General features: G+C 71.7%; 38 protein-coding genes. 27 read left to right on the top strand and 11 right to left on the bottom strand.

The features are described from left to right. Window positions 1-126: 126 nt before the first annotated feature. Window positions 127-795, bottom strand: coding sequence for a peptidylprolyl isomerase (locus UK12_RS18235; protein WP_045304081.1), 669 nt, complete (start codon window positions 793-795; stop codon window positions 127-129). 307 nt (window positions 796-1102) lie between these two features. Here UK12_RS18235 and UK12_RS18230 point away from each other — a divergent pair, with 307 nt between their 5' ends. The 20 genes from UK12_RS18230 (at window position 1103) to UK12_RS18135 (ending at window position 24934) form a co-directional block, all read left to right on the top strand. Beyond that, on the top strand, window positions 1103-1978 hold the full coding sequence (locus UK12_RS18230) for an ABC transporter permease (RefSeq protein WP_045304080.1): 876 nt from the start codon (window positions 1103-1105) through the stop codon (window positions 1976-1978). Between the two features lie 196 nt (window positions 1979-2174). Continuing rightward, the gene (locus tag UK12_RS18225) at window positions 2175-3065 is read left to right on the top strand and encodes a DMT family transporter (protein WP_045304079.1); all 891 of its coding nucleotides are present in this window, start codon (window positions 2175-2177) and stop codon (window positions 3063-3065) included. A 519-nt stretch (window positions 3066-3584) separates the two neighbouring features. Next, window positions 3585-3944, top strand: a complete 360-nt coding sequence (locus UK12_RS18220; protein WP_014137597.1) for an NADH-quinone oxidoreductase subunit A — start codon at window positions 3585-3587, stop codon at window positions 3942-3944. A gap of 62 nt (window positions 3945-4006) precedes the next feature. After that, entirely contained in the window at window positions 4007-4561 is a 555-nt protein-coding gene (locus UK12_RS18215; protein WP_045304078.1) for a NuoB/complex I 20 kDa subunit family protein, read from the top strand. Further along, entirely contained in the window at window positions 4558-5268 is a 711-nt protein-coding gene (locus UK12_RS18210; RefSeq protein ID WP_045304077.1) for an NADH-quinone oxidoreductase subunit C, read from the top strand. The genes UK12_RS18215 and UK12_RS18210 overlap by 4 nt, the downstream gene beginning before the upstream one ends. Then, window positions 5268-6611, top strand: a complete 1344-nt coding sequence (locus tag UK12_RS18205; protein ID WP_045304076.1) for an NADH-quinone oxidoreductase subunit D — start codon at window positions 5268-5270, stop codon at window positions 6609-6611. The genes UK12_RS18210 and UK12_RS18205 overlap by 1 nt, the downstream gene beginning before the upstream one ends. Next, window positions 6608-7360, top strand: coding sequence for an NADH-quinone oxidoreductase subunit NuoE (gene nuoE, locus UK12_RS18200; protein WP_045304075.1), 753 nt, complete (start codon window positions 6608-6610; stop codon window positions 7358-7360). The genes UK12_RS18205 and nuoE overlap by 4 nt, the downstream gene beginning before the upstream one ends. After that, entirely contained in the window at window positions 7360-8718 is a 1359-nt protein-coding gene (gene nuoF, locus UK12_RS18195; protein WP_045304074.1) for an NADH-quinone oxidoreductase subunit NuoF, read from the top strand. The genes nuoE and nuoF overlap by 1 nt, the downstream gene beginning before the upstream one ends. Continuing rightward, window positions 8715-11213 (top strand): NADH-quinone oxidoreductase subunit G, encoded by a 2499-nt coding sequence (locus tag UK12_RS18190; RefSeq protein WP_045304073.1) that lies wholly within the window; start codon window positions 8715-8717, stop codon window positions 11211-11213. Before nuoF ends, UK12_RS18190 begins: the two co-directional genes overlap by 4 nt. Continuing rightward, the gene (gene nuoH, locus UK12_RS18185; protein ID WP_045304072.1) at window positions 11213-12538 is read left to right on the top strand and encodes an NADH-quinone oxidoreductase subunit NuoH; all 1326 of its coding nucleotides are present in this window, start codon (window positions 11213-11215) and stop codon (window positions 12536-12538) included. Before UK12_RS18190 ends, nuoH begins: the two co-directional genes overlap by 1 nt. 6 nt (window positions 12539-12544) lie before the next feature. Further along, window positions 12545-13147: an NADH-quinone oxidoreductase subunit NuoI gene (nuoI, locus tag UK12_RS18180; protein WP_045304071.1), complete on the top strand. Its 603-nt coding sequence runs from the start codon at window positions 12545-12547 to the stop codon at window positions 13145-13147. Then, entirely contained in the window at window positions 13144-14004 is an 861-nt protein-coding gene (locus UK12_RS18175) for an NADH-quinone oxidoreductase subunit J (RefSeq protein ID WP_045304070.1), read from the top strand. The genes nuoI and UK12_RS18175 overlap by 4 nt, the downstream gene beginning before the upstream one ends. Continuing rightward, on the top strand, window positions 14001-14300 hold the full coding sequence (gene nuoK, locus UK12_RS18170) for an NADH-quinone oxidoreductase subunit NuoK (protein WP_045304069.1): 300 nt from the start codon (window positions 14001-14003) through the stop codon (window positions 14298-14300). The genes UK12_RS18175 and nuoK overlap by 4 nt, the downstream gene beginning before the upstream one ends. A 16-nt stretch (window positions 14301-14316) precedes the next feature. Then, a complete protein-coding gene (nuoL, locus tag UK12_RS18165; RefSeq protein WP_045304068.1) occupies window positions 14317-16215 on the top strand; it encodes an NADH-quinone oxidoreductase subunit L in 1899 nt (632 codons plus the stop codon). Window positions 16216-16270: 55 nt separating this feature from the next. After that, entirely contained in the window at window positions 16271-17887 is a 1617-nt protein-coding gene (locus UK12_RS18160) for an NADH-quinone oxidoreductase subunit M (RefSeq protein ID WP_045304067.1), read from the top strand. Next, complete coding sequence (gene nuoN / locus UK12_RS18155; protein ID WP_045304066.1) at window positions 17884-19515, top strand: NADH-quinone oxidoreductase subunit NuoN; 1632 nt, start codon at window positions 17884-17886, stop codon at window positions 19513-19515. The genes UK12_RS18160 and nuoN overlap by 4 nt, the downstream gene beginning before the upstream one ends. A 217-nt stretch (window positions 19516-19732) precedes the next feature. Beyond that, window positions 19733-20746: a polyprenyl synthetase family protein gene (locus UK12_RS18150; RefSeq protein WP_045304065.1), complete on the top strand. Its 1014-nt coding sequence runs from the start codon at window positions 19733-19735 to the stop codon at window positions 20744-20746. 246 nt (window positions 20747-20992) lie between these two features. Continuing rightward, the gene (locus tag UK12_RS18145) at window positions 20993-21652 is read left to right on the top strand and encodes a response regulator transcription factor (protein ID WP_045304086.1); all 660 of its coding nucleotides are present in this window, start codon (window positions 20993-20995) and stop codon (window positions 21650-21652) included. Window positions 21653-21990: 338 nt separating this feature from the next. Next, the gene (locus UK12_RS18140) at window positions 21991-23850 is read left to right on the top strand and encodes a 2-oxoacid:acceptor oxidoreductase subunit alpha (RefSeq protein ID WP_231591274.1); all 1860 of its coding nucleotides are present in this window, start codon (window positions 21991-21993) and stop codon (window positions 23848-23850) included. After that, on the top strand, window positions 23843-24934 hold the full coding sequence (locus UK12_RS18135) for a 2-oxoacid:ferredoxin oxidoreductase subunit beta (RefSeq protein ID WP_045304064.1): 1092 nt from the start codon (window positions 23843-23845) through the stop codon (window positions 24932-24934). The genes UK12_RS18140 and UK12_RS18135 overlap by 8 nt, the downstream gene beginning before the upstream one ends. Before the next feature lie 104 nt (window positions 24935-25038). On the opposite strand, the gene UK12_RS18130 is transcribed toward UK12_RS18135, so the two are convergent. Further along, a complete protein-coding gene (locus UK12_RS18130) occupies window positions 25039-26607 on the bottom strand; it encodes a CehA/McbA family metallohydrolase (protein ID WP_231591272.1) in 1569 nt (522 codons plus the stop codon). Between the two features lie 172 nt (window positions 26608-26779). Beyond that, a complete protein-coding gene (locus UK12_RS18125) occupies window positions 26780-27409 on the bottom strand; it encodes a DUF5701 family protein (RefSeq protein ID WP_156178788.1) in 630 nt (209 codons plus the stop codon). An 83-nt stretch (window positions 27410-27492) separates the two neighbouring features. Between UK12_RS18125 and UK12_RS18120 the strand changes: the two genes are divergently transcribed. After that, window positions 27493-28257: a TetR/AcrR family transcriptional regulator gene (locus UK12_RS18120; RefSeq protein WP_045304062.1), complete on the top strand. Its 765-nt coding sequence runs from the start codon at window positions 27493-27495 to the stop codon at window positions 28255-28257. Window positions 28258-28420: 163 nt separating this feature from the next. Here the strand turns inward: UK12_RS18120 and UK12_RS18115 are convergent, their stop codons facing one another. Continuing rightward, window positions 28421-28810: a winged helix-turn-helix transcriptional regulator gene (locus UK12_RS18115; protein WP_045304061.1), complete on the bottom strand. Its 390-nt coding sequence runs from the start codon at window positions 28808-28810 to the stop codon at window positions 28421-28423. Window positions 28811-28908: 98 nt separating this feature from the next. Between UK12_RS18115 and UK12_RS18110 the strand changes: the two genes are divergently transcribed. The 3 genes from UK12_RS18110 (at window position 28909) to UK12_RS18100 (ending at window position 31529) form a co-directional block, all read left to right on the top strand. Further along, window positions 28909-29757 carry an SDR family oxidoreductase gene (locus tag UK12_RS18110; protein ID WP_045304060.1) on the top strand — a complete coding sequence of 283 codons (849 nt, stop codon included), beginning with the start codon at window positions 28909-28911 and terminating at the stop codon, window positions 29755-29757. 143 nt (window positions 29758-29900) lie between these two features. Beyond that, the gene (rarD, locus tag UK12_RS18105; protein WP_045304059.1) at window positions 29901-30917 is read left to right on the top strand and encodes an EamA family transporter RarD; all 1017 of its coding nucleotides are present in this window, start codon (window positions 29901-29903) and stop codon (window positions 30915-30917) included. Window positions 30918-31133: 216 nt separating this feature from the next. Next, the gene (locus UK12_RS18100; RefSeq protein WP_045304058.1) at window positions 31134-31529 is read left to right on the top strand and encodes a hypothetical protein; all 396 of its coding nucleotides are present in this window, start codon (window positions 31134-31136) and stop codon (window positions 31527-31529) included. Here UK12_RS18100 and UK12_RS18095 read toward each other — a convergent pair. The 3 genes from UK12_RS18095 to UK12_RS18085 are packed head-to-tail and all read right to left on the bottom strand — an operon-like array spanning window position 31519 to window position 34689. After that, the gene (locus UK12_RS18095) at window positions 31519-32439 is read right to left on the bottom strand and encodes an ABC transporter permease (protein WP_045304057.1); all 921 of its coding nucleotides are present in this window, start codon (window positions 32437-32439) and stop codon (window positions 31519-31521) included. The genes UK12_RS18100 and UK12_RS18095 overlap by 11 nt on opposite strands. Then, window positions 32426-33439 carry an ABC transporter ATP-binding protein gene (locus UK12_RS18090; RefSeq protein ID WP_045304056.1) on the bottom strand — a complete coding sequence of 338 codons (1014 nt, stop codon included), beginning with the start codon at window positions 33437-33439 and terminating at the stop codon, window positions 32426-32428. Before UK12_RS18090 ends, UK12_RS18095 begins: the two co-directional genes overlap by 14 nt. Next, on the bottom strand, window positions 33439-34689 hold the full coding sequence (locus UK12_RS18085; RefSeq protein WP_052681965.1) for a LolA family protein: 1251 nt from the start codon (window positions 34687-34689) through the stop codon (window positions 33439-33441). The genes UK12_RS18090 and UK12_RS18085 overlap by 1 nt, the downstream gene beginning before the upstream one ends. Window positions 34690-34861: 172 nt before the next feature. On the opposite strand from UK12_RS18085, the gene UK12_RS18080 reads away from it, so the two are divergent. Beyond that, the gene (locus tag UK12_RS18080) at window positions 34862-37462 is read left to right on the top strand and encodes a bifunctional FO biosynthesis protein CofGH (RefSeq protein WP_045304054.1); all 2601 of its coding nucleotides are present in this window, start codon (window positions 34862-34864) and stop codon (window positions 37460-37462) included. 72 nt (window positions 37463-37534) lie between these two features. On the opposite strand, the gene UK12_RS18075 is transcribed toward UK12_RS18080, so the two are convergent. Beyond that, a complete protein-coding gene (locus UK12_RS18075; protein ID WP_045304053.1) occupies window positions 37535-38638 on the bottom strand; it encodes a tyrosine-protein phosphatase in 1104 nt (367 codons plus the stop codon). A gap of 208 nt (window positions 38639-38846) precedes the next feature. On the opposite strand from UK12_RS18075, the gene UK12_RS18070 reads away from it, so the two are divergent. Next, window positions 38847-39968 carry an ADP-ribosylglycohydrolase family protein gene (locus tag UK12_RS18070; protein ID WP_045304052.1) on the top strand — a complete coding sequence of 374 codons (1122 nt, stop codon included), beginning with the start codon at window positions 38847-38849 and terminating at the stop codon, window positions 39966-39968. Between the two features lie 67 nt (window positions 39969-40035). Here the strand turns inward: UK12_RS18070 and UK12_RS18065 are convergent, their stop codons facing one another. The 3 genes from UK12_RS18065 to UK12_RS18055 form a co-directional block, all read right to left on the bottom strand. Further along, window positions 40036-40242, bottom strand: coding sequence for a DUF397 domain-containing protein (locus UK12_RS18065; protein WP_045304051.1), 207 nt, complete (start codon window positions 40240-40242; stop codon window positions 40036-40038). After that, window positions 40239-41096: a helix-turn-helix domain-containing protein gene (locus UK12_RS18060; RefSeq protein ID WP_045304050.1), complete on the bottom strand. Its 858-nt coding sequence runs from the start codon at window positions 41094-41096 to the stop codon at window positions 40239-40241. The genes UK12_RS18065 and UK12_RS18060 overlap by 4 nt, the downstream gene beginning before the upstream one ends. A gap of 388 nt (window positions 41097-41484) precedes the next feature. Further along, on the bottom strand, window positions 41485-42222 hold the full coding sequence (locus UK12_RS18055; RefSeq protein ID WP_045304049.1) for a GOLPH3/VPS74 family protein: 738 nt from the start codon (window positions 42220-42222) through the stop codon (window positions 41485-41487). Window positions 42223-42546: 324 nt separating this feature from the next. On the opposite strand from UK12_RS18055, the gene UK12_RS36695 reads away from it, so the two are divergent. Next, window positions 42547-44952, top strand: coding sequence for a serine hydrolase (locus UK12_RS36695; protein ID WP_052681964.1), 2406 nt, complete (start codon window positions 42547-42549; stop codon window positions 44950-44952). The last annotated feature ends 251 nt before the right edge of the window (window positions 44953-45203 follow it).

Here is a 45203-nt window from a genome sequence, read left to right as displayed (position 1 = left end):
GTTGACCGGTGCGCCCCGAGAGAGTTGGTGTCTGACGCGCAGCCACAGAGCGGCTTCCAGGGTGAGCGATGCGGCCAGATCTCCCCGTACGGCGTGGCCAGGCCGCCGCCGTACGGGAGTTGGTGGTCAGCGGTTGGTGATGCGGACCTGGCGGATGTCGACGGGCAGGGTGGGGTAGCCGTCGCCGGGGTTGTTCTGGTCGTCCTCGCCGCCGGCGGCGATCTTCTGGAGGACGTCGAGGCCTGCGGTGATGCGGCCGAAGGGGGTGTAGGCGGGGGAGAGCTTGGTGTCCTTCCAGACGAAGAAGAACTGGCTGCCGTTGGTGTTGGGGCCCGCGTTGGCCATGGCTACCGTGCCGGCCGGGTAGGTGGCGCCGGTGAGGTTCTCGTCGGGGAAGGAGTAGCCGGGGCCGCCGCTGCCGGTCCCGGTGGGGTCGCCGCACTGGAGGACGTAGAGCCGCTGGGTGGTGAGGCGATGGCAGTGGGTGCGGTTGAAGTAGTCGTGTTCCGCGAGGAAGCGGAAGGAGAAGGTGGTGCAGGGGGCCTTGTCGGTCAGGGCCTGGAAGGTGATGGCGCCCTGGCTGGTCCGCAGTGTCGCGTGGTAGGGCTTGGCGGCCTTCGCCGGGTCGAAGACCGGTATGCCCTTGAAGTTGTCGGCCGGGACCGCCGGTGAGTAGGTGCAGGTGGTGGGCGTCGGGGTGGGGTCCGGTGTCGCGGCGGTGGCCGCGGTGCCGGTGAGGGCGAGGGGCAGGGCGATGGCGGCGGCGAGTGGCAGTGCCCAGTGCTTGCGCTTCATGCGGGGTTCCCTCCCGGGGTGTGTGCCACGGCAGTTGGCATGGCGTACTCACTGATGCCCCCGGGTCGCACCCGGTATGCGTTGGGCGGTTGGGGCGGGGGTGCCCTACGGGAAACGGGAGGCCGGCCGGGTGTCGACCCTGAGCCGCCGTAAGTCCCAAGGAGGAGAGGGCCGCTGCCCTGTACCTCTCCCGGGTGAGCCGGGAACCCGACGGCGAACTGACGGGAGCCGTGCGTTCCGTTCCTAGGCTGGGAAGCGGTCCTGACGGCGTGTGATGTCCGCTCGGGAGAGTCGAGCGCGAGGGACGATGACGACGTACAGGTACACCGTGGCCGAGCTCCGCGGGCAGCTCCGGCAGCTGGTCCTCACCGGTACGGCCGTCGCCGTGGGCGTGGCCTTCCTGATCGCCTCGGTCGGCGGCAGCGGGGCGCTGACGGACTCCTACCGCCAGACGGCAGCCGCCGAGGTGGGCCCCGCCGACCTCCAGGCCACCCCGGCCGCGATCGCCGGCGGGGCCGCGACCGGGGCCGGGGCCGGGCGTGGGGCGCTGACCGAGGACACCGCCGCCCGGGCCCGCCAGGTGGCCGGGGTGGCATCCGTGGCGCTGCGGCTGGTCGGACAGGGCAGCGTCCTCACCCCGGCCGGGCGTCCGCTCGACGATGCCGCCGTGGTCAGCTCGAACGCCGCCGACCCCGCGCTGCGCTGGCAGCTGCTCAAGGACGGCCGGTGGCCGAGTGCCCCCGGCGAGGTGCTGCTGGACGCCGACACCGCCGAGCGCATCGGCGCCCGCCCCGGCGCGTCCCTTCGGCTCGGCGGGGCCGACGGCGGCACCGTTGCCGCCGTCCTGGCCGGCACCCTGGACGGCCGGGGTGCGCCCGGCTTCGCGGGCCGTCCCGTCGTCGGGGTCCCGGCCGAGGGGATGAGCCGGTACGCGACCCGGATCAGCGGCACCGGGCTCGACCTCAGGGTCACCCCCGGCACCTCGCCCGCCCGCACCGCCGAGGCGGTCGGCCGGGCGCTCGACGGGCAGGCCGAGGTCCGTACCAGGGCGGCCTCGGTCGCCGAGGCGGCCAGGCAGAGCCGGACCGTGTACGGGGTGCTGCTGATCGCCGCGCTGTCGCACACCGCCATGCCGAGCAGCACGCCGACGGCGGAGGCGCCCGCGCCCAGCAGCAGGCCCTGACGGTCGCGTGATCGGCCGGGCGACGCCCCGGGGGATCGGGGGCCGTCGTCGTACGGGTGTTGAGGCGGTGCCGGGTTCCGCCGGTCGAAAAGCTGTTGATCATCTGTGCAGTTCTGCGCAACGATGTCCCCCCGCCGCCGCAGAGCCGTCCGACGACACGGGCCTTCGGCCCCGCCTGCCTCGGAGGGAACCCCGTATGCGCCCCGTCCCGCCGATCGTCCGTGATCTTCCCCTGCTCGCGGTGGCGGTGGTCTGGGGGTCCAGCTTCCTGGTGGTGAAGCAGCTGGCGACGCCTCAGACGGTGCTGCCGGTGCTGGTGCTGCGCTTCGCCCTGGTGCTGCCGCTGCTCGGCCTGTTCGCGTTCCGCGCGCTGCGCGGGCTCACCGTGCGGGAGTGGCTGGGCGGGGCCGCGCTCGGCGGCATCCTCGGCGCGATCTTCCTCCTGGAGACGTACGGCGCGGTGCACACCTCGGCGACCAACGCCGGGCTGATCGTCAGCCTCACCATGGTGCTCACGCCGCTCGCCGAGGGCGCGGTCCGGCGGAGCGCGCCGTCGTGGTCCTTCCTCGGGGCCGCCGGACTCTCGGTGCTCGGCGTCGCCCTGCTGACCGGCGGCGGATTCCAGGCGCCGGGCGCGGGGGACCTGCTGGTGCTCGGCGCGGCCCTGGTGCGGACCGTCCACGTCCTCACCATGTCCCGCACCAAGGCCATCGCGGCCACCGACTCGCTCGCCCTCACCTGGGTCCAACTCGCCGCCGCAGGCGCGGTCTTCGCGGTTGCCTCGCTCTTCGCCGGGCCGTCCGCGCTCGCCGTGGCGGCCGGGTTCGGGCCGGTGCAGTGGGCGTACCTGCTGCACCTGTCCCTGCTCTGCACGCTGTTCGCGTTCTTCGTCCAGATGTGGGCGGTGCGGGCCACCTCGCCCTCGCGGGTCAGCCTGCTGCTCGGCACCGAGCCGCTCTGGGCCGCCGCCTTCGGCACCACCCTGGGCGGCGACCGGCTCGCCCCGCTCGCCCTGCTCGGCGGGGCCCTGGTACTCGTGGGCACCGAGTGGGGCCGCCGGGCGGGTACGGGCGGCGGCGCCCGCTGAACGAACCCGCCCACCGAGCGAACCGGCCCTCGCAGCGGCCGGCGTGGGACGCCCGGGAGGCCCGCTTCCGGTGGGCCGGGGGTCGGCTCCTCGTGAGCTTGTGAACGAAAGGTCAAGCGGGTGTTCGGGGCCGTCCACCCTGGAGGGTGAGCCCCTCTATCACGTCAACATGAAGCCGTGGAATTTGCGATGGAAGCTGCATCATTGATATAGGCGGATGCCCCTGACCAGTCGCTTCACAGAAGAATGCGACGGAATGTGTCCATTTGCCTTCGTTGCGTTGATGAATCGTGGCTTGATCGCCTTGGCGATCGTTTGTCAGGTGGCGTAGATCACAAAGATCGTCGGGAACTGCGTGTCGCAGATCACAAGCCGACGGGCATAGGATGCGCTCGATCCAGGCTTTGTGAACTGCCTCACATGAGGTGGATCCCGGGAACCGGATCACGGGTTCACCAGAGTGTGACCCGTCGTTTCCGATCTGCAGTCAAGGACGACTGGACGGAGGGAGCGGGGGCTATGAATGCCTACGCGCCGATCCTCGTACTCGGTGCCATCGCGGCGGCGTTCGCGGTCGGTTCCGTCGTGATGGCCTCGCTGACCGGCCCCAAGCGGTACAACCGGGCCAAGTTGGAGGCGTACGAGTGCGGCATCGAACCGACCCCGCAGCCGGTGGGCGGCGGTCGGTTCCCGATCAAGTACTACCTGACGGCGATGCTCTTCATCGTCTTCGACATCGAGATCGTCTTCCTCTACCCGTGGGCGGTCAGCTTCGACGCCCTGGGGATCTTCGGGCTGGTCGAGATGCTCCTGTTCATCGCCACCGTCTTCGTCGCGTACGCCTACGTCTGGCGGCGCGGCGGTCTGGAGTGGGACTGACCCGACCCCGTTTGTGAACGGGGGGACAAGCCGCCGGACTTGAGAAGACTGAGAGGGATCTGATGGGTATCGAGGAGAAGCTGCCGGGCGGCTTTCTGCTCACCAGTGTGGAGACCGCGGCGGGGTGGGTGCGCAAAGCCTCGCTCTTCCCGGCCACCTTCGGACTGGCCTGCTGCGCGATCGAGATGATGACCACCGGAGCCGGCCGCTACGACCTGGCCCGGTTCGGCATGGAGGTCTTCCGGGGTTCGCCCCGGCAGGCCGATCTGATGATCGTGGCCGGGCGGGTGAGCCAGAAGATGGCCCCGGTGCTGCGCCAGGTGTACGACCAGATGGCCAATCCGAAGTGGGTCATCTCGATGGGCGTCTGCGCCTCCTCGGGCGGGATGTTCAACAACTACGCGATCGTCCAGGGCGTCGACCACATCGTCCCCGTGGACATCTACCTGCCGGGCTGTCCGCCCCGCCCGGAGATGCTGATGGACGCGATCCTCAAGCTGCACGACAAGATCCAGCACGAGAAGCTCGGGGTGCACCGGCTCCGCGCCGAGGAGCAGGCCGAGGAGATCGCCCTGCACGCCGTCCCGACGAGCGAGATGCGGGGGCTGCTGCGATGAGCGAGACCCCCGAGGAGCGCGTCCCCGCCACCCGCACGGAACTCCCGGTCGAGGTGATCGGCAGGCGGCAGGGCATGTTCGGCGCCAAGGGCACCGGTGACACCTCCGGCTTCGGCGGGCTGACCGCCCCGATCGCGCTGCCGCCCGCGAGCAGCCGCCCGTACGGGCACGGTTTCGACGAGGTGGCCGACGAGTTCGAGGGCGCGCTGGAGGAGCAGGGGCTCGACCCGGCGGCGGTGATCGGGAAGACCGTCGTGGACCGGGCCGAACTCACCTTCCACATCGCCCGGGAGCACCTGCTGACGGCCGTCCGCACCCTGCGCGACGACCCGGCGCTGCGCTACGAGCTCTGCCTCGGCGTGAGCGGGGTGCACTACCCGCACGACAGCGGGCGCGAGCTGCACGCGGTGTACCAGCTGCGCTCGATCACCCACGGCCGCCTGCTGCGGCTGGAGGTCAGCGCCCCGGACGCCGACCCGCGGATCCCGTCCGTGGTCAGCGTCTACCCGACCAACGACTGGCACGAGCGCGAGGCGTACGACTTCTTCGGCCTGGTCTTCGAGGGGCATCCGGCACTGACCCGGATCATGATGCCGGACGACTGGCTGGGCCACCCGCAGCGCAAGGACTACCCGCTCGGCGGCATCCCCGTCGAGTACAAGGGCGCCCAGATCCCGGCGCCCGACCAGCGGAGGTCGTACAGCTGATGCCAATCCAATCTGAGCACGGGGCCGAGTACGAGGCGGCGTCCCGGGAGACCACCGAGGGCCGGGTCTTCACCGTCACCGGTGGCGACTGGGGCGAGGTGGTCGAGGCCGCGGCGCGCGCCGACGACGAGCGCATCATCGTGAACATGGGTCCCCAGCACCCGTCCACCCACGGGGTGTTGCGGCTGATCCTGGAGATCGACGGCGAGACGGTGAAGGAGGCCCGCTGCGGCATCGGCTACCTGCACACCGGCATCGAGAAGAACATGGAGTTCCGCAACTGGGTCCAGGGCACCACCTTCGTGACCCGGATGGACTACCTGACCCCGCTGTTCAACGAGACCGCGTACTGCCTGGCCGTCGAGAAGCTGCTCGGCATCACCGGCGACATCCCCGAACGGGCCGATGTCATCCGGGTGTTGATGATGGAGCTGAACCGGATCTCCTCGCACCTGGTCTGCCTGGCCACCGGCGGCATGGAGATCGGCTCCACCACCCTGATGATCTACGGCTTCCGGGACCGCGAAGTCGTGCTGGACGTCTTCGAGCTGGTCACCGGCCTGCGGATGAACCACGCGTACGTCCGTCCCGGCGGCGTCGCCCAGGACCTGCCGCCCGGAGCCGTCGACCAGATCCGCGAGGCGGTCAAGCTGCTGCGTTCGCGGATGCACGAGTACGACAAACTCGCCACCGGCAACCCGGTGTTCAAGGCCCGCCTGGTGGACGTCGGCTTCCTCGACCTGCCCGGCTGCCTCGCACTCGGCGCCACCGGACCGATCCTGCGGGCCACCGGCCTGCCGCACGACCTGCGCAAGTCCGACCCCTACTGCGGCTACCAGAACTACGACTTCGAGGTCGCGGTCGCGGAGAGCGCCGACTCCTTCGGACGGTTCCTGATCCGGCTGGAGGAGATGCGGCAGTCGCTGCGGATCGTCGAGCAGTGCCTGGACCGGCTGCGGCCGGGACCGGTGATGGTCGCCGACAAGAAGATCGCCTGGCCCGCCCAACTGGCCGTCGGGCCGGACGGGATGGGCAACTCGCTGGACCACATCCGCAACATCATGGGTACCTCGATGGAGGCCCTGATCCACCACTTCAAGCTGGTGACGGAGGGCTTCCGGGTCCCGGTCGGACAGGCGTACGCGGCGGTCGAGTCGCCCAAGGGCGAGCTCGGGGTGCACGTGGTGAGCGACGGCGGCACGCGGCCGTACCGCGTCCACTTCCGCGATCCCTCGTTCACCAACCTGCAGTCGATGGCGGCGATGTGCGAGGGCGGCCAGGTGGCCGACGTGATCGTCGCGGTGGCCGGGATCGACCCGGTGATGGGAGGCGTGGACCGGTGAGCAACTCTCCAGGCAGTGTCGAACTCGGACTGCCGGCGCTGCCGGCCAGGCCGTACCCGCCCCAGGTGCACGACCGGCTGGCGGCGGACGCGCGCGAGCTGATCGCCCGCTACCCCGTCGTCCGCTCCGCCCTGCTCCCGCTGCTGCACCTGGTGCAGGCCGAGGAGGGCTACGTCAGCGCGACCGGGATCCGGTTCTGCGCCGAGCAGTTGGAGCTCACCACCGCCGAGGTCAGCGCGGTCGCCACGTTCTACACGATGTACCGGCGCCGCCCGGCGGGGACGTACCACGTCGGCGTCTGCACCAACACGCTCTGCGCGGTGCTCGGCGGCGACCAGATCTTCGCCGAACTCAAGCAGCACCTCGGGATCGAGAACAACGAGACCACCGAGGACGGCGAGGTCTCGATCGAGCACATCGAGTGCAACGCGGCCTGCGACTACGCCCCCGTGGTGATGGTCAACTGGGAGTTCTTCGACAACCAGACCCCCGAGAGCGCACGGCAGTTGGTGGACCAGCTGCGCGAGGGCCGCGAGGTGCGGCCGACCCGGGGCGCCCGGCTGTGCAGTTTCAAGGAGACCGCGCGCATGCTGGCCGGCTTCCCCGACGAGCGGGACGGCGCGGTGGACGAGTCCGGCGCGGGCGGCGCGCCCTCGCTGGCGGGGCTGAGGCTCGCCAGGGGCGAGGCGCTGCCCGGTACTTCGGGGACCAAGGTGGTCTCCCCCCGGCACGAAGGGACGGACGCGTGATGACCTCCGTGGAGCCGGCCGAGAAGCTGCTCTCGCCGGTACTCTCGGCCTGCTGGGACGACGCGCGTCCCTACAGCCTGGCCACCTACCGCCGCCACGACGGCTACCAGGGCCTGCGGGCCGCCCTGGCCATGCCGCCGGACGACGTGATCGCGCTGGTCAAGGACTCCGGGCTGCGCGGCCGCGGCGGCGCCGGCTTCCCGACCGGCATGAAGTGGCAGTTCATCCCGCAGAACGACGGCAAGCCGCACTACCTGGTGGTCAACGCCGACGAGTCCGAGCCGGGCACCTGCAAGGACATCCCGCTGCTCTTCGCCAACCCGCACTCGCTGATCGAGGGCATGATCATCGCCTCGTACGCGATCCGCTGCGACCACGCCTTCATCTACCTGCGCGGCGAGGTCGTCCCGGTCCTGCGCCGGCTGCACGCGGCCGTGGCCGAGGCGTACGACGCCGGGTACCTGGGCCGGAACATCCTCGACTCCGGGATCGACCTGGACATCACCGTGCACGCGGGCGCCGGAGCGTACATCTGCGGCGAGGAGACGGCGCTGCTGGACTCGCTGGAGGGCCGCCGGGGCCAACCGCGCCTGCGGCCGCCGTTCCCGGCCATCGCCGGCCTCTACGCCTGCCCGACGGTGGTCAACAACGTCGAGTCGATCGCCTCGGTGCCGCCGATCCTGGTGCGCGGCAAGGACTGGTTCAAGGCGCTCGGCACCGAGAAGTCCCCCGGCTTCACGCTCTACTCGCTCTCCGGGCACGTCACCAACCCCGGACAGTACGAGGCGCCGCTCGGCATCACCCTGCGCCAGCTGCTGGAGGTCAGCGGGGGAGTGCGGGCCGGGCACCGGCTCAAGTTCTGGACCCCGGGCGGCTCCTCGACGCCGATGTTCACCGACGAGCACCTGGACGTCCCGCTCGACTACGAGGGCGTCGGCGCGGCGGGCTCGATGCTCGGCACCAAGGCGCTGCAGATCTTCGACGAGACCACCTGCGTGGTCCGGGCGGTCACCCGCTGGACCGAGTTCTACGCCCACGAGTCCTGCGGCAAGTGCACCCCGTGCCGCGAAGGGACGTACTGGCTGGTCCAGTTGCTCAGGCGGATCGAGGCGGGCCAGGGCGTCGACGGCGATCTGGAGAAGCTCCTCGACATCGCCGACAACATCAACGGCAAGTCCTTCTGCGCCCTGGGCGACGGTGCAGCCAGCCCGATCGCCTCCTCGCTCCAGTACTTCCGCGCCGAGTACGAGCAGCACCTCGCCGAGCGGCGCTGCCCCTTCGACCCGGCCGCCGCCACCGTCTGGGCCGACCGGCCCCACGCCCACCCGTCCGCCACCGAGAGGGAGGTGCACGCGTGACCGCTACCACCGCTGCGGCGACCAGCGGCTCCGCCGCGGGGTCCACCGACCTCGTCACGCTCACCGTCGACGGCGTCGAGGTCCAGGTCCCCAAGGGGACCTTGGTGATCCGCGCCGCCGAACAGATCGGCACCCAGATCCCGCGCTTCTGCGACCACCCGCTGCTGGATCCGGCAGGTGCCTGCCGCCAGTGCATCGTCGAGATCGAGGGCCAGCGCAAGCCGGTCGCCTCCTGCACCATCCCGGTGGCGGAGGGCATGGTGGTCCGTACGCAGGTCAGCTCGCCAGTCGCCGAGAAGGCGCAGCGCGGCGTGATGGAGCTGCTGCTGATCAACCACCCGCTGGACTGCCCGGTCTGCGACAAGGGCGGCGAGTGCCCGCTGCAGAACCAGGCGATGTCCAACGGCCAGGCGGACTCCCGCTTCGAGGGGATGAAGCGCACCTACGCCAAGCCGATCCCGCTGAGCAGCCAGGTGCTGCTGGACCGGGAGCGCTGCGTGCTCTGCGCCCGCTGCACCCGCTTCTCGCAGCAGATCGCCGGTGACCCGTTCATCGAGCTGCTGGAACGCGGCGCGCTGGAGCAGGTCGGCGTGGGGGAGGGGGACGAGTTCGCCTCGTACTTCTCCGGCAACACCATCCAGATCTGCCCGGTCGGTGCGCTGACCTCGGCGGCCTACCGGTTCCGCTCCCGGCCGTTCGACCTGGTCTCCTCGCCGAGCGTCTGCGAGCACTGCGCGTCCGGCTGCGCGCAGCGCACCGACCACCGCAGGGGCAAGGTGCTGCGCCGGCTGGCGGGCGACGAGCCCGAGGTGAACGAGGAGTGGAACTGCGACAAGGGCCGGTTCGCCTTCCGCTACGCGCAGTTGCGGGACCGGATCACCACCCCCCTGGTGCGCGCGCAGGACGGCACGCTCGTCCCGGCTAGCTGGCCGGAGGCGCTGGCCCGTGCCGCCGAGGGCCTGCGCGGCGCCCGGGCCGCGGTGCTCACCGGCGGCCGGGTGACGGTCGAGGACGCGTACGGCTACGCCAAGTTCGCCCGGGTGGCGCTCGGCACCAACGACGTGGACTTCCGGTCCCGTCCGCACAGCGGCGAGGAGGCGGGCTTCCTGGCGGCGGTGGTGGCCGGCCACGGGGTCGATCTCGACGGAACCGGGCTGTCGTACACGGCACTTGAGGCCGCCCCCGCGGTCCTGCTGGTCGGCCTGGAGGCCGAGGAGGAGTCGCCGATCGTCTTCCTTCGGCTGCGGAAGGCCAACCGCGCCAAGGGACTCCAGGTCTTCTCGATCGCCTCGCACGCCTCCCGGGGCCTGGCCAAGCTGCACGGTGCGCTGCTGCCCGCCGCGCCGGGGACCGAGGCCGAGTGGCTGGCCGCGCTGGCCGGGGACTCGGTGCTCACCGACGACGCGGGCCGCGCCGCCGACGCGCTGCGCGGCCAGGGCGCGGTGATCCTGGTCGGTGAGCGGCTGGCGGCCGTGCCCGGCGGGCTGACCGCCGTACTGCGGCTCGCGCACGCCACCGGTGCCCGGCTGGCCTGGGTGCCGCGCCGGGCGGGGGAGCGGGGTGCCCTGGAGGCCGGTGCGCTGCCCGGGCTGCTGCCCGGCGGGCGTCCGGTGTCCGTCCCGGCGGCCCGTCTCGACACCGCCGCCGTCTGGGGCCTCGCCGAACTCCCGGCCCGCCTGGGCCGGGACACCGACCAGATCCTGGCCGCTGCCGCCCACGGGGACCTGGACGCGCTGCTGATCGGCGGCGTCGGCCTGGACGACCTGGCCGACCCGGCGCTCGCCGAGGAGGCGCTGGCCCGGGTGCCGTTCGTGGTGTCGCTGGAGCTGCGGCCGTCCGCCGTCACCGAGCGGGCCGACGTGGTGCTGCCGGTGGCCGCGGTGGCCGAGAAGGCCGGGACCTTCCTGGACTGGGAGGGCCGGGTGCGGATGTTCGGGGCCGCGCTCAAGCCCGACCAGGTGGTGAACCGTCAGACCTTCTCCGACGTCAGGGTGCTGAGCATGCTGGCGGAGGCGATCGGCCGCCCGCTGGGCCTGCCGGACGTCCGGGCGGCCCGGCTGGAGCTGGACCGCTTCGCGCCCTGGACGGGCGACCGCCCGGCCGCGCCCGTCGCCCACCCGGCCCCGCTGCCCCGCCCGGCCACCGGACAGGCGGTGCTCGCCGGGCACCGGCTGCTGCTCGACAACGGCACCCTCCAGCAGGGCGACGAGCACCTGGCGGGCACCCGGCACCCGGCCGTGGCCCGGCTCTCGGCGGCCACCGCCGAGGAGATCGGCGCGCACCGGGCGGTCCGCGTCACCGGGCCTGCGGGTTCGCTGATCCTGCCGCTGGAGATCACCGGGGCGATGCCCGACCGCACGGTCTGGCTGCCGCTCAACTCCACCCCGGGCGGTGCCCACCGGACGCTGGGCACCACGGTCGGCCACCTGGTCACGATCGCCGCGGCCGACTCGGCCCAGCCGGCCGACGTGGCAGTCCCTGCGGAGGAATCATGATGCTTTCCGCGTACGAGACGCTCGGCTTCTTCGGCCGCGACCCGTGGTGGCTGGTGCTGCTGAAGGCGGTGTTCTGCTTCGCCTTCCTGGTGCTCACGGTGCTGATCGCGATCGTCTGGGAGCGCAAGGTCGTCGCCTGGATGCAGCTGCGGATCGGCCCCAACCGGCACGGTCCCTGGGGCATGCTCCAGTCGCTGGCCGACGGCATCAAGCTGGCGCTGAAGGAGGACCTGGTCGTCAAGAACGCCGACAAGGTGGTCTACGTGCTGGCGCCGGTCGTCAGCGCGATCCCGGCGTTCATGGCCTTCGCGGTGATCCCGTTCGGCCCGGCCGACAACCAGGTGTCCGTCTTCGGCACCCGGACGCCGATGCAGCTCACCGACCTGCCGATCGCCCTGCTCTACATCCTGGCGGTGGCCTCGGTCGGCATCTACGGGATCGTGCTGGCGGGTTGGTCCTCCGGCTCGACGTACCCGCTGCTCGGCGGGCTGCGCTCGGCGGCTCAGATGGTGAGCTACGAGATCGCGATGGGCCTGTCCTTCGCGGCGGTGTTCATCTACTCGGGCTCGATGTCGACCTCGGAGATCGTCGTCTCCCAGCAGCCGACCTGGTTCGCGGTGCTGCTGCCGGTCTCGTTCATCGTCTACGTCATCGCGATGGTCGGTGAGACCAACCGCGCCCCCTTCGACCTCCCGGAGGCCGAGGGCGAGCTGGTCGGCGGCTTCAACACCGAGTACTCCTCGCTGAAGTTCGCGATGTTCATGCTGGCGGAGTACGTCAACATGGTCACCGTCTCGGCCGTCGCCGCCACGCTCTTCCTGGGCGGCTGGCGGGCGCCGTGGCCGATCTCCACCTTCTGGGCCGGGGCGAACCACGGCTGGTGGCCGATGCTGTGGATCGTCATCAAGATCCAGCTGCTGCTGTTCTTCTTCATCTGGCTGCGCGGCACCCTGCCCAGGCTCCGGTACGACCAGTTCATGAAGCTGGGCTGGAAGGTGCTGATCCCGGTCTCGCTGGTCTGGCTGGTGATGGTGGCCAGTGTCCGGGCGCTGCGCAACGAGGGCTACGACTTCGGCCAGGTGGTGCTGTACGTCGGCGCGCCGATCGGGGCGATCCTGCTGCTCGCGCTGGTGCGCGACGTCATCCGGCGCCGGCCGGAGCCGGAGGAGAGCACGCAGGCCGGGGGAGAGTTCGACCCGATGACCGGCGGCTACCCCGTGCCGCCGCTGCCCGGCCAGCAGCTCCCGCCCGTACCGCGCCGGCGCAGCCGGGCCCCGCAACTCCAGGACGCCCTCAACGGGCCCGACCATTCCGAGGGGAGCTGAACCGAGATGGCGGACGAGAAGACCACCGGGCCTGATGAAACGACCGGGCCCTCGATCCTCGGACCGGCCGCAGGCTTCGGCGTGACCTTCAAGGCCATGTTCAAGAAGCGGCTGACCGAGCAGTACCCGGAGCAGAAGAAGCCCACCGCTCCGCGCTTCCACGGCCGCCACCAGCTGAACCGGCACCCGGACGGCCTGGAGAAGTGCGTCGGCTGCGAACTCTGCGCCTGGGCCTGCCCGGCCGACGCGATCTACGTCGAGGGCGCGGACAACCGGGAGGAGGAGCGCTACTCGCCCGGTGAGCGCTACGGCGCGGTTTACCAGATCAACTACGCCCGCTGCATCCTGTGCGGGCTGTGCATCGAGGCCTGCCCGACCCGGGCGCTCACCATGACCAACGAGTACGAGCTGGCGGACTCCTCGCGGGCCGACCTGATCTTCACCAAGGAGCAGCTGCTGGCCGGCCTCACCGAGGGCATGGTCGACACCCCGCACGCGATCTACCCGGGCGCCGACGAAGGCGCGTACTACCGGGGCGAGATCACCGCCGCCGCGCCGGGCACGGTGCAGCAGGAGCGCACGGCCAGGGACAAGGAGGCACAGTCATGACCTCCACCGGAGAGGCCGTCCAGTTCTGGGTGCTGGCCGTGGTCGCGGTCGGCGGTGCGCTGGGCATGCTGCTGATGAGGAAGGCCGTGCACAGCGCGCTCTGCCTGGCGGCCACCATGCTGGCGCTGGCCGTCTGCTACCTGGCCCAGGGCGCGGTGTTCCTCGGCGTGGTGCAGATCGTCGTCTACACCGGCGCGATCATGATGCTCTTCCTCTTCGTGGTGATGCTGGTCGGCGTCACCTCGGCCGACTCGCTGAAGGAGCAGCTGAAGGGCCAGCGGATCGCCGCCGCGCTCTGCGGCCTGGGCTTCGGCGTGCTGCTGATCGCGGGGATCGCCAACGCCAGGCTCGGCCACTTCACCGGCCTGTCCGAGGCCAACGCCGAGGGCAATGTGCAGGGGCTGGCCCGGCTGCTGTTCACCAAGTACGTCTGGGCGTTCGAGGTCACCGGTGCCCTGCTGATCACCGCCGCGATCGGCGCCATGGTGCTGACCCACCGCGAGCACGTGAAGGCCCCGAGCACCCAGCGCGAGCTGGCGGCCCAGCGGGTCCGGGACAACATCCAGCTGCCGCCGCTGCCCGCCCCCGGCGTGTACGCCCGGCACAACGCGGTGGACATCCCGGCCCTGCTGCCGGACGGCACCGTCGCCGAGGACTCCGTGATGGGCACCCTGCGCGAGCGCGGCCAGATCCGCGACGTCAGCCAGGAGATGCTCCGGCGGATGGCCGAGCTGGAGTCCAGCACCGCCGACTGGCTGGGCCGGCCCCCGTCCGCCCGCCCGCCGGTCACCGGGCCGCGCAAGGCGCTGGAGACCGTACCGACGAAGGAACCGAAGAAGGCGGAGGACGAGACGTGAATCCTGTCAACTACCTCTATCTCGCCGCCCTGTTGTTCACCATCGGCGCGTCCGGCGTGCTGATCCGGCGGAACGCCATCGTGCTGTTCATGTGCGTCGAGCTGATGCTGAACGCGTCCAATCTGGCCCTGGTCACCTTCTCCCGGATGCACGGCAACCTGGACGGCCAGGTCATCGCCTTCTTCACCATGGTGGTCGCGGCGGCCGAGGTCGTGGTCGGCCTCGCCATCATCGTCAGCATCTTCCGGACCAGGCACTCCGCTTCGGTCGACGACAGCAACCTGATGAAGCTGTAGGCGGAGGGCCTCACCCGTGAACTCTCTCATTCCGCTGCTGGTCGCGGCTCCGTTGGCCGGTGCCGCCCTGCTGCTGCTCGGCGGGCGGTACCTCGACCGCCTCGGGCACTGGCTCGGCACGCTGGCCGCCGCGCTCTCCTTCGTCCTCGGCGTCCTGCTGTTCTCGGACATGCTGGGCCGCCCGACCGGACAACGGGCGGTGCACCAGCACCTGTTCAGCTGGATCCCGGTGAACGGCTTCCGGGCCGACGTCTCCTTCCAGCTCGACCAACTGTCCGTCACCTTCGTCCTGCTGATCACCGGCGTCGGCACCCTGATCCACCTCTACTCGGTGGGCTACATGGCTCACGACGAGCGCCGCCGCCGCTTCTTCGGCTACCTCAACCTCTTCCTGGCGGCGATGCTGCTGCTCGTGCTGGCCGACAACTACCTGCTGCTGTACGTCGGCTGGGAGGGCGTCGGACTCGCCTCGTACCTGCTGATCGGCTTCTGGCAGCACAAGCCGAGTGCCGCGACGGCCGCCAAGAAGGCGTTCATCGTCAACCGGGTCGGCGACATGGGCCTGTCGATCGCGATCATGCTGATGTTCACCGAGTTCGGCAGCTTCGCCTTCGGTCCCGTCCTCGGCGGGGCCCGGCAGGCGAGCGAGGGCAAGCTGACCGCCATCGCGCTGCTGCTGCTGCTCGCGGCCTGCGGCAAGTCGGCCCAGGTGCCGCTGCAGTCCTGGCTCGGTGACGCGATGGAGGGCCCGACCCCGGTCTCGGCCCTGATCCACGCGGCCACCATGGTCACCGCCGGGGTCTACCTGATCACCAGGTCGGGTGCCATCTTCAACCTGGCCCCCGACGCCCAGACCGCCGTGGTGGTGGTCGGCACGGTGACGCTGCTCTTCGGTGCGATCGTCGGTTGCGCCAAGGACGACATCAAGAAGGCACTGGCCGGGTCGACCATGTCGCAGATCGGCTACATGGTGCTGGCGGCCGGCCTCGGCCCGATCGGGTACGCCTTCGCCATCATGCACCTGGTCACCCACGGCTTCTTCAAGGCCGGGCTGTTCCTCGGCGCCGGGTCGGTCATGCACGGCATGGACGACGAGGTGAACATGCGTCACTACGGCGGCCTGCGGAAGTACATGCCGATCACCTTCGTCACCTTCGGCCTCGGCTACCTGGCGATCATCGGCTTCCCCGGCCTGTCCGGTTTCTTCTCCAAGGACAAGATCATCGAGGCGGCCTTCGCCAAGGGCGGCACCGAGGGCTGGATCCTCGGCCTCTGCGCGCTGGTCGGCGCCGCCGTCACCGCGTTCTACATGACCCGGGTGATGCTCCTGACCTTCTTCGGGGAGAAGCGCTGGCAGCCCTCGGCCCGGACCGGCGAGGAGCCGCACCCGCACGAGTCCCCGGCCACCATGACCCTGCCGATGATCCTGCTGGCCTTCGGCTCGGTCTTCGCCGGCGGACTGTTCGCCCTCAACAGTTCCTTCCTGCACTGGCTGGAGCCCGTCACCGGACACTCCGAGGGCGACTCGCCGCTCCAGCCGCTCACCGTCACCCTGCTCACCACCGTGTGCATGCTGGCGGGCGTCGGCCTCGCCTACCTGATGTACGGGCGCTCGCCGGTCCCGGTCACGGCGCCGGTCGGCTCGCCGCTCACCCGGGCGGCCCGCCGCGACCTGCTCCAGGACGACTTCAACCACGCCGTCCTGGTCCGCCCCGGCGCCGGGCTCACCGCCTCGCTGGTCTACCTGGACAGCAAGGCCGTGGACGGCCTGGTGAACGGCCTGGCCGCCACCATCGGCGGCATCTCCGGCCGCCTGCGCCGGATCCAGACCGGGTTCGCCCGCTCGTACGCGCTCTCGATGTTCGGCGGCGCCCTGCTGCTGGCCGCCACCACTCTCCTGATGAGGTCCGTCTGATGACGACTGTGACTCGCCCGCCCGCCGGGCACCGGACATTTCGGGAGGGACGGCCATGAGCTACCTGCTGACCGCGACCTGCGCCGTCCCGGCCGCCGGCGCGGTGCTCACCGCCGCGCTGCCGGCCGGGTCCTCCGAGGCCCGCCGCCGTGCCAGCAAGGGGGTCGCGCTGGCCGTCTCGGCGGCGACCCTGGCGCTGACCGGCGCCGTCGCCGCGAGCCTCGACACCGGCGGGGCGCGCTACCAGCTCACCGAGTCCCACACCTGGATCCGCTCGTTCGGGATCGACTTCTCGCTCGGGGCGGACGGCATCGGCGCGGTCCTCGCACTGCTCACCGCGGTGCTGGTGCCGATCGTGATGCTGGCTTCCTGGCACGACGCGGACCCGGTCCGTAACCCCGACGGAACCTTCGAGAACGTCCGCCGCACCCAGGGCTTCTTCGCCCTGGTCCTGGCGGTCGAGGCGATGGTGCTGGTCTCCTTCCTGGCGACCGACATCTTCGTCTTCTACGTCTTCTTCGAAGCCATGCTGATCCCGATGTACTTCCTGATCGGCGGCTTCGGCGACCGCGCGGGCGGTCCGGACTCCGCCGCCCAACGCTCGTACGCGGCAGTCAAGTTCCTGCTCTACAACCTGCTCGGCGGCCTGGTCATGCTGGCCGCCGTGATCGGCCTGTACGTGCTCGCGCAGGACCAGGGCCTGGCCACCTTCGACCTGCCGACCCTCACCGGCGCGATCGCCGACGGCAAGCTGGTGATCGACCCGACCGCCGAGAAGCTGCTCTTCCTGGGCTTCTTCTTCGCCTTCGCGGTGAAGGCCCCGCTCTGGCCGCTGCACACCTGGCTGCCGAACGCGATGGGCGAGTCCACCGCCGGAACGGCCGTACTGATCACGGCGGTGGTCGACAAGGTCGGCACCTTCGCGATGCTGCGCTTCTGCCTCGGCCTGTTCCCGGACGCCTCCCGCACCTTCGGCCCGTACATCCTGGTGCTCTCGCTGATCGGGATCGTCTACGGCGCGCTGCTGGCGGTCGGCCAGAAGGACATCAAGCGGCTGGTGGCGTACGCCTCGATCTCGCACTTCGGCTTCATCATCATGGGCATCTTCGCCTTCACCAGCCAGGGCCAGTCCGGCGCCACCCTCTACATGGTCAACCACGGCATCTCCACCGCCGCGTGGATGCTGGTCGCCGGCTTCCTGATCTCCCGTCGGGGCTCGCGGCTGATCGCCGACTTCGGCGGGGTGCAGAAGGTCGCCCCGGTGCTGGCCGGAACCTTCCTGATCGGCGGCCTGGCGACGCTGTCGCTGCCGGGACTCGCGCCCTTCGTCAGCGAGTTCCTGGTCCTGGTCGGCACGTTCGCCAAGTACCCGGTGGCCGGCATCATCGCCACCTTCGGCATCGTGCTCGCCGCCCTGTACGCGCTGCTGCTCTACCAGCGCACCATGACCGGCCCGGTCAAGGCCGGGGTCGAGGGCATGGCCGACCTGCGGTTGCGCGAAGTCCTGGTGGTGGCACCGCTGGTGGCGCTGACCCTGTTCCTCGGCGTCTACCCCAAGCCGCTCACCGATCTCGTCAACCCGGCGGTGAACGCCACGCTCTCCCAGATCCACCAGACCGACCCGGCGCCCGCCCACCCGGTCGCCGCCACCACCGGAGGTGAGCACGAATGAGCCACCTGCTTGCCGCCGCCGGCGGCAACAGCCCGAGCATCCCCGCCCCGCACGTCGAGTACGGCCAGCTCTCCCCGATGCTGGTGGTCTTCGGCGCCGCGATCGCGGGCATCCTGGTCGAGGCCTTCCTGCCCCGCCGCTACCGGTACGGCACCCAGGTCGCCATCGCCCTGCTCGCGCTCGGCGGCTCCTTCGCGGCCGTGGTGGTGCTCGCCGCCCAGGGGCACGCCACCACCAAGTCCGGCCTGCTGGCGATGGGCGCGGTCGCCATCGACGGCCCGGCGCTCTTCCTGCAGGGCGTGATCCTGCTGTCCGCCGTGGTCACCGTGCTGATGTACGCCGAGCGCCGGCTGGAGCCGCGCCTGAACGGGCACGGCGTGGACGCCTTCGCCGCCCAGGGCGCCGCGGTACCCGGCGGTGAGCAGGAACGGCAGGCGACCACGGCCGGGTTCACCACCACCGAGGTCTTCCCGCTCACCCTGTTCGCGGTCGGCGGCATGCTGCTCTTCCCGGCCGCCAACGACCTGCTGACCATGTTCGTGGCGCTGGAGGTCTTCTCCCTCCCGCTCTACCTGCTCTGTGCCCTGGCCCGCCGCCGCCGGCTGCTCTCCCAGGAGGCGGCGGTCAAGTACTTCCTGCTCGGCGCGTTCGCCTCGGCGTTCTTCCTGTTCGGCATCGCGCTGCTGTACGGCTACGCGGGCAGTGTCCAGCTCGGCGACATCGCCGACGTGGTGTCAGGGGTCGCCCCCGTCACCCCGGCGCTGGCGGTCACCACCCAGAACGACGTGCTGCTGCTGCTCGGCCTGGCGATGGTCTCGGTCGGCCTGCTCTTCAAGGTCGGCGCGGTGCCGTTCCACTCCTGGACCCCGGACGTCTACCAGGGCGCGCCGACCCCGGTCACCGGCTTCATGGCGGCGGCCACCAAGACGGCGGCCTTCGGCGCGTTCCTGCGCCTGTTCTACGTGGCCTTCCCCGGCCTGAAGTGGGACTGGCGGCCCGTCATGTGGGGTGTGGCGATCCTCACCATGGTGGTCGGCGCGATCCTGGCCGTCACCCAGCAGGACGTGAAGCGGCTGCTGGCCTACTCCTCGATCGCGCACGCCGGGTTCATCCTCACCGGCGTGATCGCCACCAACCGGCAGGGCCTGGGCGCGGTGCTCTTCTACCTGCTCGCGTACTCCTTCGTCACCCTCGGCGCCTTCGCGGTGGTGACCCTGGTCCGCGACTCCAAGGGCGAGGCCACCCACCTGTCCAGCTGGGCCGGGCTCGGGCGGCGCTCGCCGCTGGTGGCGGCGGTCTTCGCACTCTTCCTGCTGGCTTTCGCCGGTATCCCGCTGACCAGCGGCTTCACCGGGAAGTTCGCGGTCTTCCAGGCCGCGGCGGCGGGCGGGGCGACCCCGCTGGTGATCGTGGGTGTGCTGAGCTCGGCGGTCGCGGCCTTCTTCTACATCCGCGTCATCGTGCTGATGTTCTTCTCCGACCCGCAGGCCGGCGGCCCGGCGGTGGCCGTGCCCAGCCCGCTGACCGCCACCGCGATCGGCCTCGGCGTCCTGGTCACGCTGGTCCTCGGCCTCGCCCCGCAGTACTTCCTGGACCTTGCCGGCAAGGCGTCGTTGTTCGTCCGTTAGCGCGCCGTCCGTCAGCTCCACACCTTCTGACGCACCACCCGTCCGGGGTCCACGGCACAGCGCCGTGGGCCCCGGGCCCGCTCTCTTCGGCCGCCACCAGGCAGGAGAGGCCCATGCCCGTGCAGTGATCCACTCGCGACCGGATACCCTCCTTGTAGGCCAGCGGCGGCACTCAGGGACCAGGCCGCTAGATCGACCAGGGACAGGAGTGGTCTTCGTGACCGTCGTGGGGCCCTTCGGGCTGACCGTGCAGGACCGCGATCTGACCCGCGACGTCCAGGCCGGCATGGACGCCGTGGAACGCGCACTGACCGAGACGGTCAAGAGCGACGTACCGCTCATCACGATCACCGCCAGTCACCTGATCCAGGCCGGCGGCAAGCGCTTCCGGCCCCTGCTGGTCATGCTCGCCGCACAGTTCGGCGACCCGGCCGCACCCGGCGTGGTCACCTCCGCCGTGGTCGTCGAGCTGACCCATCTGGCCACGCTCTACCACGACGACGTCATGGACGAGGCCCCCGTCCGCCGGGGCGTCCCCAGCGCCAACACCCGCTGGGACAACTCGGTGGCCATCCTCACCGGCGACTTCCTCTTCTCCCGGGCCTCCCAGGTGCTCGCCGACCTCGGCCCCGAGGCGGTCCGGATCCAGGCCGACGCCTTCGAACGGCTCGTCACCGGCCAGATCCTGGAGACCGCGGGCCCCCGTCCCGAGGACAACCCGCTCCAGCACTACCTGGACGTCCTCGCGGGCAAGACCGGCTCGCTGGGCGCCGTCTCCTGCCGCTTCGGCGCGCTGATGGCCGGTGCCGAGACCTGGATCGTCGACATCCTCACCCAGTACGGCGAGAAGATGGGCATCGCCTTCCAGCTCGCCGACGACGTCCTCGACATCGCCAGCGACGCGGACGAGTCCGGCAAGACCCCCGGCACCGACCTGCGCGAGGGCGTGCCCACCCTGCCGATCCTGCTGCTCCAGCAGACCCCGGTGGACCCGGCCGACCCCTCGGACGTCCGCCTGCGCGAGCTCCTCACGCTCGACCTCGCCGGGGACGACGAGCTGCACGCCGAGGCCCTGGGCCTGCTCCGCCGCCACCCCGCGCTGGAGCACGCCCGCCGCGAGACCCTGCGCTACGCCGAGGAGGCCCGTGCGCTGCTGGCCCCCCTCCCGGCCTGCCCGGCCAAGGACGCCCTGGAGGGCCTCTGCGACATGGTCGCCATCCGCACCATGTGACGGACCTCTTCAGACGCCGGCGGGTGAACGTCCAGCGGTGCGGGGAACCGCGTGAATCGGAGGATTCCCGTGCGGCACATTCTCCGTCACGGTAAGTCGCACCGCCCCATCCGGAGGGAACGAGGTGCCACGTGCCCACCGGGCTCCTCCTGAGACCGTGGGCCTCCGACTCGCGCAGTCCCCGCGCCCCTGAAGATGCACCCCCAGCTCTCTGAAGAACCTCTCCGACCCCAAGGAGCCAGAATGCTGCGCGTCGTCATCGCCGAGGACTCGGTACTCCTCCGGGAGGGCCTGACCCGCCTGCTCACCGACCGAGGGCTGGAGGTCGTCGCGGGCGTCGGGGACGGCGAGTCGCTGCTGCGCACGGTCCAGGGGCTGGCCGCCGAGAACGCCCTGCCCGACGTGGTGGTCGCGGACGTCCGGATGCCCCCGACCCACACCGACGAGGGCGTCCGCGCCTGCGTGGCCCTCCGCGGCCTGTACCCGGACCTGGGCGTCCTGGTGCTCTCGCAGTACGTCGAGGAGCGCTACGCCGGCGAGCTGCTGGCCGGCTCGACCCGGGGCGTCGGCTACCTGCTGAAGGACCGGGTGGCCGAGGTCCGCGAGTTCGTGGACGCCGTGGTCCGGGTGGCCGGCGGCGGGACGGCGCTGGACCCGGAGGTGGTGCAGCAGCTGCTGAGCCGCAGCCGCAGGAGCGACGTCCTGGAGGGCCTGACCCCGCGCGAGCGCGAGGTGCTCGGCCTGATGGCCGAGGGCCGCACCAACGCGGCGGTCGCCAAGCAGCTGGTGGTCTCCGACGGCGCCGTCGAGAAGCACGTCAGCAACATCTTCCAGAAGCTGGGCCTGGCGCAGAGCCCCGAGGACCACCGCCGGGTACTGGCCGTACTGACCTACCTCAACAGCTGAGGAAACCGCTCCGGAAGAGTAGTCTCGATCTTGAAGGCAGGTCGTCCCGGCGGGAATTGACCATGCAACTTCCGGGCGGGGGCGGCCGAGCGGCGAGCTCGCCAAGTCGGCGCCGTACATTCACAAGTTACGGCCCGGTCAACGCAGGCGAGCTTAGGATGCCTTTGGTGCACCAGGCGGACGGGGCACACGGCTCACGCCCGCGGCTGGTGCTCACGAGGAGGTCCGCGGTAGTGACCAGCCAGGTTGATCAGTCAGAGGCAGTCGGCGGCTCGGACGGCGGAGGCCAGGGGGCGGCGCCCCCGCCCTCGACCGGGGGGTCGCGTCCCGCCAAGCCGATCCGGCGGCTGGACCGGGTGATCATCCGGTTCGCCGGTGACTCGGGTGACGGTATGCAGCTCACCGGTGACCGTTTCACCTCCGAGACCGCCTCGTTCGGCAACGACCTCTCCACCCTGCCGAACTTCCCGGCCGAGATCCGGGCACCTGCCGGGACACTGCCGGGCGTCTCCAGCTTCCAGCTGCACTTCGCCGACCACGACATCCTGACGCCGGGCGACGCCCCGAACGTCCTGGTGGCCATGAACCCGGCCGCGCTCAAGGCCAACCTGCCCGACCTGCCCCGCGGCGCGGAGATCATCGTCAACACCGACGAGTTCACCAAGCGCGCACTGGCGAAGGTCGGTTACCCGGCGGACCCGCTCGCCGACGGCTCGCTCTCGGCCTACCACCTGCACAAGGTGCCGCTGACCACGCTGACGCTGGAGGCCCTGAAGGAGAGCGGCCTCGCCCGCAAGGACGCCGAACGGGCGAAGAACATGTTCGCCCTGGGCCTGCTCTCCTGGATGTACCACCGGCCCACCCACGGCACGGAGCGCTTCCTGCGCCAGAAGTTCGCCAAGAAGCCCGACATCGCCGAGGCCAACATCAGGGCCTTCCGGGCCGGCTGGAACTTCGGCGAGACCACCGAGAGCTTCGCCGTCTCGTACGAGATCCCGCCCGCCAAGCTGCCCGCCGGGACGTACCGCAACATCTCCGGCAACCTCGCCCTCTCCTACGGCCTGATCGCCGCCGCGAAGCGCTCCGGACTGCCGCTGTTCCTCGGCTCGTACCCGATCACCCCGGCCTCGGACATCCTGCACGAGCTGAGCCGCCACAAGAACTTCGGCGTGCGCACCTTCCAGGCGGAGGACGAGATCGCCGGGATCGGCGCCGCGCTCGGTGCGGCCTTCGGCGGCGCCCTCGGGGTGACCACCACCTCGGGCCCCGGTGTGGCGCTCAAGTCGGAGACCGTCGGGCTCGCGGTCTCGCTCGAACTGCCGCTGCTGGTGGTGGACATCCAGCGCGGCGGCCCGTCCACCGGCCTGCCGACCAAGACCGAGCAGGCAGACCTGCTGCAGGCGATGTTCGGCCGCAACGGCGAGGCGCCGGTACCGATCGTGGCCCCCGCGACCCCGGCCGACTGCTTCGACGCCGCCCTGGAGGCGGCCAGGATCGCGGTCGCCTACCGCACCCCGGTGATGCTGCTCTCCGACGGCTACCTGGCCAACGGCTCCGAGCCGTGGCGGATCCCCGAGGTCGACGAACTCCCCGACCTGCGGGTCGAGTTCGCCTCCGGGCCGAACCACACCCTGGAGGACGGCAGCGAGGTCTTCTGGCCGTACAAGCGCGACCCGCAGACCCTCGCCCGCCCCTGGGCGGTCCCCGGCACCCCCGGCCTCGAACACCGGATCGGCGGCATCGAGAAGCAGGACGGCAGCGGGAACATCTCCTACGACCCGGCCAACCACGACTTCATGGTGCGGACCCGCCAGGCCAAGATCGACGGAATCACCGTGCCGGAGCTGGAGGTTGACGACCCGAGCGGAGCGGCCCGGGTGCTGGTGCTCGGCTGGGGCTCGACCTACGGCCCGATCACGGCGGCCGTCCGGCGGGTGCGGGCCGACGGCGGCAGGGTCGCCCAGGCGCACCTGCGGCACCTGAACCCCTTCCCGGCCAACCTCGGTGCGGTCCTGAAGGCGTACGACCGGGTCGTGGTACCGGAGATGAACCTGGGTCAGCTGGCCCTGCTGTTGCGCGCCAGGTACCTGGTGGACGCCCAGTCCTACAACCAGGTGCGCGGACTGCCCTTCAAGGCGGCCCAGTTGGCGGATGTACTGTTCGCGGCGATCGGAACGCTGGAGGAGAACCATGGCTGAGGCCCGCGGCGCAGCCGCCGACCGTCCCCGCGGCGCGGCCGCCGGCGCCCGCTTCCGTTCGCTGGAGCTGGTGCCGAAGGCCGAATCGCCGCAGAGCGCCAAGGACTTCAAGACGGACCAGGAGGTCCGCTGGTGCCCGGGCTGTGGCGACTACGCCATTCTGGCCGCCGTCCAGTCCTTTATGCCCGAGCTCGGAATCCGCAGAGAGAACACCGTCTTCGTCTCCGGCATCGGCTGCTCCTCCCGCTTCCCGTACTACATGAACACCTACGGGGTGCACTCCATCCACGGCCGCGCTCCGGCGATCGCCACCGGTCTCGCCGCCTCCCGGCCCGATCTGAGCGTCTGGGTGGTCACCGGGGACGGCGACGCGCTCTCGATCGGCGGCAACCACCTGATCCACGCGCTGCGCCGCAACGTCAATCTGAAGATCCTGCTGTTCAACAACCGGATCTACGGGCTCACCAAGGGCCAGTACTCGCCCACCAGCGAGGTCGGCAAGATCACCAAGTCCACGCCGATGGGCTCGCTGGACGCCCCGTTCAACCCGCTCTCGCTGGCCGTCGGGGCCGAGGCCACCTTCGTCGCCCGCACCATCGACTCCGACCGGCAGCACCTGCAGTCCGTGCTCCGGGCCGCCGCCGAGCACGAGGGCACGGCGCTGGTGGAGATCTACCAGAACTGCAACATCTTCAACGACGGCGCCTTCGAGGTGCTCAAGGACCCGAACACCCGGGACGAGGCGCTGATCCGCCTGGAGGACGGGCAGCCGATGGTCTTCGCCGGCCAGGGCGTCTTCCGGGGGCCTGACGGCGAGCTGCACGTCGCCGAGGTCACCGACGCCAACCGGTCCGAGGTGCTGGTGCACGACGTCCACCACCCCAGCGCCGCACGGGCGTTCGCGCTCACCCGGATCGCCGACGCGGACACCCTGCACCACACGCCGATCGGCGTCCTGCGGGACGTCCGGCGGCCGGTGTACGACACCCTGATGGCCGACCAGCTCGACCAGGCCGTCGCGGCCAAGGGCGAGGGCGACCTGGCCGGCCTGCTGGCGGGCCAGGACACCTGGACGGTCGGATAGCAGGCCGGCGGGCAGCCGGGCAGCCGGGCGAACCGACGGGAGCGGGGAACCGCGCGGCCGACCCCCTGCGGAGGTGCAGAGCGGTCGCGCCGTTCCCCGTGCTCCTAGCCGGCGCCCAGCAGGATCGGGTTGGTCAGGGCCGCCATCGGGCCCCACGGGAGGTCCGGGCCCATGCTGTTGCCCTGCCCCGGGGTGCCGTCCGCCCTGGGGTGGCGGACCTCCGCCCGGACGTACGCGGCAAGTGAGGCGGTGGTCCGCCAGACGACGGTGCCACGGCCGGACGCGGGCAGCGACTCCTGGTGCAACTGCCCCTCGTCGGTGAGGAGCCGGACCGTCCCGCCGGGTACGCCGGAGACGTCCAGCCTGACGTCCACCGGTGCGTCGGCCGGGACGGACAGCCGGTCGCCGATGCCCGCCTGCCGGCCCTGCCCGGTGGCGGTGAAGTCCAGCCCGACGGCCGACGACTCGGCGATCCAGCTGTGCCCGGCCCGCAGCCCGTCGAGGACGTCCGCCCGGGTCAGGTCCGCTGCCAGCACCACGTTCTGCGGCAGGCCGATGACCTGCGGCTTGCTGTGCGCGTCACTGTTGCCCATGGCGGGCAGCCACCGGCGGCCGTGCCGGAGGGCCTCGGCGAGGCGGGAGTCCCAGCTGTCGACGGCGGACTCGTCGTCGTACGTCCACGGGCCGTTCCAGACCTCGACCGCGTCCGCGTCCTGGTAGCCGAACTTCCACTGGCAGGCGATGTACGGGCAGTACGGGTGCGCGGGCACCACCAGGCCGCCGGAGCGGTGCACCTGGCGGACGAAGCGCGGGTACGCGTCGTCCCGGGCGCGGTAGCGCCAGTCGACCCACTCCCCGGGGCGGGTGCCCAGTGCGAGCCAGTGGCCGTTGCGGGTGGTGACCTCCTCACCGGTGACGATCAGCAGGTCCGGGCCGGCCAGCGGACCCCAGACGCCGTGCGAGGACGGGGTGTTGTGGTCGGTGGAGACGATGAAGTCGAGCCCGGCCGCCCGCGCACCCGCGGCCACCTCGGCCGGAAGGCGGCGCCCGTCGGAGTACACGGTGTGCAGATGGCAGTCGCCCCGGTACCAGGCCCGCCCGCGTCCGCGCGCCCGCTCGGGCGGGTACGAGGGGGTGAACTCCGGCCCTGGATCGCCGAATCGCAGCGTCACCTCGACCCGGTAGTCCAGCCCCTGCGGTGCGACCTGGTAGGGGCCCAGCACCACGTGCCAGGTCCCGGGCCGGACCGGCCCCGGCAGATAGCCCGGGGTGGCCGCGCCCCGGCTGATCGCGAACGAGGTCCGGAACCCACCCGACCAGCCCCGGAACCCGGGCCCGCCGAGACCGGTACCGCGCTCGTCGAAGACCCCGATGTCACAGGAGTTGCCCGGGGTGCCCGGTGGTACGGCGGGCTTGTCGTAGCCGTACGACACGGCGATCTCCCGCACGCCCGACGGGACTTCGACCGGCAGATAGACGAAGTCGGCCGTTCCGGTGGCGAGATGGCCGGTGATCACCTCGGTGCGCTCGCCCGCGGCGGCGGCCGCGAAGGTGGTCGGCGCGAGCGTGATCGCCGCGCCCGCCCCGACGGCCAGCCCGGCCTGGAGCAGCCGCCGGCGCCCTGACGGATCGGTTGCGGTGCTGTGGTGCCGACAGGTCTCGTCCGCGCACACGGTGCCCTCCCGAGGCTCACGCGGGCCGGTCGCAGCCGTTGGACGCCGGCCCGTCACCGTCCCCGTTCCCCGGCCCGGTGAACTGCCGATGAGCCGCAACCGGCCTCGCCGGGTCGGCCGGACGTCGGCCGGTGGTCGGCGGGTCGTCGCGGCTCCTGTGCCGTGCGAGCGGTCAGGCCGGGCCGAGGCGTTCGGCGGCGGAGGCCATGCCCAGCCAGGTGTGCGGGTTGCCAGCCCAGCACCAGCCGAGTTTCGGGGCGCCCCGGCTGATCCAGACCGCCGGGACACGGCGGTCGCCGCAGCGCGAACCGCCCAGCGAGAAGCACTTGTTCTTCGCCAGCGCCGCCGGGTGCTGGGTGACGAAGGAGATGCCCTCCTCCATGGTGAGCAGCAGCCGCCCGCGCTCCGCGACGACCGCCATGGCGTCCTCGGGCACCGCGCCGCAGAACTCCTCGCCGCGCTCGACGTCCAGCAGCAGGTAGACGTCGGAGGCGGGCATCGGCGCCGTCTTCAGGGGCTCGAACCGCTCCAGGTCGCCCGGGGCGTAGTGGCGGTCGATGATCCCGGGCGCGGACTTTCCGGCCAGCGTGGTGAGCGGCACGGTCTGCTCCAGCGGTGCCGTGCTGCGCGCGACCACCAGCAGGAACGGCACCCGGCCCGCCTCGGGCGGGGCCATCGCGCCGCCCCGCGCCACGAGCCGTCCGCGCAGCTCCGCCAGCGGGGCGGCGGGCAGCGCCGGATAGCCCTTCTCGGTCAGTGTCCGCAGCTGGCGGTCGAACTCGGTACCCGGATCGAAGGTCAAAGTAGCTGCTTCCTCTCGATACGCTATCTCCGTACGCAGTACACTATACATAGTACGGAGATTCTGCATGGAAAGATTTCCCCATGGCCACGGACCGCAGCAGCGCAGGTGATCCCGCGCGCACCCTCGCGCTGCTCTGGGGGGAGCCGCCGCCCAAGGCCGCCCGCAGAGGGCCCCGGCAGGCGCGGTCCAGCGCCGAGATCGCCGCCACCGCCATCGCGCTCGCCGACGCCGAGGGCGTCGAGGCCGTCACCATGCGCCGGGTCGCCCAGGAGCTCGGCCTCTCGCCGATGGCGCTCTACACCTACGTCCCGGGCAAGGCCGAACTGCTCGACCTGATGCTCGACACCCTGTACGGCGCCATGCCGCGCACCGCGCCCGCCGACAGCGGCTGGCGCGCCCGCGTGACGGCGATCGCCGAGGACAACCGGGCCCTGTACGCCGCGCACCCCTGGATCGCCGCCGTCTCCGCCAGCCGCCCGCCGCTCGGGCCCGGCCTGATGGGCAAGTACGAGTACGAGCTGCGCGCGCTCGACGACCTCGGCCTCGGCGACGTCGAGATGGACGCGGCCCTCACCCACCTGCTCGGCTTCGTCCAGAGCTGCGCCCGGCTGGCCGCCGACGAGCGCGCCGCCGAGCAGGACGGCGCGATGAACGACCGGCAGTGGTGGGCGGGCAACGCCGAACTCCTCGCCCGGGTCTTCGACGCCGACCGCTACCCGACCGCCGCCCGGGTCGGCGCGGCGGCGGGTGAGGCATACGGAGGCGCGTACAGCCCGTCGCACGCCTACGAGTTCGGGCTGCAACGGGTGATCGACGGTCTGGCCGCGCTGATCGAAGGGCGCTGAGTTCAGGCCGTCACCCTGCGCGGCCCGCTGACGGAGCCGCTGCTGGTCGTCCACCGGCGGCGTCCGGCCCGCGGGGAGGGCATCGAGATCCTCGGTGACGAGCAGCTGCTCGGCTTCCGGCTGGAGCGGGTCGCCTTCGGATGACCGGAGGGCCGGCCCAGGGTCACCGCCGGGAGTCGTACGCCGCGCGGGCGCTCTGCACCTCGGGCAGCTGCCGCTCCACCCAGTGCGCCAGCTCGGACACCAGCGCGGCGGCCTGGCGTCCGAGCGGGGTCAGGCTGTAGTCGACCCGGGGCGGGATCACCGGGTGCGCCTCGCGCAGCACGAAGCCGTCCCGCTCCAGGGCCTGCAGGGTCTGCGCGAGCATCTTCTCGCTCACGCCGGAGACCCGGCGGCGCAGCTCGCTGAACCGGTAGTCGCGCTCGGTGAGCGCGATCAGCACCAGCACGCCCCAGCGGCTGGTGACGTGCTCCAGGATGCCGCGCGACGGGCACATCGAGTCGGTCACGTCCGCTGCGCGGTCCAGCAGGGTGGGTTCGGTACTTACCTCCATACCAGTACCGTACTTCAAAGTGGGTACTTTCGAAAGGTTAGTGCTGTTCCTAGAGTGAGGCGGGTCAGCAGGAACGCCCGATATCCCAGGGAGCAGAAATGATCGTCGTCACCGGTGCCACCGGACAGCTCGGCCGCCTCGTCGTCGCCGGCCTGTTGGACAGGATCCCGGCAGGCGAGCTGGCGGTGGCCGTCCGCTCCGCCGAGAAGGCCGCCGAGTGGGCCGCGCAGGGCGTGGACGTCCGCGTGGTCGACTACGGCCGGCCCGAGACCCTGGCCGGCGCCTTCGCCGCCGGGGACCGGGTGCTGCTGATCTCCGGCAGCGAGGTCGGCTCGCGGATCCCGCAGCACCGTGCCGTGGTGGACGCGGCCGCTGCGGCCGGGGTCTCCCTGTTCGCCTACACCGGTGTCCTGGGCGGCGACGAGGCCGGGTTCGCGCTGGCCGACGAGCACAAGGCCACCGAGGCGATCATCCGCGAGTCCGGTCTGCCCTTCGTCTTCCTGCGCAACGGCTGGTACACCGAGAACTACACCGCCGACGCGGCCGGCACCGCCGAGCGCGGCGTCGTCCTCGGCAGCAGCCACGACGGCCGGATCGCCACCGCTGCCCGCCGGGACTACGCGGACGCGGCGGTCGCCGTGCTCACCGGCGAGGGCCACGAGATGCGGGTGTACGAGCTGAGCGGCGACGTCGCCTGGAGCTTCTCCGAGTACGCGGCCGAGCTCGCGGCCCGCTCGGGCAAGCCGGTGGTCTACCGGAACGTCACGCCCGAGGAGCACCTGGCCGCGCTCGTCGGCGCCGGGCTCCCCGAGGGCTTCGCCCAGGTCCTGGTCGACGTCGACGCGGGCATCGCCCGGGGCGAACTCGCCCGCAACCAGGGCGACCTGTCCAAGCTGATCGGCCGTCCCACCACCCCGTTCACCGAGACCCTCACCGCCGCGCTCTGACCGCCGAGGCGCCCCGGCGGGTTGCGCCTGACCAGCCCACGAGCAATGTCATGACCAAAATGTGGGAACGGAGATGACAGGCCGCGCCCCCACCCGCTACCGTCGGCGCGGGTACAACCGCGCGCGTGGAGGGCAGGCCGGTCATGGCAGAGGGATCCCAGCAGGAGGCCGGCCGGGGGTTCTGGTTCGGCTTCGCCGCGTACGGAATCTGGGGGACGTTCCCGCTCTTCTGGCCGCTGCTGGAGCCCAGCGGAGCCGCCGAGATCCTCGCCAACCGGATGGCCTGGTCGCTGGTGGCGGTCCTGCTGATCCTGCTGGTGCAGCGCCGCTGGTCCTGGATCCGGCCGCTGCTGGCCCAGCCGCGGAGGCTGGCGCTCTCGGTGGCGGCCGCCGCGCTGATCTCGGTCAACTGGGGTGTCTACATCTGGGGAGTGAACTCCGGGCACGTCGTGGAGACCAGCCTCGGGTACTTCATCAATCCCCTGGTCACCATCGCCTTCGGCGTCCTGGCCCTGCGCGAGCGGCTGCGCTCCGCGCAGTGGGCGGCGGTCGGCATCGGGGCGGCGGCGGTCGTCGTGCTCACCCTGGCCTACGGGCGTCCGCCGTGGATCGCGCTCACCCTGGCACTGACCTTCGCCACGTACGGCCTGCTCAAGAAGCTGGTCGGGCTCGGCGGTCTGGAGAGCTTCGCGGTGGAGAGCGCCGTGATGTTCCCGCTCGCGGCGGCCTACCTCGGGTACCTCACCGTGCAGGGGAAGAGCACCCTCGGACACACCGGGGACGGCTACGGCTGGGGGCACACGGGGCTGCTGATGCTCAGCGGCCTGGTCACCGCGATCCCGCTGCTCTGCTTCGGCGCGGCCGCCCTGCGGGTGCCGCTCACCACGCTCGGACTGCTCCAGTACCTGGCACCGGTGTTCCAGTTCCTGCTCGGGGTGACGGTCTTCCACGAGTCGATGCCCCCGGCCCGCTGGGCGGGCTTCGCGCTGGTCTGGGCGGCGCTCGCGGTGCTCACCTTCGACGCGCTGCGCCAGCTGCGGAGGGCCCGGCAGGCCGCGGTGCCACCGGCCTCCGCGCCCGTCGCGGCCGATCCCGCCCAGGCTCAGGCTGCCGCCCAGGCCCAGGCCGCTGAGCCCCGGGCCGCCGTCCGCAGCAGCTGAGCGCTCGCACGCAGGCCCCGGAACCGGCGCCGGGCGGACCCGTCCGGGGCGCTGTCCGGTGCCGCCCGGGGCGTCACACCCCGTGGTGGCATGGACTCCTCCGTGTGAACACGTCCCTTGGGGTCTCTTCAAGCACGCCCGTCTCCTGCTAACGTCCGGCTACCAACGTCCGGAAGCCGTACCCGTCCCCGCGAAGGGGGAGCAGGAGGGGTTGCGATGGTCCAGCTCACGGGACAGTTCGCCAGGCCGTTCCAGCGTGCCGCACTCGCCGCAGGCAGGACCGTACGGGTGCCAGCCGTACGGCGAGAACTGGATGCGGCCGAGAGTGGCGAGCTGCTGCTCAGCTCCGGCGCGGGCGGCGGCCCGCTGGCCATCCAGTGGCGGCGGCAGGGACGTCCGGCGCTGATCCTGAAGCCGCCCTACCGGCTGGACCGGGTGGAGCTCAGGGGCTCGCACCGGGCCAGGCTCTACGGCCTGACCGCCGGGGTCCGGCTGGTCTGCCCGGACTGGTCGCCGCTCTTCCTGATCTCCCCGGCCCAGCTGCCGCTGCTGGCCTGCGCGGTGGCCGCCTCCCGGGTGGCCAGGGCCACCCGGGTCGCCGTCAGGCCGTGATGTCCCGGCTGGTGAACCGGGCCCAGGCGGCCGAGCCGAAGACCGCGACGTAGAGCGCCTGCAGACCGAGGTTCTGCAGCACGTTGTCCCAGTGCATCGGTTGGCGCAGCAGGTCGCCGAAGCTCAGCCACTGGTGGGTGAAGAGGAACGGCTGGATCGCGTGCAGCTGCGGGAAGGTGTCCAGGATCTGCACCGTGATCACCAGGCCGACGGTGGTCGCCATCGCGGCGATCCCGCTGCCGGTCAGCGTCGAGATGAACAGCCCGATGGCCACCAGGCCGGACAGCGACAGCGCCACCACGCCCGCCACCAGCACGGCGCGCACCACCGCCGCGCCGAGCCCGATGGTGTCGCCGGACAGCAGGGTGACCTCGCCGAGCGGGAAGAGCGCGGCACCCGTCGCGACCGCGGCCACCACCACGGCCATGGTCGCGGCCAGGCAGAACACCAGCCCGGCGGTGAACTTGGCCGCCAGCAGCCTGGTCCGCCCGGCCGGGGCGACCAGCAGATAGCGCAGCGTGCCGGTCGCGGCCTCGCCGGCGATCGAGTCGCCGGCCACCACGCCCACCGTCATCGGCAGGAAGATCGGCAGCGCCAGGGCCAGTGCCGTGAACACCAGGAAGAGGCCGTTCTGCGAGACCTGGGCGATGAAGGCCGGACCCCCGCCGTTCGAGGAGTCGCCGGTCTCGATCCTCACCACCACACCGATCAGCACCGGCAGCACCGCGAGGATGCCGAGCAGCGCGATCGTCCTGGTCCGGCGGAAGGTGAGCCAGAGCTCGCTGCGGAACAGCGCCGCGAAGCCCGCCGCGGTCTGCCTCCTGGGACCCGCGCCGACGGCCGCCGACGCCTCGGTCCGTGAGACCTCGGTCCGTGAGACCTCGGCCGGTGACACCTCAGCCTGCGACATCGAAACCCTCCCCGGTCAGCGCCACGAAGGCGTCCTCCAGCGTGCCGCGCTCCACACCGAAGCCGTGCACCCGCACCCCGGCCGAGACCAGCGCCGCGCAGAGCCTCGGCAGCGACTCCTCGTCGACCGCCGTGGCGAGGCCGTCCAGCCGCGCCTCGTCCGTCCGCAGGTCGGTCACCCGGTGCTGCACCAGCACGTCCCGCGCCGCCGCGACGTCCGGTGTGCGGACCACGAGCCGGCCCTGCGCGCGGCCGGCCAGCTCGGCCACGGTGCCCTGCACCACCAGCCGGCCCTTGGACATCACCGCGGCGTGCGTGCAGACCTGCTCGATCTCGTCCAGCAGGTGCGAGGAGAGAAAGACCGTGGTGCCCTCGGCCGCGACCTCGCGGACCAGTGCGCGGATCTCCCGCATGCCCTGCGGGTCCAGGCCGTTGGTCGGCTCGTCCAGCACCAGCAGCTCGCGCGGCTGAAGCAGGGCCGAGGCCAGGCCGAGGCGCTGCTTCATGCCGAGCGAGTACGCCCGCGCCTTCTTGCCCGCCGCCGCCGTCAGGCCGACCCGGTCCAGCGCCTCGGTGACCCGGCGCGCCCGGGTACGCGGGTCGGAGGTCGGATCGGCCGCGTCGAACCGGGCCAGGTTGTCCCGCCCGGACAGGAAGCCGTACAGGGCCGGGCCCTCGATCAGCGCACCGACCCGGGGGAGCACCGCGCCCACCGACTGCGGCATCGGGGCGCCGAGCACCGTGGCGACACCGGAGGAGGGGGCGATCAGGCCCATCAGCATCCGGATGGTCGTCGTCTTGCCGGAGCCGTTCGGCCCGAGGAAGCCGAAGACGCTGCCCCGGGGCACCGTCAGATCCAGCCCGTCCACCGCCAGCTGGCCGCCCTGGAAGCGCTTGGTCAGCCCGCTGGTGCGGATCACGTCGTCCGGAGCGGCGGCGGGGGTCGGGCCGACAGCGGCGACCCGACCCCGTGCCTGCTCCGTGTGGGGAGCAGTCGTCACTACTTCACCCCGGCGGCGCTCTGCAGCACCGGCAGGGTCACGGCACCGGCGAAGACCCGGCCGTCGTCGGTGACCAGCACGTTCAGCACCTTGGTGCTGATCAGCGAGCCGCCGTTGACCGGCTTGCCGAACGACTTGGCGAGGGCCGCCGGATCCTGCGGGAAGGAGGCCCGGGAGTGCTTGCCGCCGGGGACGGCGGTGCCGTCCGACGTCGGGGCCGGTGCGCTGGGCAGCTTGGCGCTCAGCACCGACGTCCAGCCCGCACCGACGACGTCGACGCCGTCCGCCCCGGTCTTCGCGCCGCTCTGCGGGCCGGTCTTCGGGCCGGCCTGCGGCGCGGCGCCGGACGGGCGGTGCTGCTCGGCCGCGTCGGCCGCCGGGCGCTCCGTCACCTTCGCGCCCTTCGGGGCCTTGAAGTCGAAGGTCTTGGCGTCGGGCTTGGCGAAGGACACCGAGCTGAAGTGCACGTCCAGCACCTTGCCGCCGTCCACCGACTTCACCAGCACCGCGAGCGGCACACCGTTGTCGGCGTCGACCGAGATCCGCACCTCACCGATGGTGGAGCCGGACTGCTTGGGCTTCACGCTCAGCTGGTACGCCTTCTGCCCGGCCACCGTCGCCGTGCCGTCCACCGTGACCGAGGTGGTCGCGGCGCTCTGGCCCAGGAACAGTTTCGCCGCCTCCTGCGGGGTGGTCGGGGCACCGGTGAGCGGAGTCCCGGGGTGCTGTGCCGGACCGTGCTGCGCCGCGCCGGGCCGGCCCGCGCCGTTCGGGGCCGTCAGGTGCAGCGCCTGGTTGGTGGTGCTGTCCCAGGCCCAGACCTGGTCGCCGTTGTGCACCAGCTCGTAGCCGGCCAGGTTCTCGATCAGGCCGACCCGCTGGCGGTCCGGACCGTCCACCGCGACCTGCAGGGTGTGCTCGCCGCCGAGCAGCTCGGTCAGCTTGGCCGTCGGGTCGGCGCCGCCGTGCCCGCCGCCGCCCAGGGCCCCGTTGGCCATGCCCAGCAGCTGCGTGGGCACGCCGAGGTCCGCCGACACCTGCACCGTGCCCGACAGCGACTGGGTGTCGGACCCGAGAGCCTTCGCCACCAGCTGCTCCGCCGTCAGCGACGGCAGGCTCGGCCCGGAGTCGCTCGCCAGCGCGGGCACCAGTCCGATCCCCGTCGCCGCGGCTGCTATCACGCCGACCGGAACCAGCGCACGCACCGCGGTCCGGCGACGCGGCCGGTGCGCGTAACCCTGCTCCACCATGTCCAACCCCTCCGTAGCCCTCATCTGTTCTGCTCTCCATTAGAGACCTCGACGGGTGCCCGGGGCATCGCTCTGGAGGGCCAGATCCGTGTACATCCTCCGGTGCAAGCGACCCTGAGTCCTTATCAGGGTCGCATCCGCCGAACGGAGGAAAGCTGGGTATCGTCGCCTCATGGCTGCAACCGACGCCCCGCACTCCTCACCGACCGTCACTTCGATGCGCCGCGCGCTGCGGCGCGCCCGGGACGGTGTCGCCCTGGACGTCGCCGAGGCGGCGGTGCTGCTCCAGGCCCGTGGCGAGGACCTGCACGCACTCTGTTCCACCGCGGCCCGGGTCCGGGACGCGGGGCTGGCCGAGGCCGGCCGGCCCGGGACCATCACGTACTCCAAGAGCGTCTTCATCCCGCTCACCCGGCTCTGCCGGGACCGGTGCCACTACTGCACCTTCGTCACCGTGCCCGGCAAGCTGCGCAAGTCGGGGCACGGGATGTACCTGTCGCCCGACGAGGTGCTGGACATCGCCCGCAAGGGCGCGGCGCTGGGCTGCAAGGAGGCCCTGTTCACACTGGGCGACCGCCCGGAGGACCGCTGGCCCGAGGCCCGGGAGTGGCTGGACGCGCACGGCTACGACGACACCCAGTCGTACCTGCGGGCGATGTCGATCCGGGTGCTGGAGGAGACCGGACTGCTGCCGCACCTCAACCCCGGGGTGGTGACCTGGACCGAGTTCCAGCGGCTCAAGCCGGTCGCGGCGTCGATGGGCATGATGCTGGAGACCACCGCCACCCGGCTCTGGTCGGAGCCCGGCGGCCCGCACCACGGCTCGCCGGACAAGGAGCCGGCCGTCCGGCTGCGGGTGCTCGAGGACGCCGGCCGCAGCTCGGTCCCGTTCACCACCGGTGTGCTGATCGGCATCGGCGAGACGTACGAGGAGCGGGCGGACGCGCTGTTCGCGATCCGCCGGATCGCCCGGCAGTACCACGGCATCCAGGAAGTGATCATCCAGAACTTCCGGGCCAAGCCGGACACCGCGATGCGGGCGATGCCCGACGCCGAGCTGGAGGAGCTGGCCGCGGTCATCGCCGTCACCCGCCTGGTCCTCGGCCCATCCGCGCGCATCCAGGCGCCGCCGAACCTGGTGGACAGCGAATACGAGCTGATCATCGGCGCGGGCATCGACGACTGGGGCGGGGTGTCGCCGCTGACGCCGGACCACGTCAACCCGGAGCGGCCCTGGCCGCACATCGAGGAACTGGCCCGCCGCACCGCCGCGCAGGGCTTCGAGCTGCGCGAGCGGCTCGCCGTCCACCCCGAGTATGTGGTGCACGGCGAACCCTGGCTGGACCCGCGGATCCTGCCGCACATCACGGCGCTCGCCGACCTGGAGACCGGCCTGGCCCGCCCGGACGTCAACCCGGTCGGCCTGCCCTGGCAGGAGCCCGAGGACCTGCCCGCCTCCGCCGGCCGTACCGACCTGCACCGCACCATCGACACCGAGGGCCGCACCGGGGACCGCCGGGCGGACTTCGAGGACGTCTACGGCGACTGGCAGGCACTGCGCGAGCAGGTCGCCGCAACGCCCGTGGAGCGGCTGAGCGGTGACGTGCGGGAGGCGCTGGCGGTCGCCGCCGACGACCCGACCCGGCTCACCGACGAGCAGGCGCTGGCGCTCTTCCAGGCCGAGGGGCCCGCCCTGGACGCGCTCTGCCGGATCGCCGACGACCTGCGCCGCTCGGTGGTGGGCGAGGAGGTCACCTACTGCGTCACCCGGAACATCAACTTCACCAACGTCTGCTACACCGGCTGCCGGTTCTGCGCCTTCGCGCAGCGCCGTACCGACGCCGACGCGTACACCCTCTCGCTGGAGCAGGTCGCCGACCGGGCCGAGCAGGCGTGGGAGGTCGGGGCGACCGAGGTCTGCATGCAGGGCGGTATCCACCCCGACCTGCCGGGCACCGCGTACTTCGACATCGCGCGGGCGGTGAAGGAGCGGGTGCCGGGCATCCATGTGCACGCCTTCTCGCCGATGGAGGTCGTCAACGGGGCCAGCAGGACCGGGCTCTCGATCCGCGACTGGCTCCAGCAGGCCAAGGAGGCCGGCCTGGACTCCATCCCCGGCACGGCCGCCGAGATCCTCGACGACGAGGTCCGCTGGGTGCTCACCAAGGGCAAGCTGCCCGCTGCCACCTGGGTCGAGGTGGTCGGCACCGCCCACGAGCTGGGCATCCGCTCGTCCTCCACGATGATGTACGGGCACGTGGACACCCCCAAGCACTGGCTGGGCCACCTGCGGCTGCTCGCCGGGATGCAGCAGCGCTCCCTCCAGGCAGGCGGCACGGGCGGGTTCACCGAGTTCGTCACCCTGCCGTTCATCCACACCAACGCGCCGGTCTACCTGGCGGGCATCGCCCGGCCCGGCCCGACGATGCGGGACAACCGCGCGGTGACGGCGATGGCCCGGCTGCTGCTGCACCCGTACATCCCCAACATCCAGACCAGTTGGGTGAAGCTGGGGGCGGAGGGCGCCGCGGAGATGCTGCGCTCCGGGGCCAACGACCTCGGCGGCACGCTGATGGAGGAGACCATCTCCCGGATGGCCGGTTCCGCGTACGGCAGTTACCAGTCCATCCGCGACCTGGAGGCCATCGCCGAGGCCGTCGGCCGCCCCTCCCGCCAGCGCACCACCACCTACGGCGAGGTCCCCGCCGAACGCCGTGCCGCCGCCCTGGCCTCCGACGGCCACCTGCCGGAGCTGCTCCCGGTCCTGGACTGAACCCTCGGGGGCTGCACAGGGACCGCGCGCCCCTGAGCAGTCCCCGGCGGTGGCCGTCCGGGTCGGCCGGGGCTAGCCGGCCAGCAGGTCGTGCCGCAGGTCGCGGAGCGTGCGCCGGTCCAGGCCGAGGCCGTCCTTCAGGTAGCTGTCGAAGGCGCCGAACTCGCTCTGCACCTCGTCGAAACCGGCGTTCAGGTACTCCGGGCAGACGTCCAGCAGCGGCTTGTAGACGGCCTGGTAGGCGGGCGGCAGCTTGGCCAGGGTGGCGGCGTTGGCGGCGGCCCGGTACGTGTTGCTGGCGAGGTAGTCGTCCTCCACGGTCCCGCGCGGGACGCCGAGGGCGGTGAGCAGGGCGGCGCCCGCCCAGCCGGTACGGTCCTTGCCCGCCGTGCAGTGGAAGAGCACCGCACCGCGGCCGTCGGCGGCGGAGAGCACCGCGTGGTAGGCGGACTTGGCGCTGTCGGCGGAGACCATGGTGCGCTCGGCGTCGGTCATCGCCTTGACGGCGGCCTCGGGGGTGGTGACGTTGAAGGCGCCGGTGTCGGCGGTGCCGAGCACGTTGGCGGCGACCTCGGTGGCGCCGGCCGGGACGCGGTCGGGGGCGGCGGTGCGCTCGCCGGGCGTGCGCAGGTCGAAGATCTGCCGGATGCCGAGGCGCTGGAGCTCGGCGAGGTCGGCGTCGGTGAGCCTGCTCAGGTCGTCCGAGCGGTAGACCCCGCCCATCTTGACCCAGTGGCCGTCGGTGGTGCGGTAGCCGCCCGCGTCACGGAAGTTGGGGGCCGAGGCGAGGTGCAGCGAGCGGTCGGCGACGGTGAGCGACTCGCCGCGGTCGGGGACCAGCTCGAAGTACCAGCGGTCGGCGGCGGCCAGACCGGAGACGGTCACGGTGGCGGAGCCGCCCGCGTGGGCGATCGCGGCGCGGTGGCTGATGCGGTCGCGGTCGGTGCCCGTGTAGACGGTGACCCGGCGGGTGCCGGGGCTGGTCCAGCCGATGGTGAAGCTGCCGTCGGCCTGCTGGGTGACGGTCGCTGCGGTGAACGGGATCCGGGAGGTCTGCTGCCGGTCCGCGTGGCCGGGGGCGTCCGCGAGGGCGGGGGAGGCGGTCGCGGTGCCGCCGAGGGCGAGTGCGCCGGTGAGGGCCAGCGCGGCCGCGGCGCGGGTGCGGGTGGAAGTCATGCGCCGGACCGTACGAAGGCGGAGGTGGTGGCCAGTGGCCCTCCGATGGCGCGGCGGCAACAATTTGTTGACGAGCCGGTGTTCGTGCCGACAGGCTGAATCGATGCTGTATTCGACTACAGTGCGGGGGCGCTTGAGGCTGTCTCAGGTGTACGGATCCTCCATCCCGGGCCCCGCGGCCCGGACGGCCGACGAAAGGTGCCGACCCGTGTTGCCACTGTGGTCACGCGCGCAGCAACAGGACTTCCGCAGCCGCGTACGGGGCTGCCTGCTGGGCGGGGCGATCGGTGACGCGCTCGGCGCGGGTGTCGAGTTCGACTCGCTGGAGAAGATCCGCGCCGTCCACGGACCGGAGGGCGTGACCGGGTACGTGCCCGCGTACGGGCGGCGCGGGGCGGTCACCGACGACACCCAGATGGTGCTCTTCACCCTGGACGGCCTGATCCGGGCGCACGTCAGCCGCGACGGCGGCTCCTGGCACCCGCCCACCGACGTCCACCGCGCCTACCTGCGCTGGGCGGCCACCCAGAGCGCCTGGGGCCCGGACGAGCGCAACCCCGGCCTCGGCTGGCTGGGCCGCCAGGAGTGGCTGTACGCCCAACGGGCCCCGGGCCAGGCCTGCCTGAGCGGTCTGACCGGTCCCGACGCCGAGCGGCTCGGCACCGTGGAGGCCCCGCGCAACCCGCACTCCAAGGGCTGCGGCACGGTGATGCGCGCCGCGCCGTTCGGCCTGCTGGTGGCCTGGGAGCCCGGACTCGTCTTCCAGCTGGCGGTGGAGTGCTCGGTGCTCACGCACGGCCACCCCACCAGCTACCTCTCCGCCGGGGCGCTCGCGGTGATCGTCCACACCGCGGCCCGCGGCGGCACCCTGGAGGAGGGCGTGCACCTGGCGCTGGCCCTGCTCTCCGAGCGCCCGGCGCACGAGGAGACCACCGCCGCCCTGCGCGGCGCACTGGACGCGGTACGCGCCGGGGAGCCCTCCGCACAGCGGGTGGAGTCGCTGGGCGAGGGCTGGGTGGCCGAGGAGGCGCTGGCGATCGGGCTCTACTGCGCCCTGGTGGCACACGACCTCAAGTCCGGACTGCTGCTGGCGGTCAACCACTCCGGTGACAGCGACTCCACCGGGGCGATCTGCGGCAACCTGCTCGGTGTCCTGCACGGGGAGAGCGCCCTGCCGCCCGCGCTGCTGGCGGAGCTGGAGGGCAGGGGGACGATCCTGGAGCTGGCCGACGACTTCGTCCTGGAGCTGCTGCACGGCACCGAGCTGCACGGCCCCGAACTGCCGCCTGCCGAACGGGCGGTGTGGACCGAGCGGTACCCGGCGGCCTGACCGCGGGCGGACGCCGCGGTGCCCGCCGCGAGCGGACGCGACGGGCACCGAAAGACCGGGGAAGGGATCAGACCTCGCCGAACACGCCGGAACCCGCGGCGGTGGCGAAGGCGGCCCAGGCCTCCTTGGAGAAGTGCAGCTGCGGGCCCTCGGGATCCTTGGAGTCACGAACGGCGATGCTCGCGCCGGATGGCACGGCGATCTCGATGCAGGCGCCGTTGCCACCGCTGTGGCTGCTCTTGCGCCAGGTCAGGCTGCTCATCGTCTTGGTCATTTCTTGAACCCCTCTGCATAGTGCTGAATCAGGGACCGGCTGTCCGCCACGCTGAGCGCTGCTGCCCGCAGGTGGTCGTAGAGATTGGTATAGCGGCGTACGTCGGCGTCCTTCTCCAGGTAGAGATCGCTCGTCACTCCTTCGAAGTAGACGACTGTGGAATCCGCTGACTCCGGGAACTCCAGCAGGGAGAATGTCCCGGTCATGCCGGGGTGCGCGCCGTGCTGGAACGGGATCACCTGGAGGTTGATGTTCGGCCGCTCGCTCAGCAGGAGCAGCTGGAAGAGCTGATCCGACATCACCTCGCGGCTGCCCACCTCCCGGCAGAGCACGGCTTCGTCTATCACCACCCAGAGGCTGGCGAGCTGGTTCTCCCCGTATATCCGGCTCTGCCGCTTCAGGCGGACGTCCACCCGGCGCTTGACCGCAGCGGTGTCGGTGTCGGGCTGGGTGCCCTCGACCACCGCCTCGGCGTACTCGCGGGTCTGCAGCAGGCCCGGCACGAAGGAGGACTCGTACGCCCGGATCGAGGAGGCCTCGGCCTCAAGTCCGATGTACACGCTGTAGGGGATGTCCCCGAACTCGTGCCACCAGCCGCGCTGCCGGGACTCCCTGGCCATCTCCATCAGTCCGGCCCGGATCCGTTCGTCGGACACCTCGTACACGTCGCAGAGGTCGCGGACGTCGCGCTGGCTGATGCTCCGCCGGCCGTTCTCCAGTCGACTGATCTTGGACTGGGAGACCATCAGGCGGCCGGCCACCTCCTCGGCCGTCATGCCCTTCAGCTCGCGCAGGCGCCGGAGTTCGGCGCCGAGCCGTCGTCGGCGAACTGTGGGATTGATGCTGGCGGACACATCGACCTCCGGCCGGGCCTCTGGCACGCCCGAGAACGGCGCACCTCGGAACACTGTGGAAATTGGTACCAACCCCCCTGACTTGGAGCAGCATGTCATCTCGGCTCAGGTCGGCGCCGGGGATTCACGGGAGCGCACTAGAGCAGATCATCGGAAAAACGCTCAATCGGGATCGTCCCTCTTGCGCCCGGCGCGCCGAACCGATAACGGCGGATCGGTCGCCGGGAGCGCCGCTGTGCCGGGGCCACGCCACAGTGCCGGAAGCGCGGCGGGGCCCGGACGGCCCGCCACTGCGTGGAGAAAGGCGAGAGGGCGGCCCGCCCGGCAGTCGAGTGCCGGGCGGACCGCCCCTCACGTGCGTGATCATCTCGCTAACGGCGCGCGCCGTTCATCGCGCGCCCACCTGCGCCGTGACGCCCCGGCCGCCTGCCGCGGTCCGCGTCACCGCCGGTCGCCCGGGGGCCGTGCCCCGTCCGTTCGCCGTATTGCGGTTCGCCTGGGCCGGCAGGCCGTTCTGTACGTCCATCACGGCGTGCGCGACCATCCCGCCGAGCGGGTCGTAGCGGATCAGGTCGCGCAGGCGTGACCTTGAGGACCTTCCCTCGTTGCCCGGGTAGAGGTGCTTCCCCAGACCGACGGCGTGCGCCAGCGCGGCCAGTGCGGCCGTCCTGGGGTCCGGCGGCACGCCGGTGCGGATGGCGGTGTCCAGACGCTGCTTGATGGCGGCGTTCATACAGTCGTCCGACGCCTGATAGCGCGTCGTCGGCAGCACGCCGCACACCTGGCCGGGCACAGCCGTGACCATGCCGCACCGTTCCAGGTGCGCCAGGTACGTCTGACGGAGCCCCAGCCGGGGCCCGCCTATCCAGTGCGCGGCCCGCACCGGACTGCCGCGACGGCGCAGCAGCTCCAGCGCGTGGTCCAGGGTGGGGTCGCCGGTCGGCCGTGGCAGCACCACGGCGATCCGGTCCCCGTCCGGGACTATCCTTCCGGCCAGGGACAGCTCGACGAGCTGTGCCCCGGCGAGTCCGAGGTCAAGGGTCTGCGGCTGCGCCGTGGTACCCGTGGTCGGGTCCAAGGCGAGCAGCAGGAGTTCCTCGGGAATTGTTCTGCGGCTCTTGCCCATCCAAGCCTCCCCGCGTGGATGAATGACAGAGTGACGCCTCTCACAGTGGCTTGTCGAGTACGCCTCCGAATCGTGACCTTGGGCGCGCAGGCGGGAACCGGCCACCACAGGCCCCGCGTCTGACACTCGGACTGGTCGCAGACGGGCCTGACGGGGAGAATAACGGCCGGTCGGGCGGGGTGCGGCGGTCAAAGCGGCCACCAGTGGCGGAGACTGTACAGCTACAGAGGCGCGGCGAGAAGCCGTAGTAAATCAGGTCGGCCCGCTGACGGGTCGGCACGGGCTCGGGCGGCGGCGGCCGGGCGGACGAGGAGGATGGGTTACGTGGGCGAGTTCCCCGACAAGGTGCGCAGCGACGGGGAAGCGGAGGCGTCCGCAGCCGAGCGGCCGGTCGAGCAGACCGGTGCCGAGGCCGACGCCGGGTCCGGGAGCACGGCCGACGCCAAGGCCGGGACCGGCGGCGGTGCCGGCGCTGGTGCCAGTGCCGGGACCGGTGCCAAGAGTGCTGCCAAGGCCGATGTTGGGACCGGTGCCAAGAGTGCTGCCAAGGCCGATGTCGGGACCGGTGCCAAGAGTGCTGCCAAGGCCGATGCCGGGACCAGTGCCAAGACTGCCGCCAGGACCGAGGACGAGGCCGAGGACGAGGCCGACGGCGACTCCGGTTCCGAAGCCGGGGCCGAGACCGGCCGGGGCGGTGCGACGGTTCAGCTGAGCGTCCGTGATGTGGACAGCAAGACCACCATGCTCCGCATGCCGGTGGACAACCGCACCACGGCGCTCCGGCTCCCGGACGACTTCCTGGAGAGCGTGTCGAAGGCCGCGAAGTCCTCGGAGACTGCGGTGAAGAGCGAGGACGGTGCCGTCGGCGGCAAGCCTCCGGCCGCCGGGATCGCCGACGCGGCGGACAGCACCGAGTCCGCCGACGCCCCTGCGGAGTCGACCGCCAAGGAGGCCGGGGCCGATCCGCGTCTCGCCATGCAGGACGGCCGAGCGGCGGGCGCAGTGGCGCTGAAGGAACTCCCGGCCGCGCAGGACCCGAAGACCTCCCGGAGCCCGAAGGGCGCCGAGGACAGCGGCGAGGAGTCCGCCGAGAGCGGGAAGCCGGCGGAGTCCACCAAGACCTCCAAGGCCCCCGAGACCTCCAAGACTTCCGCTGAGGCCGCCACCGGGACCTCCGCCAAGCCCGGGGCCGGGACCGTACCCGAGCCCGCGCCCGAGCCGGCCCCGCGCCCCGAGCCCTCGCCGATCCCGGAGCCCACTCCGGAGCCCGAGCCCACCCCCGAGCCCGAGCCCACCCCCGAGCCGGAGCCGGAGCCGGAGCCCCGGCCGACCCCGGCCCCCCGGCCGGTGCCGGTACCGCCGACCCCCACCCCGGCGCCCAGGCCGCTGCCGCTGCCCGACCCTGCTCCGGTGCCGGCGCCCGCCCCGCTGCCGGGCCCGCCGCCGCTGCCCACGCCGGAGACCACCTCCGAGGCGATGGAGGTGCTGGCCGCGCTCAGCCGTCGTCCGATGACGCCGTTCCGCACGGCGGTCAAGCGGATCACCATCTGGTCGGTGTTCCTGGCCGTGGTGCTCGGTGTGCTCGTGGTCGGTCAGCTGCTCCGTCCGCTGCCGGACCCCAAGACCAAGCTGTCCCTTGCCAGTTCGTTCACCTTCAACGGTGACAAGCTCGACATCCCCTGGCCGACCAAGGGCCAGGCCACCGCCGAGGTGGTCGGCGTGGGCAGCCTCGGCAGCGTGGGCGACGAGACCCCGCAGCCGATCGCCAGTGTCACCAAGGTGATGAACGCGTTCATCATCCTGCGCGACCACCCGCTGAAGAAGGGCGAGACCGGCCCCACGCTCACCGTTGACAAGCAGGCCGCCTCGGAGTCCAGCGACGCCGACCAGTCCCGGGTCACCCTGACCGAGGGGCAGAAGCTGAGCCAGTACGAGGCGCTGGAGATGCTGATGCTCCCGTCGGCCAACAACGTGGCCCGGCTGCTGGCCCGTTGGGACGCCGGCACCGAGGAGGCGTTCGTCAAGAAGATGAACGACCAGGCCGCCAAGCTCGGCATGACCAACACCAGCTACGCCGACCCGGCCGGCTACGACAACAACACCAAGAGCACCGCCAAGGACCAGCTGAAGCTGGCCGAGCAGGTCATGCAGAACGAGGTCTTCCAGCGGGTCGTCGCCACCCCGGACACCGTCTTCAACAATCAGCGGATCTACAACACCAACTACCTGCTCTCCCCGAAGAACGGCGTGATCGGCGTCAAGACCGGCTCCAGCACCGCGGCCAAGTCCTGCCTGATGTGGGCGGCCGTCAAGGAGATCGGCGGTACCAGGCGGATGATCCTCGGTGTCACGCTCAACCAGCCGGTGACGGCCACCGACGATGTCCTGAGGGCCGCCCAGACGGTCAGTCAGAAGATCATCACCTCTGCCCAGAACGGCCTCACCGGCCAGACCCTCGCCAAGCAGGGCGACGTGGTCGGTTACGTGGACGACGGTCTCGGCGGCAAGGCCGCGGTCGTGGCGTCCAAGGACCTCACGGTGGCCGGCTGGTCCGGCGTCACCGCCAAGGTCAACCTGGACTCGGTCAAGCTCGGCCACAGTGCCAAGGCCGGCACCCAGGTCGGCACCGTCTCCGCCGGTGAGGGCGACGGCAAGGTGGAGGTCCCGGTGACCCTGCAGTCCGACTTCAACCCGCCGTCGATCGTGTCGCGACTGCTGCGTCTGCTCTGACCCGAGGTGATGGCGGAGGGCCCGCGGAGATCCTGAGCGGTCCCGAGAAAACCCGAGTGGGGGCAGGCGCCCGGCGCCTGCCCCCACTTCGCTTGCCAGGAACGGCTGTTGGGTCGATTTCTCCGAAGCCGATTCACTCGAACGGGTCGGTGGCGGCTGTTACTTCTTCTTTCCGGTGAGTTGCTGGAAGCGGGTTTCGATGCCCCAGGCGGTGACGCGCAGGAGTGCCTCGAGGACGATGTTGCGGCTCA

Origin of the sequence: Saccharothrix sp. ST-888 (assembly GCF_000955975.1) — a bacterium.
In the GTDB taxonomy this organism is placed as follows: domain Bacteria; phylum Actinomycetota; class Actinomycetes; order Streptomycetales; family Streptomycetaceae; genus Kitasatospora.
This window is presented reverse-complemented; position numbering and strand designations above follow the sequence as displayed.

Coding starts and splice junctions, on each gene's coding strand:
- UK12_RS18235 (WP_045304081.1), bottom strand. CDS start 795: ATGAAGCGCAAGCACTGGGCACTGCCACTCGCCGCCGCCATCGCCCTG.
- UK12_RS18230 (WP_045304080.1), top strand. CDS start 1,103: ATGACGACGTACAGGTACACCGTGGCCGAGCTCCGCGGGCAGCTCCGG.
- UK12_RS18225 (WP_045304079.1), top strand. CDS start 2,175: ATGCGCCCCGTCCCGCCGATCGTCCGTGATCTTCCCCTGCTCGCGGTG.
- UK12_RS18220 (WP_014137597.1), top strand. CDS start 3,585: ATGAATGCCTACGCGCCGATCCTCGTACTCGGTGCCATCGCGGCGGCG.
- UK12_RS18215 (WP_045304078.1), top strand. CDS start 4,007: ATGGGTATCGAGGAGAAGCTGCCGGGCGGCTTTCTGCTCACCAGTGTG.
- UK12_RS18210 (WP_045304077.1), top strand. CDS start 4,558: ATGAGCGAGACCCCCGAGGAGCGCGTCCCCGCCACCCGCACGGAACTC.
- UK12_RS18205 (WP_045304076.1), top strand. CDS start 5,268: ATGCCAATCCAATCTGAGCACGGGGCCGAGTACGAGGCGGCGTCCCGG.
- nuoF (WP_045304074.1), top strand. CDS start 7,360: ATGACCTCCGTGGAGCCGGCCGAGAAGCTGCTCTCGCCGGTACTCTCG.
- nuoH (WP_045304072.1), top strand. CDS start 11,213: ATGCTTTCCGCGTACGAGACGCTCGGCTTCTTCGGCCGCGACCCGTGG.
- nuoI (WP_045304071.1), top strand. CDS start 12,545: ATGGCGGACGAGAAGACCACCGGGCCTGATGAAACGACCGGGCCCTCG.
- UK12_RS18175 (WP_045304070.1), top strand. CDS start 13,144: ATGACCTCCACCGGAGAGGCCGTCCAGTTCTGGGTGCTGGCCGTGGTC.
- UK12_RS18160 (WP_045304067.1), top strand. CDS start 16,271: ATGAGCTACCTGCTGACCGCGACCTGCGCCGTCCCGGCCGCCGGCGCG.
- nuoN (WP_045304066.1), top strand. CDS start 17,884: ATGAGCCACCTGCTTGCCGCCGCCGGCGGCAACAGCCCGAGCATCCCC.
- UK12_RS18135 (WP_045304064.1), top strand. CDS start 23,843: ATGGCTGAGGCCCGCGGCGCAGCCGCCGACCGTCCCCGCGGCGCGGCC.
- UK12_RS18120 (WP_045304062.1), top strand. CDS start 27,493: ATGGCCACGGACCGCAGCAGCGCAGGTGATCCCGCGCGCACCCTCGCG.
- UK12_RS18115 (WP_045304061.1), bottom strand. CDS start 28,810: ATGGAGGTAAGTACCGAACCCACCCTGCTGGACCGCGCAGCGGACGTG.
- UK12_RS18110 (WP_045304060.1), top strand. CDS start 28,909: ATGATCGTCGTCACCGGTGCCACCGGACAGCTCGGCCGCCTCGTCGTC.
- rarD (WP_045304059.1), top strand. CDS start 29,901: ATGGCAGAGGGATCCCAGCAGGAGGCCGGCCGGGGGTTCTGGTTCGGC.
- UK12_RS18100 (WP_045304058.1), top strand. CDS start 31,134: ATGGTCCAGCTCACGGGACAGTTCGCCAGGCCGTTCCAGCGTGCCGCA.
- UK12_RS18095 (WP_045304057.1), bottom strand. CDS start 32,439: ATGTCGCAGGCTGAGGTGTCACCGGCCGAGGTCTCACGGACCGAGGTC.
- UK12_RS18085 (WP_052681965.1), bottom strand. CDS start 34,689: ATGGTGGAGCAGGGTTACGCGCACCGGCCGCGTCGCCGGACCGCGGTG.
- UK12_RS18080 (WP_045304054.1), top strand. CDS start 34,862: ATGGCTGCAACCGACGCCCCGCACTCCTCACCGACCGTCACTTCGATG.
- UK12_RS18075 (WP_045304053.1), bottom strand. CDS start 38,638: ATGACTTCCACCCGCACCCGCGCCGCGGCCGCGCTGGCCCTCACCGGC.
- UK12_RS18065 (WP_045304051.1), bottom strand. CDS start 40,242: ATGACCAAGACGATGAGCAGCCTGACCTGGCGCAAGAGCAGCCACAGC.
- UK12_RS18055 (WP_045304049.1), bottom strand. CDS start 42,222: ATGGGCAAGAGCCGCAGAACAATTCCCGAGGAACTCCTGCTGCTCGCC.